The 41,807-nt window shown below is 42.2% G+C and carries 34 protein-coding genes, 2 pseudogenes and 1 CRISPR repeat array; of the genes and pseudogenes, 11 read left to right on the top strand and 25 right to left on the bottom strand.

Annotation, left to right across the window (positions count from 1 at the left end; all coding sequences use genetic code 11):
- Together F7734_RS37785 and F7734_RS64270 are read left to right on the top strand one after the other, a co-directional pair.
- Positions 1-2,934, top strand: a 2,934-nt coding sequence (locus tag F7734_RS37785) for a non-ribosomal peptide synthetase (RefSeq protein ID WP_155749587.1), incomplete at its 5' end; no start/stop codon positions are given.
- A gap of 187 nt (positions 2,935-3,121) precedes the next feature.
- Positions 3,122-3,271, top strand: a complete 150-nt coding sequence (locus tag F7734_RS64270; protein WP_243147307.1) for a hypothetical protein — start codon at positions 3,122-3,124, stop codon at positions 3,269-3,271.
- A 77-nt stretch (positions 3,272-3,348) separates the two neighbouring features.
- On the opposite strand, the gene F7734_RS37775 is transcribed toward F7734_RS64270, so the two are convergent.
- Together F7734_RS37775 and F7734_RS37770 are read right to left on the bottom strand one after the other, a co-directional pair.
- On the bottom strand, positions 3,349-3,852 hold the full coding sequence (locus tag F7734_RS37775; RefSeq protein ID WP_166482402.1) for a transposase: 504 nt from the start codon (positions 3,850-3,852) through the stop codon (positions 3,349-3,351).
- 17 nt (positions 3,853-3,869) lie between these two features.
- Positions 3,870-4,370, bottom strand: coding sequence for a helix-turn-helix domain-containing protein (locus F7734_RS37770; RefSeq protein ID WP_166482401.1), 501 nt, complete (start codon positions 4,368-4,370; stop codon positions 3,870-3,872).
- Positions 4,371-4,425: 55 nt separating this feature from the next.
- On the opposite strand from F7734_RS37770, the pseudogene F7734_RS37765 reads away from it, so the two are divergent.
- Together F7734_RS37765 and F7734_RS37760 are read left to right on the top strand one after the other, a co-directional pair.
- A pseudogene (locus F7734_RS37765) lies at positions 4,426-5,031 on the top strand (2-isopropylmalate synthase); the annotation flags it as partial.
- 41 nt (positions 5,032-5,072) lie between these two features.
- Positions 5,073-7,187 (top strand): ATP-binding cassette domain-containing protein, encoded by a 2,115-nt coding sequence (locus F7734_RS37760; protein WP_155749584.1) that lies wholly within the window; start codon positions 5,073-5,075, stop codon positions 7,185-7,187.
- 575 nt (positions 7,188-7,762) lie between these two features.
- Here the strand turns inward: F7734_RS37760 and F7734_RS37755 are convergent.
- The 9 genes and pseudogenes from F7734_RS37755 to F7734_RS37715 form a co-directional block, all read right to left on the bottom strand.
- A complete protein-coding gene (locus tag F7734_RS37755; protein ID WP_155749583.1) occupies positions 7,763-9,781 on the bottom strand; it encodes an ATP-binding cassette domain-containing protein in 2,019 nt (672 codons plus the stop codon).
- Positions 9,782-10,188: 407 nt separating this feature from the next.
- A complete protein-coding gene (locus tag F7734_RS37750) occupies positions 10,189-11,046 on the bottom strand; it encodes an energy-coupling factor transporter transmembrane component T (RefSeq protein ID WP_155749582.1) in 858 nt (285 codons plus the stop codon).
- 216 nt (positions 11,047-11,262) lie between these two features.
- A complete protein-coding gene (locus F7734_RS37745) occupies positions 11,263-12,972 on the bottom strand; it encodes an energy-coupling factor transporter ATPase (RefSeq protein ID WP_155749581.1) in 1,710 nt (569 codons plus the stop codon).
- Positions 12,973-12,976: 4 nt separating this feature from the next.
- Complete coding sequence (locus F7734_RS37740; protein WP_155749580.1) at positions 12,977-13,762, bottom strand: hypothetical protein; 786 nt, start codon at positions 13,760-13,762, stop codon at positions 12,977-12,979.
- A 54-nt stretch (positions 13,763-13,816) separates the two neighbouring features.
- The gene (locus F7734_RS37735; RefSeq protein ID WP_155749579.1) at positions 13,817-14,530 is read right to left on the bottom strand and encodes a hypothetical protein; all 714 of its coding nucleotides are present in this window, start codon (positions 14,528-14,530) and stop codon (positions 13,817-13,819) included.
- 102 nt (positions 14,531-14,632) lie between these two features.
- Complete coding sequence (locus F7734_RS37730) at positions 14,633-15,697, bottom strand: glycosyltransferase family 4 protein (protein ID WP_155749578.1); 1,065 nt, start codon at positions 15,695-15,697, stop codon at positions 14,633-14,635.
- Between the two features lie 29 nt (positions 15,698-15,726).
- A pseudogene (locus F7734_RS37725) lies at positions 15,727-16,683 on the bottom strand (LD-carboxypeptidase).
- A 47-nt stretch (positions 16,684-16,730) separates the two neighbouring features.
- Entirely contained in the window at positions 16,731-17,876 is a 1,146-nt protein-coding gene (locus tag F7734_RS37720; protein ID WP_155749590.1) for a HEAT repeat domain-containing protein, read from the bottom strand.
- A gap of 290 nt (positions 17,877-18,166) precedes the next feature.
- Complete coding sequence (locus tag F7734_RS37715; protein ID WP_155749577.1) at positions 18,167-19,237, bottom strand: EamA family transporter; 1,071 nt, start codon at positions 19,235-19,237, stop codon at positions 18,167-18,169.
- A 271-nt stretch (positions 19,238-19,508) separates the two neighbouring features.
- Between F7734_RS37715 and F7734_RS37710 the strand changes: the two genes are divergently transcribed.
- The gene (locus tag F7734_RS37710) at positions 19,509-20,051 is read left to right on the top strand and encodes a GNAT family protein (protein WP_155749576.1); all 543 of its coding nucleotides are present in this window, start codon (positions 19,509-19,511) and stop codon (positions 20,049-20,051) included.
- Positions 20,052-20,183: 132 nt separating this feature from the next.
- On the opposite strand, the gene F7734_RS37705 is transcribed toward F7734_RS37710, so the two are convergent.
- The 4 genes from F7734_RS37705 to F7734_RS37690 form a co-directional block, all read right to left on the bottom strand.
- A complete protein-coding gene (locus tag F7734_RS37705; protein WP_155749575.1) occupies positions 20,184-20,405 on the bottom strand; it encodes a hypothetical protein in 222 nt (73 codons plus the stop codon).
- A gap of 623 nt (positions 20,406-21,028) precedes the next feature.
- Complete coding sequence (gene psbA / locus F7734_RS37700) at positions 21,029-22,111, bottom strand: photosystem II q(b) protein (RefSeq protein WP_155746168.1); 1,083 nt, start codon at positions 22,109-22,111, stop codon at positions 21,029-21,031.
- 133 nt (positions 22,112-22,244) lie between these two features.
- Positions 22,245-22,595: a hypothetical protein gene (locus tag F7734_RS37695; protein WP_207714307.1), complete on the bottom strand. Its 351-nt coding sequence runs from the start codon at positions 22,593-22,595 to the stop codon at positions 22,245-22,247.
- A 138-nt stretch (positions 22,596-22,733) separates the two neighbouring features.
- Positions 22,734-22,874, bottom strand: a complete 141-nt coding sequence (locus F7734_RS37690) for a hypothetical protein (RefSeq protein ID WP_155749574.1) — start codon at positions 22,872-22,874, stop codon at positions 22,734-22,736.
- 335 nt (positions 22,875-23,209) lie between these two features.
- Between F7734_RS37690 and F7734_RS37685 the strand changes: the two genes are divergently transcribed.
- Together F7734_RS37685 and F7734_RS37680 are read left to right on the top strand one after the other, a co-directional pair.
- Positions 23,210-24,574 carry an LLM class flavin-dependent oxidoreductase gene (locus F7734_RS37685; RefSeq protein WP_155749573.1) on the top strand — a complete coding sequence of 455 codons (1,365 nt, stop codon included), beginning with the start codon at positions 23,210-23,212 and terminating at the stop codon, positions 24,572-24,574.
- A gap of 53 nt (positions 24,575-24,627) precedes the next feature.
- Positions 24,628-26,166, top strand: coding sequence for an amidohydrolase family protein (locus F7734_RS37680; RefSeq protein WP_155749572.1), 1,539 nt, complete (start codon positions 24,628-24,630; stop codon positions 26,164-26,166).
- 297 nt (positions 26,167-26,463) lie between these two features.
- On the opposite strand, the gene F7734_RS37675 is transcribed toward F7734_RS37680, so the two are convergent.
- From F7734_RS37675 to cas10, 7 genes are all read right to left on the bottom strand, one after another.
- Complete coding sequence (locus tag F7734_RS37675; protein WP_155749571.1) at positions 26,464-28,008, bottom strand: hypothetical protein; 1,545 nt, start codon at positions 28,006-28,008, stop codon at positions 26,464-26,466.
- Positions 28,005-29,963: an RAMP superfamily CRISPR-associated protein gene (locus F7734_RS37670; RefSeq protein WP_155749570.1), complete on the bottom strand. Its 1,959-nt coding sequence runs from the start codon at positions 29,961-29,963 to the stop codon at positions 28,005-28,007. Before F7734_RS37670 ends, F7734_RS37675 begins: the two co-directional genes overlap by 4 nt.
- 5 nt (positions 29,964-29,968) lie before the next feature.
- Positions 29,969-30,358: a hypothetical protein gene (locus F7734_RS37665; RefSeq protein ID WP_155749589.1), complete on the bottom strand. Its 390-nt coding sequence runs from the start codon at positions 30,356-30,358 to the stop codon at positions 29,969-29,971.
- 46 nt (positions 30,359-30,404) lie between these two features.
- Complete coding sequence (gene cmr4, locus F7734_RS37660) at positions 30,405-31,187, bottom strand: type III-B CRISPR module RAMP protein Cmr4 (protein WP_155749569.1); 783 nt, start codon at positions 31,185-31,187, stop codon at positions 30,405-30,407.
- Positions 31,188-31,283: 96 nt separating this feature from the next.
- Entirely contained in the window at positions 31,284-32,375 is a 1,092-nt protein-coding gene (locus F7734_RS37655) for a type III-B CRISPR module-associated Cmr3 family protein (RefSeq protein WP_155749568.1), read from the bottom strand.
- 111 nt (positions 32,376-32,486) lie between these two features.
- Positions 32,487-32,864, bottom strand: a complete 378-nt coding sequence (locus F7734_RS37650) for a four helix bundle protein (RefSeq protein WP_155749567.1) — start codon at positions 32,862-32,864, stop codon at positions 32,487-32,489.
- Between the two features lie 65 nt (positions 32,865-32,929).
- Positions 32,930-35,920, bottom strand: a complete 2,991-nt coding sequence (gene cas10, locus F7734_RS37645) for a type III-B CRISPR-associated protein Cas10/Cmr2 (RefSeq protein WP_166482400.1) — start codon at positions 35,918-35,920, stop codon at positions 32,930-32,932.
- Between the two features lie 502 nt (positions 35,921-36,422).
- On the opposite strand from cas10, the gene F7734_RS37635 reads away from it, so the two are divergent.
- Complete coding sequence (locus F7734_RS37635; protein WP_155749565.1) at positions 36,423-36,635, top strand: helix-turn-helix transcriptional regulator; 213 nt, start codon at positions 36,423-36,425, stop codon at positions 36,633-36,635.
- A gap of 7 nt (positions 36,636-36,642) precedes the next feature.
- Positions 36,643-37,942: a CRISPR direct-repeat array (repeat unit 36 nt; unit sequence GTTTCCAATCGAATAAGTTCCCTAGCGAGTAGGGAC).
- 243 nt (positions 37,943-38,185) lie between these two features.
- Here F7734_RS37635 and F7734_RS37630 read toward each other — a convergent pair.
- Positions 38,186-38,476: a hypothetical protein gene (locus F7734_RS37630; protein WP_155749564.1), complete on the bottom strand. Its 291-nt coding sequence runs from the start codon at positions 38,474-38,476 to the stop codon at positions 38,186-38,188.
- A complete protein-coding gene (locus F7734_RS37625) occupies positions 38,473-39,024 on the bottom strand; it encodes a DUF6036 family nucleotidyltransferase (RefSeq protein WP_155749563.1) in 552 nt (183 codons plus the stop codon). The genes F7734_RS37630 and F7734_RS37625 overlap by 4 nt, the downstream gene beginning before the upstream one ends.
- Positions 39,025-39,792: 768 nt before the next feature.
- On the opposite strand from F7734_RS37625, the gene F7734_RS37620 reads away from it, so the two are divergent.
- Both F7734_RS37620 and F7734_RS37615 read left to right on the top strand, forming a co-directional pair.
- Positions 39,793-40,074, top strand: a complete 282-nt coding sequence (locus tag F7734_RS37620; RefSeq protein WP_155749562.1) for a DUF1778 domain-containing protein — start codon at positions 39,793-39,795, stop codon at positions 40,072-40,074.
- A complete protein-coding gene (locus tag F7734_RS37615; RefSeq protein ID WP_155749561.1) occupies positions 40,074-40,589 on the top strand; it encodes a GNAT family N-acetyltransferase in 516 nt (171 codons plus the stop codon). Before F7734_RS37620 ends, F7734_RS37615 begins: the two co-directional genes overlap by 1 nt.
- 111 nt (positions 40,590-40,700) lie before the next feature.
- Here F7734_RS37615 and F7734_RS37610 read toward each other — a convergent pair whose 3' ends face one another.
- Positions 40,701-41,048 carry a Uma2 family endonuclease gene (locus tag F7734_RS37610; RefSeq protein WP_155749560.1) on the bottom strand — a complete coding sequence of 116 codons (348 nt, stop codon included), beginning with the start codon at positions 41,046-41,048 and terminating at the stop codon, positions 40,701-40,703.
- A gap of 399 nt (positions 41,049-41,447) precedes the next feature.
- Between F7734_RS37610 and F7734_RS62365 the strand changes: the two genes are divergently transcribed.
- A partial coding sequence (locus tag F7734_RS62365) for a hypothetical protein (protein WP_207714306.1) occupies positions 41,448-41,807 on the top strand: 360 nt, incomplete at its 3' end.

Here is a 41,807-nt window from a genome sequence, read left to right as displayed (position 1 = left end):
CTTCAGAATGTACCGATATCTACACTTGAGTTGAGTGAGTTAAGTGTGAGTGCCTTGCCCATAGAAACTGCCACAGCCAAGTTTGATTTAACTTTATCAATGCAAAACACCAGCACGGGATTGGTGGGTGTATGGGAGTACAATCAAGCCCTGTTTGATGCCAGCACTATTGAGCGCATGAGTGGGCATTTTCTGACGCTGCTAGAAGCAATTGTCGCCAATCCTATGGAGCACATAGGGCAATTACCGCTGCTGACACCAGCACAACAACACTTATTACTAGTGGAATGGAACAACACTCAGCTCGATTATCCCTCCGATAGGTGTATCCATCAGTTGTTTGAAGTGCAAGTGCAGCGTACACCTGATGCTGTGGCGGTGGTGTTTGAAAATCAACAACTTACCTATGATGAGTTGAATAGTCGGGCTAACCAGTTGGCGCACTACTTGCGCTCATTGGGAGTGTCCGCTGATACGCTGGTGGGTATTTGTGTCGAGCGATCGCTCTTGATGGTGGTGGGACTGTTAGGTATTCTCAAGGCGGGTGGGGCTTACCTGCCACTTGATCCAGAATATCCTACTGAGCGCCTTAGCTTCATGCTAGAAGATGCTCAAGTATCCGTGTTGCTCACCCAACAGCAATTAGTCGAGTCTGTGCCTCAACATCAGGCACGCGTTGTCCACTTAGATACCGACTGGGGCTTGATTTGTGAGTCTAGTCATGAGAATCCCATTACTGGGGTGCAAGCTAGTAACTTAGCTTATGTGATTTATACTTCGGGTTCAACAGGTCAACCCAAGGGGGTAATGCTCTCTCACAGCAACCTTTGCAACCATATGTCCTGGATGCAAGCAACATTTTCCTTGACGGAAAAAGACAAAGTCCTGCAAAAAACTCCTTTTAGCTTTGATGCCTCGGTTTGGGAATTCTACGCTGCCTTGTTAGTGGGTGGACAGTTGTTAATCGCTCAACCAGGAGGTCATACTGATAGTGCATATCTGTTAAGGTTAATTGCTCAACAGCAGGTAACCACTATTCAACTTGTCCCATCCTTACTGCAAATGCTCTTAGAACACGGAGGAATCGAAACCTGTTACTCTCTCAAACAAGTCTTCTGTGGAGGTGAAGTCTTACCAATGAGTCTGGTTAAAGGCTTGTTAAGTAAGCTAAATGTAAATTTGCACAATCTTTACGGGCCGACGGAAGCTTGTATAGATGCAACGAGCTGGGATTGCAAACAGCAAATGTATGGGCAATTTGTCCCCATTGGTCGCCCCATCGCTAACACCCAAATCTACATACTCGACCAATACTTACAACCAGTACCAGTGGGTGTGCCTGGAGAATTGCACATCGGTGGTGCAGGTGTTGCAAGAGGCTACCTGAACCGCACAGAACTAACGAAAGAAAGATTCATTCCCAACCCCTTTGGTTCTGGTCGCCTCTACAAAACGGGGGACTTAGCACGTTATCTGCAATCTGGCGATATAGAATACCTAGGGCGCATAGACACTCAGGTAAAAATACGAGGTTTCCGGATTGAATTGGGAGAAATTGAAGCAGTACTGAGCCAGTTAGGCGATGTGCAAGCAAACTGTGCGATCGCCCGTGAAGATACACTAGGGGATAAACGCTTAGTAGCCTACATAGTACCGTCTATTAACTCCGAAACTACATCCCAACAACTGCGGCAATTCCTCAAAGCAAAACTGCCTGAGTACATGGTACCAAGTGCTTTTGTACTACTGGAATCCTTACCCCTGACTCCCAACGGCAAAGTGGACAAACGCGCCCTACCAGCACCTGATCTACACGCCAGTGACTCAGACACATTTGTTGCACCACGCAACCAAGTAGAACTGCAACTAACGCAAATCTGGTCAAGAATTTTGAAAGTTGATAAAGTGGGAGTACAAGATAACTTCTTTGAGATCGGTGGTCACTCCCTTTTAATTCCTTACTTAATGGCTCAAATTAAACAGCAATTTGGTAAAGACATTCCCGTGTCAACCCTGTTTCAAAATCCAACTATTGAACAGTTAGCAACTGTTGTGCAAAAAGATTTGGATTGTTCAAGTCCGTCAAGTTTAGTGGCAATTCAGCAAAATGGTTCCAAGCCTCCTTTATTCTGCATTCCAGGAGCTGGTGGTCATCCTTTCTACTTATATAACTTAGCCCGTTGTCTGGGAGATGACCAACCATTCTACAGTTTCCAAGTAAATAGTCTTTCTTTTGATAAAAAGTCGGCTTTCCCCCAAGTTGAGGATATAGCCAGCCAGTACATTCAAACACTACAGGTTGTTCAGCCAGTTGGACCGTATTTTTTAGCAGGACATTCTTTTGGCGGTCATGTAGCTTTTGAAATGGCACAGCAACTGCTTCACAAAGGTCATGAGGTTGCTTTAGTTGCCATTCTTGATACCACAGCACCGTTTCATCAGTCCAAGTCTACTGTTGATGATTGGGATAATGCTAAATGGCTAAGTGACTTTGCCAAGGTCATGGAAACTGTTTACGCAAAAAATCTAGATATTTCTCACCAGACTCTTCAATCTTTGGTTTGGGAAGAGCAACTCAAATACGTTCTAGAACGGTTAAAAAATGCTGATATCTTGCCTCCCGATGATGACACTACGCAGCTTAACCATTTGGTGCAAGTTATGAAGACCGACTCTCTAGTTAATTATGTGCCACAACAGGTCTATCCTACCCGAATTACTCTGTTGCGTGCCAGCGAGACATCTGTTGAAGAGCCTACTAGTCAGCTACCCCCCGAGATTTTACAAGATTCCGCTTGGGGCTGGAGTGACTTTGCAGCCGAACCAGTAGATGTCTATTTTGTTCCTGGCAACCATATTACGATGATGACTCAACCCCACGTTCATGTTTTAGCCGAACGCTTGAAAGCTTGCATCCAACAGGCACGACGTTAGCTCGTGTGATATCATGTCCGGTTGAACACTTATAATAAGGTATGTAGTTGCGCTGTCTTCGCTCCACGACTGTCTTGAGCGAAGACAGCGCAACTACATAACCCAAGTTGCTAGTTATAAATTTAGGCGATCGCAAGATACCACTTAAGGAATAAAATCCTCTCCTGGAATAAAACTAGAGAGGAAGATGCTAAATAAAACAATTGCTATCTATGCTATCATCGACGACCTTCTCAAAGCGATCGGACACGATGAAGATGTTCGGATTAAAATGAGTGATGCAGAAATTATCACAGGGCGCACTGATTGCCGCAATATTTTTTGGTGGCAATCATAGTAAGGCTTGCGCTTATATGAAAGACCACAACTTAGTGCCAACAATGTTAGAAAAATCACGATTTAATCGGAGATTAATTATGCTATATCACTGAGGCAAATGTAGTCTAAATTACTTATTATCAGTAACAATAGTATTTTAGATAGCATTAGTGCATTGAAAAAAGCAGTAAAAACCGATTGTGCCAGTTGAGGGTGCGGAATGTGGGTTTCTATCGGGTTAAGTTCGGGGGCATGAGGTGGTTGAAGCAGAGGAATAATATTTTCAGGCCAGCGAATCGCAGAACTTGTATGAGCAGGAGCTTGGTCAATCTGTAAAATTGCATAGTCGCTGCCTAATTGCTGAGATAGCCAGTCCAAGAACTGTTGAAAATATTCACCGTTGAGTTTAGGATATTCATGTTGAAAATGTTTTCCACTCAAAGGTTCAATTGCACCATAAATCCAAAAATTTTCCCGTTCCCATTTCACCTCAACAGTGGGCTTAACTCCCTTTCCGGTAATTACTTTTCCTGTTAAGGTTTTCAAGCCAACTCTAGTTTCATCCTGACACAGGTAATGGACATACGAACCTTGTGCCAAAAGTTTTTCCAGACGATTTAGAATGATACCGAGTTTTTTTTAAACTCAGATATCAACTCTTCGTCCTGCTTGTAGCTTTGGGGACGCGGTACTTTTAGTTTTGCCCCTAATCGATACCGAACCCATGCATAAACTGTTCCATACTCGATCTCCAGTTCATGCTCTTTTTGGAACCATTCAACAATTGCACCATAACTACTAAATCCAATTCCAGTTTCCAACTCCTGCTTGAGGGAAGCGATCGCAGCATCGTTGATTTTTCGTTTTGCCCCTGGAGCTTTCTTGATTTCCAGTAAGCTAGACAGCCCACCTGAACGATATTTCTGCAACCATCTTGTCACTGTTGAAGTATCTTTACCCAAGCGGAATCCTATTTCCTGCTGCTCGCTTACCTGCCCACTTTTGAGCCACCACAGCATCTGTAGCTTTTCTTTCTGGTTTCCCAAGCTGGCTTTCTGTAGGCGTTTTTTTAGTTCCTCTTCGCTTTCGGCGATCTCAATCTTAAATGGGCGGCTCATGGGCATCTAAAATCATTAGGTTTGCACCCCTCTATTATATGCAGCTTCATATTAAATTGGTATTAGTCCAGAAAAGAGCTATATCTGGGTTAACGACCTGCTCCAATCGACTACAGGAGTAGCTTTCGGAGTACACTATCACAATGATATGGGCATGGCTCTCGAAAATACCCTCCAGTCCCTTATGGCTGGAGCGACTTTAGTATCGGGTACATTTGGCGGTATAGGGGAGCGAGCCGGAAATGTTGCCCTTGAGCAGGTGTTAAATGGGTTGCGAGTCCGCTTCGGAATTGAAGTCAAGGGCATCAACTATGACGCTCTCGCCGCCGTGACCGATCGCATTGAGCAACTGGGGATTCGTCCCGCCCCTCCTTACTCTCAAGCTGCTCAACGCCACGAATCAGGTATCCATGTCAATTCTTTGTTTTCCGATCCCAACAGCTATGGAGCATTACCTTATAATACGATAGATGTTGTATTTGGCAAATGGAGTGGAGTCAGTAATTTCCAATATCTATTTGAAAAGCAACTGCACAATCCCCAACCAAAAGAGCAATACGAGAAAATGCGCGCCGCGATCAAATCTCTTGCTACTGAACAAGAACGCTATTTTACAGCCAATGAGGTGTTAGAGCTATGGGAAAACGGCGTCTTGGAATAATCCATTACTCAGCCTCAAGAACCTAAATTAATTTTTAAGATATGCAATCTACAACTTTTCTTGATAAAACCTCAATGAATGATTCTTCTCCAGAAGCTAATCAATTTTGGGAGAATGTCAGAGCGATCGCCGGACCTTACTGGTATCCAACAGAGGCAAGAGGAAGAGCATTTTCAGATGTAATTCGTTCGTGGGCGATGCTCATTCTCCTGATATTATTAATCGTCGCCCTTGTGGCTGTAACTGCTTTTAATAGCTTTGTTAATCGCTATTTACTCGATATCATCGTTGAAGAAAAAGATTTAACTAAATTGGTTAATACGTTATGGGTTTACGGCGGTGCTCTTGTTTGCGTAACGCTCTTAGTAGGGTTTTCTAAATTTGTGAGAAAACAAATCGCTCTTGATTGGTACCAATGGCTAAATAATTCTATTTTAGAAAAATATTTGAGCCATCGTGCTTATTATAAAATCAACTTTAAATCCGATGTTGATAATCCAGATCAACGAATATCTCAAGAAATCGAACCTCTTACCAAAAATGCTCTCAGTTTTTCGGCTACTTTCCTAGAAAAAGTGCTGGAAATGGTAACTTTTTTAATAATTCTCTGGTCTCTTTCCCAATTTATTGCAATTGCATTGGTTGCATATACCATAATAGGCAATTTAATTGCTGTTTACTTGGCGCAAGAATTGAATAAGATTAATCAAGAGGAACTCGAATTTGAAGCAGACTATACTTACAGCCTGACTCATGTTCGCAATCATGCTGAATCAATAGCTTTTTTTCAGGGAGAAAAAAAAGAATTAAATATAATTCAGCGAAGATTTTATAATATTATTCAAAGTACTAAACGCAAGATTAATTGGGAGAGAACTCAGGATATTTTTAACAGAGGATACCAGGCGGCTATCCAAATATTTCCATTTATAGTATTTGGACCTTTACAGATTAGAGGTGAAATTGATTTTGGAGAAATAGCTCAAGCCAGTTTAGCTTGTAATCTGTTTGCCACTGCTATGGCAGAATTAATCAGAGAATTCGCAACTTCAGGAAGATTTTCCAGTTATGCTGAGCGTTTAGCTGAGTTTTCGGGTGCGTTGGAAGCTGTTACGCAACAGCCAGAGAACGTGAGTACCATCAAAACAATTGAAGAAAACCGTCTGGCTTTTGAGAATGTCACCTTACAAACGCCAAACTATGAACAGGTCATCGTCGAAGACTTATCACTGTCTGTTCAACCAGGAGAAGGTTTATTGATTGTTGGACCGAGTGGTCGAGGAAAAAGTTCTCTGTTGAGAGCGATCGCAGGTTTGTGGAATGCGGGAACTGGTCGCATAGTGCGACCGGATCGAGAAGAAATCTTATTTTTGCCCCAACGTCCTTATATAATTCTGGGAACATTGCGCGAACAGTTACTCTATCCTCAGACAAATCGTCAAATGAGCGATCGAGAACTCGAAGAAATTTTGCAACAAGTCAACCTGCAAAACTTGCTGACTCGAATCGATAGTTTTGATACAGAAGTCCCTTGGGAAAATATCTTATCGCTGGGAGAACAACAACGCTTGGCTTTTGCAAGATTGTTAATTACTCATCCCAGCTTTACTATTTTAGATGAAGCAACTAGTGCTCTGGATTTGAACAATGAAGGCAATTTATATCAACAATTGCAAGAAACGAAAACAACTTTTATCAGTGTTGGACATCGAGAGAGTTTATTTAATTATCATCAATGGGTTTTGGAACTGTCACAAAATTCCAGTTGGAAACTTCTGACTGTGGAGGATTATCGCCTTCAAAAAGTTAAAGAAATTAGTACTAATCCTCCTGAAAACCCTCCAATTACAGAAGTTAAAGAAATTAGTACTAATCCTCCCGAAAACCCTCAAATTACAGAAGTCCAAGAAACTAGTACTAATCCTCCCGAAAACCCTCAAATTACAATAGATGTTTCACCACAGAATCAATCCCCAAGTCAACCAGAAATCAGCGCAAGTTCAAGGCTTTCTCATAAGGAAATGCAGAGATTAACAGGCGATCCCATTAACACCATCAGACGCAAGGCAAGCGTTGGCAAGTCCATCACAACTAAGGATGGCTTTACCTACCGCTACGACAAAAACCCCAAGGTGTTGAAATGGGTCAGAGTTTAGTGGGGCATCTTGTCGTTGTTAGCTATTGACCAAGCAGGATGGCATACAAGCAATGAGCTGACGATACCTGAAGGGATTGATTTGATCGATTTACCAGCCTACTCCCCTGAGTTACAACTCTTCAGTTCGATTATGGCCCCTAACCAATATTACAATGATGACTCAACCTCACGTCCAAGTTTTAGCCGAGCAGTTAAGAGTTTGCATTCAGCAAGGAATGCAAAAAATGGGACTCAAGGATTCATAATTCTCGTTCCCAGGCTGAGCCTGGGAATGCAGGCTGCTCGGCTCTGCCTCGCTTAACTACTCCCCAACCGCTTGAAGATTACCTAATTAAATGAACCGCAAAGACGCAAAGAGCACGAAGAAAGAGGAGAAGAAGATCGGTAATCTTATGGCGGAAAGGGAGTAGTACTGCAAGAAGTAAATTCGGTTATCTAAACTTATGCCAACCTGTACTAGCTGCACGCAGGAGGCGGAGCCTCTTGAATGGCATTCCCAGGCTGAGCCTGGGAACGAGGCGATCCTCTCCTTCTCTTCCTCTGCGCTCTAGTGTGCCCTCTGCGGTTTTTAATTTAACCCTCAACTCTAACCCATTTCAACACCTTGGGATCTTTGTCATAGCGGTAGGTAAAGCCATCCTGAGTTGTGATGGACTTACCTTGGCTTGCTTTGCTTCTAATGGTGCTAATTGAAACACCTACTAATCCCTGCATTTCTTTATGAGAAAGCCCTGAAATTGTGCTTGTTTCTGGTTGACTTAAGGATTGATTCTGTGGTGATTCTATTGTAATTTGAGGGTTATTGTCTGGATTCACAATCATTTCTTTTGCTTTTTGCTGGCGATAATCCTGTACGGTCACAAGTTGCCAACCCGAATCTTGTGAAAGTTCTAGAACCCATTGATGATAATTAAATAAGCTCTCCCTATGTCCAACACTAATAAATGTTGTTTTTGTCTCTTGTAACTGTTGATATAAATTTCCTTCATTGTTCAAATCTAAAGCACTCGTTGCTTCATCTAAGATAGTAAAGCTCGGACGGGTAACTAACAGTCGTGCGAAAGCAAGGCGCTGCTGTTCTCCTAAAGATAAAATGTTCTCCCAAGGAACCTCTGTATCAAAGCCATCGACTCGACTCAATAAGTTTTGCAGGTTGACTTGTTGCAAAACGTCTTTGAGTTCGCGATCGCCCATTTGACGATTGGTATTAGGATAAAGTAACTGTTCGCGCAAAGTTCCCAATATTATGTAAGGACGTTGAGGCAAAAATAAGACGGATTCCAGGGGAGGTCGCACCAGACGACCAGTCCCCGCATTCCACAAACCAGCGATCGCTCGTAACAGAGAACTTTTCCCCCGACCACTCGGTCCAACAATCAACAACCCTTCTCCTGGTTGAACAGAGAGCGACAAATCTTCTACAATAGTCTGTTCGTAGTTTGGCGTTTTTAAGGTAACATTCTCAAAAGCCAGATGGTTTTCTTCTATTGTTTTAATAGTACTTACATTTTCGGGTTGTTTAGTCACTTCTTCTAAAGCATCTGAAAACTCAGATAAACGTTCAACGTAACTAGAAAATCGTCCGGAAGTACCAAATTCATTGATTAATTCTGCCAGCGCAGTAGCAAAAAGATTACAAGCTAAAGCGGCTTGGCTAATTTCTCCAAATTCCATTTTACCTTGAATGTCTAAAGGTCCAAATACTATGAATGGAAATATTTGGATTATAGCCTGATATCCTCTATTAAAAATGTCTTTATTTCTCTCCCAATCTAACTTGCGTTTAGCATTTCTTATCAGATGGATAAATCGCCGTCCAATGATATTTGATTCTTGGTTCTCTCCCCGAAAGAAAGCTATTGATTCAGCATGAGTGCGAACATGAGTCAGACTATAGGTGTAGTCAGCTTTCGATTCAAGTTCTTCTTGGTTAATCTTATTTAATTCTTGAGTCAAGTAAACGGCAATCAAATTGCCTATGACTGTGTAAGTCACTAGAATAACTGCAACTTGTTGAGAAATTGACCAAAGAATTATTAAAAAAGCTGTCATCTCCAATATTTTTTCTAAGAAAGTCGCTGAAAAACTCAGAGCATTGCTGGCAATGGGTTCAATTTCTTGAGACAGACGTTGATCTGGATTGTCCAAATCAGCTCTAAAGTTGATTTTATAATAGGCTCGACCACTTAAATATTTTGATAGAGTGTGATTATTTAGCCATTGATACCAATCGAGAGCAATTGTTTTTCTGAGAAATTTAGAAAACCCTGCCAAAAGCGTTACCACGACGAGCGCTATACCGTAAAGCCATAACGCGTTAAAAAACTTAGAAAGGTCCTTCTCTTTAGTGATGATATCGAGTAAATAGCGACTAACGAAACTATTAAAAACAGTTGCACCCACAAGTGCGACGATTAATAAGATTAGGAGAATCAGCATTCCCCATGCACGAATCACGTCAGAAAATGCTCTTCCCTCTATCTTTGTTGGATACCAGTAGGGCTGAGCGATCGCTTTTACATCTTCCCAAAATCGAATAAAAGCCGAAGACGTATTTGTTAGGGGTTGATTTTGGACAACTTGAGTTGGCATATTTTAGAAATTCACTGAATTTTCTTACTAGACTCAGATTCTGAATAATTTCACTGTCTTGAAAATAGGGAGTAGGGAGTAGGGGGTAGGATTTTCTCGTGATTAGCTGACTTAATTATCCACGATTATTTGATTGTTATTCTAAACAAGTTCTAAACGCTTTTAAGGGTTAAATACAGGAGGCAATTATTTATCCTATCAAAAGATTTTTCATATTTTACCAAACTTCAAACGAAGTCAATCGAATTATATCAATTTTGGTAATTACCTATAATAAAACTTATTAACGATCGTTGGGCAACCCCTTGGAGAAACCCAACACAAGCTGAGAATTCATGTTGGGTTTCGTTCCTCAACCCAACCTACACATATTATAAATATTTAACCGAACCTGATATTATTTATGTTTAAGAATAAATCAGCCAAGCAAACTGACCGATTCCCAACCAGAAATAGATAATTAAAGCTAAGACAAATAACCCAACGCAGCTTCCCATGATTAAATAATCAGTCCTACTGAGTATAGACTCATGAAGATAAGTCCTCTGAGAACTTCCAGAAAAAGCTTTTGATTGTAATACCACTTCTAAGGTTTGAGATTTAGTCATGGCATTTAAAATGAGGGGGACTGCAACAGTGGCATAAACCCGAGTACGCTGCAACAAACCCATTTTTTCAAAAGCCAGTCCTCTCAATCTTTGGGCTTCAATAATTGATTGTATTTCTTCAAAAAGTACGGGGAAAAATCGTAAAGTAGACGAAAAAATGAACACGATTTTATAAGGTATTTTAGCCTTGACCATACTGACAATCATCTTATTTACATCAGTTGTGAAAATTCCTAACGGAATAACCAGAACCATTGTCAATGTTTTAAATATGACATTTATTCCATATAAAATTCCTTCTACTGACATTTTTGCTCCACCAAGAAACCACCAACTTGGAGGAACAGCTAACAATGTGGTTAATTCTTCCTTATGAGTTAATAATTTCACCTGAGAGATATTGAAAAATCCCATACTCAATAAAAGGAATACATAAAAAGGAATCATAATCCTCAAAAGAGTAGCCAAATAATTTAATTGGACTCCTGCTACGAGACAAGCAAGGGCAACACTTAAAGTTAAAAAACCTCCAGTCATAGGGCTTTCCCAGATAAAAGCAATTAGGGTAATTGTTCCTATCATCACCAGTTTTGTACGAAAGTCTATACGAGTAAAAATTGAATCTCGTTTTACAGTCTGAAAATTTTTAATTCCCATTATTCCATCTCCTTAAATAATAAAAGTGAGTAAAGCTGCTAGCATACACAAGACACTTGGATTTACCCCCCTTAATCCCCCCTTATAAAGGGGGGAAACTGCTACCCCCCTTAATCCCCCCTTGTAAAGGGGGGAATTTTCCCTCCCCTTTACAAGGGGAGGGTTAGGGTGGGGTAAAAACGACGCTCAGTTTGAAAAGGAGGGAGTTAGAAAGAGCTACTTAAAACAATTAGCCAACTCTTCAGGAGTCAATAAAGGATAGTCTTGATTGGTAAGATCGGAGAGTTTTTGAGATAGCAAAACTGCTTGCGGGGGAGTTAAATAAGTCGATTGTAATAATTTGGTCTGATGATAAGCTTGACGTATAGGCGCATCGAGAAGAACTGTTCCTCGTCCCATGACAACAACCCGTTGGGCATATTCTGTCATTAAATATAAATGGTGCGTAATAACAATTATGGTTTTTCCCTGCTGGTGTAATTGACGGCTTACGTCCAAAATTGAGCAAGCTCCCCGATAATCCTGTCCGATGGTTGGTTCATCGAAAATAACGATTTCTGGATTCATGGCTAAAATTGCAGCAATCACAATCCGAGCGCGATCGCCTTTAGGTAAGGCGAGGGGATGAAGATGGCGCTCTTCCCATAAGTTCATATTCTTAAGGCTTTCATCGGTTCGTTGCTCTACGATTTTGCGCGAGTAACCCAGATTTCGTAAAGCAAAGGAGACTTCTTTTTCTACTGTTGTATTAAAAATTTGATGATCGGGGTTTTGAGCGACATAGCCGATGGAACGGGCTAAACTGCTAACTGACAGTGTACTAGTTTCTTGATTATCGACATATACCTTTCCTTGAGATGGTTGTAAAAGGTTGAGGAAATGCTTAACAAAGGTACTTTTTCCCGCTCCATTTTGTCCAACAATTAGCACATATTCCCCCCGATGAATATCGAGTGATACATCACGTAATGCTTGTGTTCCATCTTCATAAATATGGCTCAGGTTTTGCACGGACAGCAAAGGCGTTTGCGTACTTTTTTGCTCTTGAGAAAATTGAGGGGATGGGACAATCTCATGTTCTGTTGCTAACTTGCTCAACAAAGGTAAACCTTCAGAGAGAGTCACGGGAATTTGACTAATGGGAATTTTGCGGTGCTTGATGAAGTAAAAAGTTTGAGCGACTTGAGGCGGACGCAGATTGTGTTGTCTTAATTGTTCAACACGAGAATAAATTTCATTGGGTGTTCCCACATCTAAGAGCTGACCATCAGATAAAAAAGCCAAGCGATCGGCGAATTGAGCCATTTCTTCAGCCGCGTGGGAAACCATAACAATTGAAATACCTAATTCTTGATTGAGTTCTTTGACAGTCGCAAAAACTTCCTCAGAACCGATGGGGTCTAATTGAGAGGTAGGTTCATCAAGAATCAGTAGGCTAGGTTGTAAAGCTAAGGTAGCAGCAATGGCTAAACGTTGTTTTTGTCCACCAGATAATTCTTGAGGGTTTTTTGTTTCACATCCTTCCAAGCGAACTGCTTCTAAGACTCGGGGAATTCGCCTCAGAATTTCATCTCTGGGAACGCATAAATTTTCAAGAGCAAAAGCAATTTCATTTTCTACAGAGGTGGAAGTGAGTTGTATTTCAGGGTCTTCAAATACCATCCCCACATAACGCGCTAACTCAGATATCGGACACTCAAGAGTGTCTTTTCCCGCCACTGTAATATGTCCGAAAAAACGTCCCCCATAAAATTGGGGGACAATTCCATTCAGCGCAAGACACAGTGTCGTTTTACCTGCACCCGTCGGTCCAATAATTCCTAAAAATTCTCCTGAGTAAATGTCTAGGGAGATATCTTTTAGGACTGACTCAGAAGAACTTGGGTAAAGATAAGAGAATTTTTCTAAAGTGGCGATCGCTTTCATTCTTTTAATAAATAGCTTCTCTAGGTTTCACTAAATTTATCTCTCTAAGTCCGGAAATGACTCCCGCACCAATAACTGTACCAGCTACGCAACGAATTAAGTTTTCTACAGGTATGACAGGAATAAGGACAATCCATACCTCTTCCGGCCAATTAAATATGTAATAGGTAATTGTTGTTGAGCTAAGATGGATGACTCCCCAAACCGTCCATGTTCCTAAAAATAAACCCGTCATTAAGGGAACAATCTTCTGACTTGAGATCCATCGAGCAAATAAAGTGCGTGTGGGTAAGGCAAATAACACTAGCCCAGACCAGTCCACGAAAGAACCTGCAATGACTATGTTGGGAGCTACACCATTGCGAAGGGCGCGATCGGCATACAGAAAAAGCTCAAAGGCGAAAAAAATGGTCAATCCTATCCACCAATACTTGCGTCTGTAACCCAAAACCATCATCCCTGCTGTAAAGCTACCTAGCATTGCTCCCCAAATTGACAATATGGGAATACCAGCGGTGTAGGGAGCAAGAATTGTTCCAATTAACGTACCAATACCACTAGCTAATGCACCAGCAAAAGGTCCAAGTATCCATCCCAACAAAGGAAAAATGCTTTGGCTCAACGGCATACCTCCTCCTGATGCTAATACAATAGTGAAGGGAATAAAAGCCAGAGTAGTGGTCACGGCTGCTAAAACAACAATGTAAGCAACAGGAGTTCCGTCAATAGAGGCGGTACTCGCGATCTGGACTTTCCGTTCTTCTCCTTCTGGGGAATGAGTCAGTGTCATGGTTATATCTAGTCCTAATTAAGGCGGAGCGAAAAAGTTTGAGCTATGGTGATTCTATTTCCTTAATTCTATAACTGCCAATCCATTACCACCAGGGTAAGGGAAATTATAGCAAACGTCGTTCAACTCATCTTTATCCACTTGGAGCCAAATTTGAAAAGGGTTCTCCAGGTTTGTTTCTGATGCAATTCTTTTAAAGTAAGTAACTTCAAGAGCCTCTTTAGGAAGCTGATATTTTGTTATGAGTTTTTCCAAGTAATCCTGACTGAATTGCACGTACCAAAAACCATCGGTTATTTTTCCAAATGGAACAGTAATAATTGCCTTCCCAGAATTATCTAGCAGACTATAGATCTTCATAATAGCTTTTAGAGGTGCTTCCAAATCCCTTGGTGTAGATTTTTCAGTTGGAACCACTTTATATCCCTGTTCTACATACTCGTTCCAATTTTGCCCAATATGTTCAACTGTTGATATACTGACAATAATATCGTACTTATTCCTCTCAGAAAATTCCATCAAATCTTCATTGATAACATCAGTACCTATCTCGTATTTGTCAATAATTTTTCGAGAAAATTTGTTCACCTCACTCTCATAATAAGAGAGTACATTTCCTACCTCAAGTATTCTATCTGTTGTTTTACAACCAGATAAAAAATCGAATACAATTGGTATCTCTATTGCTCTTTCCGCCATGTTATTGTGTGGAATTCTATTGTAAGAGAGGAGTTTTCCTTTATAACTGAAATTTGTTTCCCACTGCATTTAAAAAATACCTCCATAAGGATTAAAGTCTAAAATAGAAGTGTCATTGGTCATTTGTCCTTGGGCATTCGTCATTAGTCAGAGTTTGCCGACTGACTTAATTTAAAGTTTAGTTAACAACTGGCTAAAGCGCTGGGCGATAACAGGCGCATCAAACTCTGCAACTTTAACCCGCCCTGCTTTGCCAAGTGCAGAGCTTTTCTCTGGTGATAAAAGGACTTCTGCTAGCTGATGTGCCAAATCTTCTGGATCTAAAGGGGTTGCTAGCAAACCTTGTACGCCATGTTGAATTAATTCGGGTGTAGACGACGAACGACTGGCCACTATTGGCTTGCTAGTGGCCATGGCTTCAGCAAAGACAATCCCAAAGCCTTCTTGCAGGCTTGGCAAGCAGAAAACATGACAGCGAACATACTCGCGTACTAGTTTCTCATAAGGAAGGTAGCCAAGGAAGGTTACGTTTTGATTTAAATTGAGTTCTTGAGTTAGACGACGCAGGTTGTCCCACTCTGGTCCCTTACTTGCAATTCGCACTTCCACATCTGGTATTTGATTGCGGAGAATTGCCGTTGCTCGAATCAGGGTAGCAACGTTTTTACGCGGATACTGCACTCCAACACACAATACAGTGGGACGCGCATTAGCTTCTTGACTGATAGATGCTACTGCCGCATCCCATGCTTGAAGGTCAATAGGAGGTGGTACAATTTGGATGTCTTTGGTGTAGTTATAGAGATGGGCTAGCCTGGTACGAGAATAGTCGCTGGTAGCGATCGCCATATTGGCACGATGGACGCTGACTCGTTCTGCTTTTGCCATCAACTCTAAAGAGACACGTACCCACCCCCGCTCAAACTTGGCTTCGTCAGCAATAATACCGTGAATGTAGGCAATAAATGGGGGTTTGATGCGATTGGCAATGGTATAACCGTCCATATCGAGACCAATAACAGCATCATAATTGTCGAAGCGTCGCGGATCGAGTCCCCAGTTCCATCGGAAACGCTCTACCATGTAGCCCATCAATCCAGTTGGTTGAGATGGGGTAAAAACATCAACGGTAGGATGTTGCGATCGCAGGTTAGCAATCAGGTGTGCATTACCCACAAAAGTGCCGCTTCCCAGCTTGGCATTTTGGGGAGTCGCGGTGATAAATGCTAGCTTCATTTAAGCTCTACGTGTTAGCAGCACTCGTATTATGACCCAATTTGTATGCAATCTAATAGCCCCCGATCTGCATCTAGAGTTACTTTCACACCTACTGGTAAAGCAGCGTTCGGTCCATCATGACCAAAAGGTAGACCGGAAACCACAGGAATGCCTAAATTACCCAAGCGATCGCGCAAAACTTCCTCAATAGTGAAACTAGGGACATTGGGCGGTGGTTCGCATCGGCTAAAGCGCCCTAAAGCAATACCTCGGACTTTTTGCAAAGCACCACTCATTCGCCATTGAGTCAGCAGTCTGTCTATTCTGTAAGGTGCTTCTGTCACATCTTCCCATGCCAAAATTACACCATCCATATCCGGCTGTAATGGCGTACCCAGAAGATGAGTTGCTACTGTGAGATTTGCTGGTAATAAAATACCAGTAGCAATGCCACCACCCCAGCCGTCACCTTCTAAAGGTGCTAGAGGACGACCTTCCACCAAATCAAATAATCTTTGAATTGACCACTCTGGTTCTGAAGCTAGAGTTGTCATGACAGGACCGTGAACGCTAGAAATACCTACTTTATAAAGACTCCATAAAAGGCGTAATGTCAGAAAAGCCAATTAACCATTTGGGGATGGGGAGTGGGGAACTTGGGGTAAGGACAGAATGAGACAATTCTCCCGTTGTCCATGTCCAGTTTTCGAGAAGGCGGTGCTGCCAAAACCTCCTCTCGCACAAAGGATACCGCGACATTGCAGTTCTTGCCACGCCGTTGCTAATTGATGGCGGCGGTTTTCATCTTTACCTGCTAAATATCCCCATTTGTCATCAATACCCGATACTAACTCAACTTGATAACCTCGCGATCGCCAAATTTCGACTCCTTTTTGAAACGATTCAAATTCTCTCAAAGCACCACTTGGCGCAATGATTTGCAGTAGATCGCCCGGTTTGAGAGGTGGCGGGACAGTTGAGATTGGCGATTGGTCATTTGTCATTTGTCATTTGTCTCCCTTGTCTTCCTTGTCCCCCTACTCCCTACTCCCTACTCCCTGCTCCCTTCATTTTCCTGGCTAGGTAAAGAACGGATGCGGTTCATTTGTGAAAGAGCATACTTTGCTGTGGCTTGCACCTCAGCATCGGGATCGTGCATTGCATGTGATACCATTTGGCTAACTTGAGCCATCATGTCATAAATACGAGTCAAATCGCGGATAGCATTTTTCCGAACCTGGGGGCTTTCATCCTGTAATGAAATTGCCAAAGCACGATTCATAGGTTTAAGTGTCCGAGTGCCAATTTCTGCCAAAGCTGCCAAAATTAAGCTCCGTTGCTGAGTATCTGCATCTACCATCAGTTCCACAAGAGGTTGAACTGCTCTTGAATCTCCCTGCTGTCCCAAATCCCAGATAGCTTTACGCCGTTGAGTTGGATCGGCGCTGTGTAAATCCTGTATCAATTGGTCAATAATGTTGACTTTGGCTAGGCGAGCAGTTTTTTCTACTGACAGTAATTGAGGTTGAGGGTTTGCGACTGTTTCTGATGAAACAAGTTCGGTACTTCTTAAGTATTCTTCGTTCGCAATTGTGGTGTTTTCTTGTCTTGATGGCGTAATCAAGTTGGTATTCTCTTGACGAGAAGTTTCAATAGAGTTAGCAGTTTTTTTGACTTGACTAAATCCCCTAATAATGTATGTGAGTGCGCCAAGACTTCCCAAACTACCCAGACAAACCAGCAACCACCACACTATGTCCTGTTTTTCTTCTTGCTCTGTCGTTGTACTGGCTGATATGGCGTTGCTTGCGATCGCCATAGAGGATTTCAAAGGTTTTTTCTTAATATTTTGTTTGAGATTCTGCTGTGTAACAGTTCCAAATACACCGTCTGCAACTAAATCCTTAGCTTTCTGAAATTTGGCGACAGCCATGCTTGTCACTGCACCGTACTTACCATCTATTTCACCATCGTAGTACCCCAATTCTTTAAGTGAGGTTTGCAGTTTTCTCACTTCTGTACCTGTGCTACCAGGTTGGAGGAGAGTAGAAATATTGACTGTGTCTGTAGAACTTACTTGAGCAAGTTTAAAGCTTTTCACAGCTTGGTTAGGGGTAGCGTTGCTTGCTAAATTATGGTCAAGACCCAAGCAAGCAAAGCAAGCAATGAGAAGTACAAAGGAACCACGTAGCCCCATATAAAGATTTTCAGGTAGGATATGCATTGCTAACGCATCAATACCACGGTAATAAGGTATCTTAATGATAATTTTTTTCTTGGCTACAAAATAATTAAATACACCCCTCTCACCAGACCATGCAAATCTCCGAGCGTAGAGCTGCAAGTAGCTAGCAGCTTAACAACTTAGTGTACGTAAATAAAGTAAGTACAGTTGACTATGATTGAAGGATACTATAGCCTGTTCCCAATCTTTCATCAATGCCAACAATTTTGATAATTCTTTCTTTTCCAGTGATTTTTTTTAAGCTACGGTAAAATTTCTGGTTCTGATTCGCGCAAAGGTACGGTGACTCTACTGAGTTTCTTTGGAGAAGCTTCTAACAGGGATTGCTGTTGAGCCGTGTTTTGAGCACTCGTAACAGGTTTATTACCAGATCCAGCTAAAGTATCTCGTTGATTGATGAGGTAAATGCTGACTAGAGTCAATCCCACTCCCACCCACTGCACGGGGCTTAACACTTCTTGAAGAAGTAAATTACCAAATAGCAAGGCAAATACAGGTGTGAGGAAGGTGAGAGAACTTAAACTGGTGAGACTGCCACTAGAAGCAAAATAGAAAAATAAGCCGTATGCGATCGCACTTCCGAACACGGTAGCGTAGCCTAAAGCCAGCCAATCCGAAGCAACAAGATTCTGTATTTGCTCTGATTCTGTAACTGCCGAAACTCCCCACAATGGCAATCCACCTAAAATCATGTGCCATCCTGTAGCAGTTACGGGATCGGCGTAACGACACACAAAGCGAATCAGCACAGTTCCCACTGCCATACTCAGTGCAGCCAACAGCATTAACCATTCGCCACTCTCTAGAAAGGAGTAATGGAGGGGGGGAGAGGGGAGGGAAGAATGAGAGAGCATACCTAAGATTAAATCATCTGGTAAGCCAATTAAACTAATACCCATCACTCCCAATGCGAGTCCCAGCCATCCCCATAAACCAATGCGTTCTTGGAACAGCCATAAAGACAACAAAGCAACTGCTAGAGGTTGAGAATCAATCATGACAGAACCCAGCCCAGCACTTGTTCTCACTAACCCTTCGGCTAAAAAGCCCTGAAATAGAGTTCCATCAACCAAAGCAAATAAACCTATCCACAGCCACGCCAACCATCCTTTGGGCTGAGGTTTACCCATTAATATTGCTGCTATGAGAATAAGTACCCCTGCTGGTATCAAACGCACCCCCGCCAAAAAGAATGGTGTCGTGTGGGGGATGGCACCTTTCATTGCCACCATTGCAGTACCCCATAAGAAAAATGGGGCTATCAGCAGTATTGGTGCGAAGGGTTGTTGAGATGCACTGAGCTTCAGTTGCATGGGTCTGGTTGCGCCTTTGTTTTACAATGCGATAAATACTTTACACAATTGTACCGAATTATGTTGTTTTGTAAAGTTATACTGGGGATTGGGGACTGGGGACAAGGTAGACGAGGGGGACAAGGAAAAAGAACTGTGTCCAATCTCCAATGCCCAATACCCAATGACAAATGACTATAGCAGTCCGTGTAGGAGTTACAAACACCTCTCCCTTGTCCTCCTTGTCTTCCTTGTCCCCCTTGTTCGGAGCTCTAATAGGATTGCTATACAAATGATTCTTTCCTCCAAGCGCCTTATCTTACGAGAATTTATAAAGGAAGACTGGAAAGCTGTTTTTGATTACCAAACAGATCCCCAATACCTGGAATTTTATGAATGGGAGACACGTAGCAAAACTGAGGTGCAGGAATTTGTGCAAATGTTTTTAGAACAGCAAAAGCAAGTGCCAAGAATCAAATTTCAGTTAGCGATCGTCTTAAAATCTGAAGAAAAAGTCATTGGAAACTGCGGTATTCGCAAAATTACACCAGAATTACCAGAAGCTTCCCTTGGTTACGAAATTGCTTCAAATTACTGGGGAAAGGGATATGCAACTGAAGCTGCAAGCACCATAATAAAATTTGGGTTTGAGGAGTTAAAGCTACAACGTATTTATGGCTGGTGCATTGCGGAAAACCTTGCCTCTGCCAGAGTCATGGAAAAAGTCGGGATGCAGTTTGAGGAAAGATTTACCGAGAATGAGTGGTTCAAGGGACGCTGGTGGGATTCTTTGATTTTTGGAATTTCAAGAGATGAGTGGGAAAGAACTGCATAAGCTGGTCTACTCATTAATGCGAGTCATTCGATTTTATTATTAAAAAATCTAGATTTTTACCTGTATTTTTTATTCTAGTTACAGAACATATCTTCTGTTACAAAAATTTGTTAAGAATTAACGCTAATTTCATTAGTTCTCCCACTTTAATTGACGACTACTGCCACTTTCTCTACTTGTGGGAATTCCACGATTGGGAGGTAGGCGGGCTTCCAATTGCTCTTTTTTAAGAATCTTGACAATTCTGTCAGGATTTTTGAAAACGTCCAAGAAATAAGATACTTCTACCTGCTGTGCAAATACAGATATTATTCCTACCGTTATCAATGGAGCTATAAAATATTGCGGTTTCATTGTATGTACCTCAGAAAAAACACTCGTCATACAACTTCACAAGCATCTGTGTGTTTTTCCGAGAAAATGTAAAAATTCAGATTCTACATTCTGCGTTCTCTGTGTACTCTTCGGTTCAAAAGTTATTGATTTAACCGCCGAGGCGCAGAGTACGCAGAGGTAAGAGGTGAGAAGGCTATTTATTTCCTGAAGTTTTTATCCACCGTGTGTTGAGTGTAACTTGGTTACCGTTCAATATAAAGATTATTGTCAAGAGAAATTCCTTCATTGCGATCGGTGTTAATTTAGTGATTAAAGCTAATAGTTTTTTAGTTGACTAAATTAGCTTAGGTATTGTCGTCATTTCAGGCTTGCTTTGCCTTTATGTAGCAAGGAAAAGCAAGCAATACATTGTATGGGAGATGATAGCTATGGGAATGGTTATATTTTTAGGATGTTGCTTTCTGTGGCTGATTGGCTTAGCACTTCTTGCAGAAATCTGGTTTTTTGAAGAAGAACAACAGTTTTAACGAAAATTTTTAGAGGCGTTTTACATAATAAAAAAAGCGCTCCCCTTTAGGAAGCGCCGAGATTAACTACACTTTTTTCAGCATTACTAACAAATTAACCGTGTTACCTAAATCCTAACCGTTGATAGCAGGAGCGCTGATAGCAACAGGCGCAACTTCAGCAGAAGCTAAGTCGAGAGGGAAGTTGTGCGCGTTACGCTCGTGCATGACTTCCATACCCAGGTTGGCGCGGTTGAGGATGTCTGCCCAGGTGCCAATCGCACGACCTTGTGAGTCAAGTACGGATTGGTTGAAGTTGAAACCGTTGAGGTTGAACGCCATGGTGCTGATGCCCAGTGCCGTGAACCAGATGCCTACCACTGGCCATGCTGCCAAGAAGAAGTGCAAGGAGCGGGAGTTGTTGAATGATGCGTATTGGAAGATAAGTCTTCCGAAGTAGCCGTGTGCTGCTACGATGTTGTAGGTCTCTTCTTCTTGTCCGAACTTGTAACCGTAGTTCTGAGATTCGGTCTCGGTTGTTTCACGAACTAAGGAAGAGGTGACCAGAGAACCGTGCATTGCACTGAATAAGCTACCACCGAACACACCTGCTACACCTAATTGGTGGAAGGGGTGCATGAGGATGTTGTGCTCTGCTTGGAACACCAACATGAAGTTGAAGGTTCCAGAGATACCCAAGGGCATACCGTCAGAGAAGGAACCTTGACCAATGGGGTAGATTAAGAACACTGCTGTTGCAGCAGCAACAGGTGCGCTGAATGCTACACAGATCCAAGGACGCATTCCCAAGCGGTAGGACAATTCCCACTCACGACCTAAGTAGCAGAAGACGCCAATCAGGAAGTGGAAAACTACCAACTGGTAAGGACCACCGTTGTACAACCACTCATCTAAGGAAGCCGCTTCCCAGATGGGGTAGAAGTGAAGACCGATCGCGTTGGAACTTGGAACAACTGCACCAGAAATGATGTTGTTACCGTAGAGCAAAGAACCTGCAACAGGTTCGCGGATACCATCGATGTCTACAGGAGGAGCAGCGATGAATGCGATAATGAAGCAGATGGCTGCGGAGAGCAGTGTAGGAATCATCAATACGCCGAACCAGCCAACATAAAGGCGGTTTTCGGTAGAGGTGATCCAGTTACAGAACTGCTCCCATACGTTTGCGCTTTCGCGACGCTGTAAGGTTGCTGTCATTGTTTTATGTATTGCGATAAGTTTGTGAAAAACTTGCCTAGGCGTTTTTGCCTATGAATGTAATTTACACTTGTTTACCAAACTTTACAATAGAATTAAGTTTAGTAAAACTCATAACACCCATAAGCGTAAATTATACAATTGGCAAAACAAACGACAAACGACAAATAGCGTTCCACTCCACACCACGTCCATCAGAAGTGGGTTGCCATTGGCAGTACAGTCCGGGTTGTCCTTTAGGAGGACGGTTTTCGTCGATAACTGAGGCGGCTGCTTGTGGATGCGAGTCGTTGATGAAATAGCCTCCTTCTTCGCCCAATGGCAAACCAACTGCATCTCGACCGGGATCGGGAATAGTGGTTAAGATGGACTGCGATCGCTTGACCCTTCGGGTACGAGCAAAATCTAAAAGGTACAGCGCTTGATAGTCGAACAGGGGACGGTCAAGCTGGAATTTGCCTGCGAATTCAGTTGTGTATCCCATAGGTTATATGGTACATAATTTCTAATAAAAATTTTAAATAGAGTGGTCTACCACTTTGAATTTTAGGGGTGATTAAAAAACCGCAAAGACGCAAAGAGCGCGAAGTCAGAGGAAAAGAAGATGAGCCAGAACATCGTTTTACCCATCAAAATCATTGTGGTGAACTACTGAAAGGCTTTTAGTTGAAGAATGAAACCCAACAATAGAATTGCCTATGCGATCGCTTTGCTGCTTCGGCAGATCGCTAATCTCTAGTTGGCAAAGATCTATGGAACCCAAAGTCTAAAAAAAACAGTTGATTCAACATTATCACTATGCCAAGCTTTTCCCGTTCTCCACGCTTATTTAAAGGTGCGATTGTCCTGCTTGATTCTGTCAGCTTTTTGCCAAAGGGTGAAATCTCGGGCAACTTGGATTATGTATTGACCAATACATTTGTTTGCAAAACTTAATGTTTGATAAGCTAATTATTAGCATTTCATGCTACTGTGATTGACAGTAGATATTTTTTTGCATCCATATGTGTAAATCACTTGGCACATAGTCATGAACATTTGACAAAGCCCTTCTGCCTCCTGCCTTTCTTCTTGACACCGTAGAAAAGAAAAAAGCATATGAGCACAACACGCAAGATTCGTTTGGGTGCATTCATACAAGCCACCGGACATCATGTCTCCGCTTGGCGTCACCCGGATTCACAAGCAGATGCTGGGTTAAATTTTGAACATTACAAGGAAATTACTCAGACAGCCCAACGCGGCTTGTTCGATGCAGTTTTTCTGGCGGATAGTGTAGGAATCTGGGGCGGTACTCCGGAAACTCAAATTCGCAATGGTAAAATCGTCCATTTCGAGCCAGTTACCCTGCTATCCGCCTTGTCTTCTGTAACTCAAAATATCGGCTTGATTGCTACCGCTTCCACCACTTATGAAGAACCTTACACCCTTGCACGTAAGTTTGCCTCGTTGGACTACTTGAGTAAGGGTCGGGCGGGATGGAATGTAGTCACCACAGGTAATGAAAATGCTGCAGCTAATTTTGGTCGCGATCGGCACCCAGAACACAGCGATCGTTATGAACGTGCTGAAGAGTTTGTGGAAGTGGTGAAAGGACTGTGGGATAGTTGGGAAGATGATGCCTTTATCCGTGACAGAGAATCTGGTATCTATTTTGACTCCAACAAACTGCATACACTCGACCACAAGGGCAAACATTTTTCTGTAAAAGGTCCTTTAAACGTTGGTCGTCCGCCCCAAGGCTACCCAGTCATCGTTCAAGCTGGAGCCTCGGAACCAGGACGGGACTTGGCTGCACGGACTGCTGAGGTGATTTTTACTGCCAATCAAACCCTTGCAGATGCACAAGAATTTTATGCTGATGTCAAAGGTAGATTGGCAAAATACGGGCGATCGCCTGACGATCTAAAAATCATGCCTGGTGCTTTCCCAATTATTGGACGTACTGAGGAAGAAGCCCAAGAGAAGTATGAATTCCTGCAATCCTTAATCCATCCCGATGTAGCCTGGGGTATTTTGAAAAACTACTACAAAGATGTGGATCTATCAAAATATTCCCTAGACGATCTGGCTCCCGAATTGCCCAAAGACACCAACACCAACAAGAGCCGTCTCAAACTGGTTAAGGATTTAGCAACTCGTGGCGCTCTGACTTTGCGCCAGTTATATCTCTCTCTTGCGACTGCACGAGGTCATCGCACCATACTTGGTACTCCTGAAAGCATTGCCGACCAGCTAGAAGAATGGTTCAACAACGATGCGGCTGATGGCTTTAATATTATGCCTCCAATCTTGCCTACAGGATTAGATGACTTCGTTAACTTAGTCATTCCCGTGTTACAGAAACGCGGGCTGTTCCGTACTGAATACGAGGGCAGTACTTTGCGTGAAAATCTTGGGCTCCGCCGTCCCGACAATCGTTTTGCTGCCAAACAAGAGGACAAGACATTGGTGTTAGCTTAACTGACACTCCCAGAAATACTGCAAAAACCTGTCATTTTTTGAAGGAAAAAAACATGAGTTATTATAGCCGATTAAAGACTTCACCTTCTGCTGCAGTTAGAGCAACTCTTGATTATCCTGTAATCGACACTGATGTTCACACTAACGATTTCACTCCGGCTCTTGAAGATTACATTGCTAATTATGGTGGTGTGAAGCTTGTTGATGAACTGCGTAAGGCAGAAGCCTCGCGTCTCAACTCCAAGACTGACGGAAAGGATTGGTATCAACAAACTCCTGAAGAACGTCATTATAACCGCACAATTCGCTCTCCTTGGTGGGCTAGAGTGACTCGCAACACTTTAGACCTTGCTACTTACATTCTCCCGGAACTGCTTTACGAGCGTCAGGCAGAACAGGGGTCAGACTATTCAGTGCTGTTCCCAAACAATGCTCTAGCAGCAGCTGGAGCAAGTCCAGACAACCGTCAGGCATTGCAACGTGCTATTAATCACTATCATGCCGATCTCTACCGTAAATATAGCGCTCGCCTGACACCCGTGGCTGGTATTTTATTGACGACTCCACAAGAAGGCATTGAAGAGCTAGAGTTTGCCGTTAAAACACTGGGGTTAAAGGTAATAAATATTCCTGTTGGCGTCAAACGACCTATCAAAGCGATCGCAGATAAGTATCCAGCCGATGAATTTCCAGGAATTGCCAAGTATGCTTCCTACATCGATTTTTACGGGTTGGATAGCGAGTATAACTACGATCCTTTCTGGGCTAAAGTTGTGGAACTCGGTGTACCTATTACTACCCATTACGGCAGTCAGGGATGGACGGGGCGTTCTTCCATCAGCAACTACATGAACAACCATATCGGTCACTTCGCTGATGGATCGGAAGCATTTGCCAAAGCGCTGTTCTTCGGTGGTGTGACCAAGCGTTTTCCACAGTTGCGAGTCGCTATGCTCGAAGGCGGTGCGGCTTGGGGTGCTAACGTCTATATTCATTTAGTAGATCGTTTCTCCAAGCGCAATGTGAAGGCACTGCAAAACTACAACCCAGATCTCGCGAACTCCGACGAGCTATTTGAGTTATTTGAACGCTATGGTGCAGAAATTACTCAAGGGAATTCTCTTAACAAAGAAGAATTGACAAAGAGCGTCCTAGGTTCTTCATTCAACCGTCATAGCCGTCAGCCCATTGGTAGCGAATTAGATGATTTTGCAGCAGCTGGTATTGAGACAATAGAAGATATTCGCGATCGCTGGGTAAACAATTTCTTCTTTGGTTCCGAGTCTGATGACCGCACAGTAGCAGCCGCATTCAACGACAAAGCCAATCCGTTAAATGTCAAGCTCAACGCCATCTATTCCTCAGATGTTGGTCATTGGGATGTACCCGATCTAACTGCACCACTAGCTGAAAGTTGGGAACTTGTAAAAGAAGGCTTAATTTCCGAAGTTGACTTCAAGTCCTTTGTCTTCACAAATCCCTACAAGTTTTACACCGAAGCTAACCCTGACTTCTTTAAGGGTACCGCGATCGAATCTCAGGTAGGCAACATTGAATCCAAACAAGTCGATAAAAACTTGGCAGTAGTGTAGTCTACTCTCTCGTCTCTCGTTCTCATCTCTCGTTCCCAGGCTCCGCCTGGGAATGCATGACTAGAGGCTCTGCCTCGCGTGTCAGCTAATACCAATTCTGGAACAAATGCGATCGCCTTTAAGAGAGATAGTGTAATGTTTAAAAACCGCAGAGACGCAGAGGGCGCAGAGGGAAAGATCGGGAGAAATAATTCCGATACAAACGGATTTGGTATCGTTTGGTGAAATGCTTTAAATTGGGAGGCGGAGCCTCTACGGAAGGCATTCCCAGCTAGGGCTGGGAACGAGTTACCAGCCCTAGCTGATAGTTGACGCCAACAAATTTAAGCCCCATTGATAGAGAGATGGAACTAACAAATTTTCTATTTTGACACTTGGGCTAATTTGTTTGAGAACAGATATCATTAATGATATTATCACCTCTGGTTCTTCTGAAGATGAAGCTGTAAATAAACTACCTTCTGTCCAAAGAGTGCGAATTTGGGCAAAAGTTAAGGATTCGGCTTCATGAACAACTTTATTTCGTTTTTTGCGAAGGCGGGTTAGTAATATGTACCACTTATTGTCTTCCCAAAAATTGTGAAATTTGCGCCAACCTTCAATTAATTCTGCCAGTGATGGTGGATAGTTTCTACCCGGTACTTGTGTAATATAGCCTTTGCCAATCCAGTTTTGTTCGTCACATTGAATATATAACAATCTCTCTATTGTTTGGGTAAATTGCATGAAGGCTACAGAGTAATTTCTTCTCAACAATGGGAGTTCGATCAGAAATGATAATTCCCAAGTTTCAATTAATTTGTTTTTCTTGATTTGATTTAATTGTTCTTGCCAAGCTTGAATTTGTTCGTGACTAGTTATTTTGGTAACGTCATTAGAACGTATCCAATTAGGAATCGCTTTTAAAAATTTGTTTGTTTCCCAGTTCGTATATAATGCTAGAATACCTGCTAATCTATACAAACTTTTATATCGATTTTGGTGAGGTTTTAACCACAGTTGTGCTTCGGAAAAGTCTCCTCTTTCCCAAGCAGATATAACCCGCAAGCGTTCTAAAGACCAGAAGTGCTCTCCCATAGAAATCAGTTTAAAACTTTGAGAAGGCATTGCTGTTCTAAAGCCATTTGGTAAAGTATCAAAAAATAAATCTGGCTCTTTGGGGCTAGCATTGAAGACTTGACACTGTCGGGCTAAAGCGGCTGCACAAATTTCAACTCCTGATGCAATCGCAGGCGCACAACCTTTGTTTTGTACCCACAAGACTAATTCTTTATCTTCTACAGGAGAGAAAAAATCTAATGCTTCCTGTAATATCAAGACTTCTAGTTCTTTACGAATTGCATCGCTATCATTGGCATTAATTTTTGGAGTGTGGACATCGACTCTCACATGAGGACAAATACTTTTAATTTTCCCCGCCATTAATGCTGCTAACCACACTGTATCCAATCTTCGGTAAAACCAAGAAACTGTGTCTGGTTGATCTGTTCCCCACAAAATGATGTGTTTTAATCCCCGTTCCACTCCTGTGGTAATAATTGTATGGTCTAAAAGAAGTTCTACTTGGCTAAAGTCTCCGCCAAGCCATTCCATACAGTGTTCGTAGTAGCGTTTGCCTAAATCTTTTGCACTCCAAGGGTAAGTTTTATCTTGTTCTTCATGAGTACCCCGTTTCAGCCCCAGTTCTTGATAAAGTTCATCAACATGGTGCGGATAGCTGATATTACCATCAGCACCAAAAGAACGAATCACTCCATCTTTACTGCGCCATCCTATTTGACGCGTCCCGACAGTGATGATTAAAGTGTCTACGCGATCGCAATCTGTTGATAGAGTATTCATAAGGGGTATACTTGATGGTAATTTTGAGGAGAAGTGCGATCGCGTAATGCTTGCAAGTACTTTTTGCGCGGATCTTGAGTTGCACCAAAAACAGTGACAAGCTGGTAATCATCTAAATCCGCAATCCAGACAGGTGAAGGTTTTACTTCTTTACCAACCTTACCGCAAAGATTTCCATCATAATTATCGCGCCCTTCTCTGTCTTTAATTTTTAAATCTTGGTGATGCAAAACTGCTAAAGCATAGGGTTTACCAAAATCTTCTTTTCCCGCACACACAATTATGCGACAATTCATATCGACAGCTTCAGTCCAGCGATCGCGACTGACGGAACCAGCAGAGATAGGTGAACGATAGTTAAAAGTCGCCCCTAACGATTGGAATGCTGTATAAAAACCTAGCAGGCGTTGCTGAAATAACTGACAAAACTCTTTAGGAGTATCTGGTAAAATCCAAAAAGCATCATCACTTTCAGGTATTAGAGTTGAACCCCGCCACCAAGGAGCAAAATCACGAGTTTTACGGGAATAGTACGGTCTTCTCGCCCCCTGACCAATACCTCCTAAATGAAACATCAACCATGTTAAATTTCGCAAAAGTTGTTGAATAATCTTTTGCTTATCTTGTGGTGCTTCAAGAGAATAACTCAGAGTTAAAAGTCCTTGTTGTTCGCCACACGGATCGCGTTGATCGAGAGGTTCTTTTTGAGTGACTTTTCCGTGCAATACTCTAACAACTATCCAACCGCGTTCTTGAGGATTAATAGCTCCAAAAATCTTGGATTCCCAAGAAAGAATTTTCTCCGGTTCTAACACTCCCAGCGCAAATGTCCGAAACCAATAACGGAGCATTGATTTAAAAGCAACAGAACGTACTTCTGCTTCTGGAGATGTATCTAGTTTTAATTTACCGTATCTGTCTCGTTTTAAATGACCTTGTCCATCTTTCTGGTAAGGCTGAGAAAGATTTCTAATTTTTTGACGCCCGTGAATCAATTGACCTTTGAGTTTAAATTCAACCTGGAAAAACTCATTTGGTTTGCTAACTTTCCCGGCTGTAATTAATTCTCCATATCCCGTGTTTACCTGAGAACCAATACCAGCTTGTAAACCCTTAATTAACCAATGTTTCACTTTGTCTAAAACTTGATTATCTTTACAGTTACTCGTTAAACGCAAGCCAATTAAGAATATTGCTCCCTTAATGCATAAAAAGGGGTTGGGATTCGGGTCATATTTGGGTGAATTATTATCCCACTTCCAAATATTATTTGCCATATCCATCGCCAAAATTCCTGGTTGATTGGGTAATGGATAAGCATCTAAAAAAACTACCTTACCAGCACAATCATTGGGATTTTTTGCTTCCAGAGAACCAAAATAAGGTGCAACTTCTTGTTCGGCTGCTTTCCATGAAAGCTTTTTTTCTGCCATGATTTCTCGGATAGCTTGGGTTCTCGCAACTCCCCGCAAAGTACTTGAAGGAATATAAGGTGTTCCCAAAGCATCAAAAGCTGGTAGAAGAATACTTTCCGGTCCTCGGTGTCCCCCAACCCGCATGCGCCAAGGACATTGGACTTGAAATGTCTCCTTGGCTATCAGTTTCGTGCGTTTGTTCAGTTGTTCGAGGCGAATGTTATGGTTTGCACCTTCTTCTGCTTTTTGAAGTATGTGTACTTTGGTTGCATCTTTATATTCACTCTCAGGCGATCGCATCCAACGCAAATATTCCACAAAACTAGCATTTTTATCTGGAATGGGTTCGTTTTCAGAGTCAAGCCAAGGCGATGGGATTCGATCTTCTGGTAGTTGCTTGGAATGGTTTCCCGTACCGCCTGTTCCACCCGTCCCACGACCCCCAGAACCACCGTTATGTTTGTCACCACCGTTACCTGCACCCGGTTTTTGTATCGCAGGGGATGAATTTTGAGCTTTTCTCGGTCTTTCAAATACCATTGATATTACTCTCCCTTAACATTCCAGTAAACAGCGTTAGCCCAAAAGCTAAATTCTTGTGCTACAGCCAGTCCCAATCCTGTTAAACCTAAGTATTCGTCTGTGTCTAATTTCTTGAGAGTAACCAATCCCCCATCCCCTGCTAAGTTTTTCATACCTGACAGAAATTCCAAACAATCAAAGAATTTTTTTACGACCTGCTTTTTCCCTTCTTGACTCAGAGCTTTTTCTTCTGCTTTCAGGCGTAACATTCCCCAAGTCGATAAATAAGTGTAGAGTTCCACTGCTTGGCTTTTTTGTTCCTTGAGACGAGCTTCATCTTGATTGGGTTGCGATCGCAATCCATCTAAAGCCTCGTATACTGGAGTTGTAATTGTCCGTGGATCGAATGTCATCATTTCTGTGTTACCTATATTGATGCTAAATTGTTCTGTCACCGTATCAAGCCCATTGCTGAACAAATCCCCGTCCCAAGCTTTCTTGTCCTCCAAGTTGTAGAATTTGATTATCTGTTAGGAGTTTTTGGAAATCAGCATGGGATTGCTTGGCTGTTCCATTAGCTTGTGACGTTGTTCCCCAAGAAAAATACATGAGGGTATCCGGTGGAATAGCTTCCTCATAACGAAATCCACCGTCTACAGATTTGTGTTCATCCAATTTGATTTTTACCTGACGCCACAAACTCATCTGAATTAAAGTAACGCAATGCTGGTCTGGTAAAACTAAGACTCGATTAATTCCACTGGATTCTGCTGTTTGCGGTACAAATACTTTCCAATCTTGCCACTGTTTCAAACTTTCAGCTTTCAGAATAGCATCCTTGAGATAGACTGCGGCTTTGCCATTAGAAAAATTACAACTATATTCAGCTGGTACATTAGACATATTACCCTGCGATCGCAACCAACGTCTCAGCAGCATGGGACAACTGACCCAAATCACACTGTGACTTAAAGAAGATATCGGTAACCAGAGAAGAGAAGCATCCCCTATCCAGATATCGCCTTGTTCTAGTTGCTGTGACTCTTTTAAATCGGTTCCAAATAATCTAAACCGCATACTTTGCTCTGTAGCCGTCGCCCGCAACTTACCCCGAATTGTGCTAGAAGGTATGTAAGGCAAATTCGTGTGAGATTCACGAGCAATTCCCAATAAATTCCCTTCTTGAGTAGTACCACCTGTATGAAGAGGTGAAAGAAGATACAAGTAAATAGAGTTCATCATACGATTTTGGATTTTGGATTTTGGATTTTGGATGAATGAGTTATCAAAAAAAACCGCATCTTGCTTTCTTTGCGCCTTCGCGTCTTTGCGTGAGCTTTAATGATTAATCCACAATAATTCTGAATAACCAAGCTGTCTCCACGAATGTACTTTAGTACTGGGATTATCCTGAAACAAAGGTTGCGGTTGATTCAAGTAATATAAAGTACCCGGAGGTGCAGCAAAAACCTGCGGTGCGGGAATGCTTTTACTGGATTCGTCTTTGTGACGAAATCGACAACTGATAGGTATAGGTCTGTCTGTAGCAAAACTCACCAACTCCCCTGGGGTTTGGTTGCGATTAGCTGTGTGAGCCAATTTCCACTCCCAAGGAGACGGGTGACACAAACAAACATCTCGACCACTATTGCTGTCTTTGTATTCAAAGACACCAGGTGTCACCAAGTAAGCAAGAGATTTACCACCCGTTTGGAAATTCCGGTGAGATAAATTTTGCAACGCATTCCACTGTTCGTCTAACTTTGGACACCGGAGTAAAATAGCTCGATGTCCCTCTCCTCCCAAACGCAACGTTGTAGGAGTCTCGATTTCTCGATCTATACCAATTGCTAAACTCCAACCGGGAAGCAAGCGAATAGCATTCTCCACAAAATAACCATCTGCATCTTTGACTTGTTTTGTCCCTTCTGCAATAGCATTGTGAGAACGAGTTTCCACCACCCAAGGTTTATTTTCTCCAGAAAACTTAACTTGCCAATGTTTTGGTTCAATTTCACCTGTTTTCAGATATTCCTCCACAACCTCAACAGGTAAATATTGACGGTACTTATCCGAAATACCTTCACTCTGCTGACGCCAAGATGGTTTAACCAAAGGACGAGGTTGAGAAAGATCGGTCATTGCTTGATGCAAGTGCGAACCTTCATCCCAATCCACAGGAACTAACGGAGTTGTCCCCACAAATCCCAACGGACGGGGAAAATACAAAGTCTCTCCACCAAAGCAAAACAAAGGTCCCGCAAGTCTAAATTTACTCTCCTTCCGGTTCATTAACGCACTCAACGCCCCAGCAATAGTATGACCGTGAGGAGGAAATACACTACCAGCCCAAGCCCGTTCCCCAGGAGTAAAAGGTTTTGCATCTCGAAACAACAAAACATCCAACGCTGTTATAGTATACCAATACATAATGAATTATGAATGATGAATGATGAATTATGAAGGATGAATTATGAATGATGAATTATGAAAATTATGAAAATTATGAATTGGGAGTTTTGAGAAGGAGGATAAGTATCACTAAGTTTTGTGTTTTTTAGTTTTGACAATGATTGCTGTAATTATTGCAATAATTTCCTCATTCTCTTGCATAAGAAGGTTTAGGCGTTCGGTAGTAACAATATTAGATTTAGCTAGTAACCGAAGCCAATATAAACTTTCTCTAGCTTCTTTCTGAGCAATAGTTAACTTGTGAATAAAATCAGCTTTACTTTCACCAGATTGAGCCTCTTGAATATTAGCTCCAATGGAAGTGGCTGACCTTAAGTATTGTTTTCCAATTATATGACCAGCTTCATCTTTTTGTCCTTTGATATACTGAAATAATTTGATAGCTCTTAAAGCATACTCAACAGTTCGCTCTCGAATATCCCATGTTTTTACATTCCCATCATTCATAAAACTTTCCTGTCATGACTCCATCCTTTATCATTCCCAATTCCCAATTCATAATTCATAATTCATCATTCATACTTTATAATTCTTTGACGGACAGTAAAAGCCGCAAGCTTCAGCCAAACCTCCACCTCCTCTGTATTCCCCTCTCCGCGCTCTCTGCGTCTCTGCGGTTCAATAAAACAACCCTCCAAAAACTCCAACAAAACCCTCTCAAACCGCTCCTTCAAATCCCCATCCCCTTGTAAAAGTTCGCGACGATCGCAAAACGCTTGCGTCCAAGGTGCAACAGCCTCTTTTACGGGTGCGGGATGCTGACTCCACATAAAAGCAGCCTGTTCAAAAATAGCAGCATCTATATCGACACCCAGATCTAATAATTTTTGCCACTTATGAAACACCAAAAACTTAGCAGTTGCTTTGAGAATATTTCCATTACCATATAAAACCCGTACTTGCACAGCATCTTTTGCTTTACCCTCCGGACATATATGTTCTTTCGCCTCCTTCTCAGCTTCCCACATATTCTCCAAAGCAATAGCAAGCGGTACGGAATGATATGCGATCGCAATACCAAAGCTAATAGTTGCTTGCTCCCCCATTGTAAATAAAGGTCGTTTGGCAATACAAGTAGCAGAATGAGTTGTTGGCAATTGCCAATAGTCACCTCGACTTTGAAACTCACCTCTAGGATCTTCCTTCCCTTGAAAACATTGGCGGATATCCCACAGCCATCTATCCCATTCCCAAAGATTGGTGTAGGCTAAGACATCATCACCCCCCCCATATATCAACCGTCCCGCATAGCGTTGTTGAGTCAGGTAAGGAACAAGTTGATTGGAGAAATCTAACAAAGCACGGCTGAGGGCGTTGTGAGTGGAAGGTCCCATGCGTTTTTGAGTTGTCAGAAACTCTTTAAAGCGTTGGGCTATAGCTTGGTTTTTCTCCTTGTCGCCCTCTTCCATTTTCTGAATTTGATTCTTTAACTCTTCTGGAATATAGTCAAGATAATCTTTGAGCGGTATTCCTTTGAGCCATTGACTCATTCCGTCACCGTCTCCTGCGGCTAACACGTACCAGTTTGCAGGGTTGTTGTTGGGATAGAACCTATTTATAACTTTTTGAATGTTACAACGGTAATCTTGTTTGAGTTCTTCAATGTTTGGTGCTTCCCCATCTTCTACCAACCAGCCTGCGTTGAGCAGACGGGGATGATTTTTCTTAGGTAATGTGCGGCGATCGTCTATCCAAGGGATTCCCCATTTGCTTCTCATATCTTCTATGACTTTTTGAGTCCAGTCAAACTCCTTCATCACTGCTTGACAAGCTTGGTTGTAATGCTTCCAATGGTCTAGTCGTTCTGTCTCTTCCATGACTTTGAGATAGCCTGCGACTCCTGCTGTCAAATCTGGGTAAGAAGCTTCTATTTGTTCGGTATCGTCTAAAGCTAATAATTCTGGCAGAACTTCTTTCAAACAGCGCTTGACGGTTTCCGTAGCATTGAGTTGTTCTCTCCCATCAAATAAGCCTGCTCTTCTTTGCCAACATTTTTTGGTGTCTCCTTCACTCACCCAGTCTTGTTGGGGATGAACGACGGGTCCAATACCGGATACGGTGGAGCGAGGACCGAAGGCTGTAGGAATTTCCCAATTTCGGGCGTTTTTGACTGATGTTAAAGTATATCTGGTTTGGTCAAAAATGCTAGCCCACCAAGAGCCAACATTGATGCTAAACTTCCTGTGTTGAGTTTCAAAGCGGAGTTTGGCAGCTGCTAAAAGAAATTCTCGTTCTTTTGGTTTAAAGAGTTGTTGTTCGTCTTGTAAGTTATAGGCTTGGTTTTGAGTATCTACCCATTGTTGGAATGAGGCTTCTTTTTCTTCATCAAAACAAATGGTGTTTTTTAGCTGTACGCCTTTTTCATCTTTGCCAATGGGCATTGCAGCCCAGTAAAACTGCCATTGGGATTGCAGCCAACCTTCCCATGTTTTGCTATCTGCTTGTAAGTCTGGCATCCAATGGCGTTTGTCTTGTAGTTCTTGAAAAACTAAGTTGCTAATTTCTTGCCATGCTTGCTTGACTGTCTGTTGTGCCGTTTGCATTGCTGCTTTAACTTTGTCTTTTGGCAGAATGAGGATTATAACGTTGGGAAATCCTGCCGTTAGGAGCTTGCGATCGCATGGTTTATCAATCCAGTCTTTAAAATCTGGGAATTGTTGTAATAACCAGTGGTCTATGAGTGGTTGTTGGAACAGACTGGGATACAACAAGGTATCGGGACCGTATTGTAAAGCGAGTTTCCAAGAGACTTTGGCACAAAGGTAGTGCAGTATCCAAGAACCAGCCCAGAAATCGCGCATTTTGCGACTGGCTTTTATCAGTTCTTGGACTGGGGTGAAGGTGAAGCTTGCTAGGTAGGGATGGGATAGGGTGTTCTGTGAAGACCAACGTTTGAGTTGTTCTGTTGTAAGATCGTATCCTGCTAATGCACCTGAAAGGGCTGCTGTGATACTGGCATGACTCCAAATGGAACTGTCTGGAAAGCGGGTTTCCGCAGGCATTAAAATGAGGGATTTATCCTGGAATTCTTGGCAGACAGCTTCTGGCAAACAACGCCACAGCCACCAGTACAGCTGCTTGTAATTTTCTTTTTTCTTTGCTTCGGCGGGGATTTTGTCGAACAGGTTTTGTTCTTGTTTTTGGAGATACTCGCGCCGTTTGTTGAGGAGTTCTGAGTGCTGTGAGATTTTGAAGTCTAGTTTGGCACCGGAAAGTAGGTGGGCAATTTCTAAACCCCTGTCCTTGTAGTTCACACTTTGAATGATACTGCCAATTGCACCGCGATCGCTCGCCGAGGCAATCCAATCAGCTTGATGGATGTGTTTCATAACTGTACCTCCTGATGTTTCAGGGTTCCAGCCATTTTCAACCCAATTTTGCATGACTGGCAATTGTTGCCAGAAGCTGTTCTCACCGCGCCCTGATTGGTTGTTATGTAGTGCTTTTAGCACGGGATCGTGTAGTAATCCCCAGATTTTAGTTTGCCAGTATGCTTCTGACACAGCAAATTCCTTAGTTGTTGTCTCCAGTATGGATTGTATGAATTGATATCCCCAAGTGTCCAATAACAGCCAATATTTTTGAAGAAAGATTTTGATTATCCAAACTGCCTTGCAGTAAGGTTTTCAGCCGCAAACTCCATTTCAAACTGATATTTTCTTTTTATTGACTTTTTTAAAGTTTTATGTATTATATTTTGGAGGATGGGCGTAAGGTGGGAATTGCCCACCAATATCAAACAGCAGTTTATTGCGGCTCGTCTCGACCGATGCCAAAGGAAAGCAACTGGCGCTAAGTTTTCGTAGATCTCGGATGGCAAATGTTCTCCTTTCCCATTACGACTAGCTTCGTGATTTGCTTGTGTCAATGTTTCACCTCCTAATGAGGATGTAGTTTTTGTTTTCCTCATGGGGTTATTATCCGTTAAGATTTTAACGGTGACAAGATTTTAACGTTAAAAAATTAACGCTAAGATACTACTGTGGAATCTTTTAGCAACCTTAAATGCTAGTATCTAAAATTGCGGAACTACGAAAACGAGCTAATCTAACTCAGAAACAGCTTGCTGAGTTGATTGGTGTAACCGAGTCTACTATTAGAAACCTAGAAAATAATAGGAATGGTATTGAATTGTTAGCAAGAGTAGCCAAGCTTTGTACCGCTTTAAAATGCACTGCTCAAGACTTGGTTGATTTTGAAGAAGAGGAGAAAATTTGAGTTTTCTGTTTCTATTCAATTTATTTCCCTAGCAAGTAGGAACAGCTATGGAGTCCGTGATTGAGCAACTAAGAGCGATCGGGTTTCCAATCGATTAATTTCCCTAGCGAGTAGGGACCCTATTACCCAGATAATGATGGAATTAGTTAAGTTTGAGTTTCCAATCGAATAAGTTCCCTAGCGAGTAGGGACAGGGTCTTGCTCTCTAGCAGCGAGTGCTAGTTGGAATGCGTTTCCAATCGAATAAGTTCCCTAGCGAGTAGGGACTCTGCAACGACCTCGTTATTGACGCGATAGTTAAAGTGAGCGGTGTTTCCAATCGAATAAGTTCCCTAGCGAGTAGGGACTAAGGATTGTGGTGTCACTACCAACTGGAAAGATATGCGTTTCCAATCGAATAAGTTCCCTAGCGAGTAGGGACACGATGGTGATGAATACATACTCGCTACATCTATGATTGTTTCCAATCGAATAAGTTCCCTAGCGAGTAGGGACAATTTTTGCGATATTTGCCAAGCATCAATCAGTTTTGTTTCCAATCGAATAAGTTCCCTAGCGAGTAGGGACTTACAAAATAACGCTACAGAAGTAGACAGCGATTTAACAAGTTTCCAATCGAATAAGTTCCCTAGCGAGTAGGGACTCTCTCACCATTTCCTCATTGCATTCATCGTTGTCAGATGGTGTTTCCAATCGAATAAGTTCCCTAGCGAGTAGGGACTTCTCTTTGTAACGGCAGCATCTCTCACTTACTTTACTGGTTTCCAATCGAATAAGTTCCCTAGCGAGTAGGGACTTCGCCGCAACATTGGCAGACCTGGGCTATTAGCCAGTTTCCAATCGAATAAGTTCCCTAGCGAGTAGGGACGAGCCAAAAGACGTGGTTCTGACTACCAGTGCGATCGGTTTCCAATCGAATAAGTTCCCTAGCGAGTAGGGACCTTGCTCGAAAAAACCGCATTTTATGGTGTGGGTAAGTTTCCAATCGAATAAGTTCCCTAGCGAGTAGGGACTTCGCTCTATCATTGCGCCTAAGATAACGCCTACTAAAGTTTCCAATCGAATAAGTTCCCTAGCGAGTAGGGACACTACAAACACGCTGACAAGTCGTTCATCGTCTAGTGTTTCCAATCGAATAAGTTCCCTAGCGAGTAGGGACGTATTGGGAGTGTGATGTTTATGACGGCTATGCCGGTTTCCAATCGAATAAGTTCCCTAGCGAGTAGGGACGAGATGAGTGAAAATCAGCGAGGCGCATTACTCTCCTTTTGGTTTCCAATCGAATAAGTTCCCTAGCGAGTAGGGACCCCTCTAGTTTAGACCCTTACCCCGTAAGGAGTCCAGAGGCAGTTTGCGAGGGGGTCAGAATTTGTCACGAGAAAGGGAGAAAAAACTATCATAAAAATTGCTGAAACGCTTACTAGATAAGGCGGCGAGGGGGTCAACGGAAGAATCAGTATTTCAGACTTTTACCGACCCCCTCGCCGCTAATTAGACAATTATCGAACCAGGTAGCTCTGTGACAGGAGGACCAACGCCCCAACAGGTGTCTATTTTGGAGTTTTGATTGTAAGTTCAAGTGCATCGCAAAAGCTACTGAGTCTCCTTAGCAAAGCATTGTAGTAGGGGTAGGCATCATCCCGTTCATCTTGAAGACGAGCATACAAGGTTAATTCTGGCTCTGGGGCTAGACAATCTTTTGGGATATCTAAACCTGCTTCAGTTAAGCGCGTTGCTGCGATCGCAACTAACAGCGAACCAACTGTATTCATTTCGCCATTGCGAAGATCGTCTATTCCTGATAAAACGAATTCTGCTCCAGGCAACTCATTAAGACTCATAATTTATCCTCCTCTAATTTACCTTCAAAACGCTTAATAAAGTTCTCGACTCTGCTTCTAAGCATATCGGGATTGAGAGCGGGAAATCGGATTAATTCGGGTGCAATAGCTTCAAAACAATCACGTAATTCTGTTAAGGAAAATAATCTCTGCTCATACATGGCTTGAACATCGTTAATGTCACGGTCAAATCCTCTCGATAGTTTAGAAAGAGCTTGGGCTGTGAAGTCATAATGGTAAAACGAGATTTTACCTTGTTTGCCAATAAATACGCTGCGATCGCGCCACCCTGGAAGAGGAGGTAAGAAATCCTGAGGGGAAGCCAGTTCAATATTGATGTTCAATTCTTGCTTGAGTTTGGCAATTGCTTGAAAAATACCTGGAGGTTCTGGATCTAGACGAATATCAACATCAACCGTGGAACTACGCCATCCAATCAGTAGAGCACTAGCACCACCTGTAAAGTAAATGCACCCTGAACCTCGAGCTTCTCTACCCAAGGCTTCCATAAGTCGTTCTATCTTTTTCTCGTCAACGTTTGGACGCATATTTCTTGTCGTGCGACGCTTTTTTAACCAGTATTAACAAAGCTTTTTTTCTACGAATTGCCCTATAATAATAGCATATAGACAAACAGTATTTGATATTTTTATTCAAACAAAAAATAAATATAGTTGGTTGTTTCGGGTTCCCAGTAAAATTTTTACTACCTAAAGCTAAATAGTCAATAATCCAATACTATGTCATTGCATTCTACCTAATCTACCAATGCTTTCTTAATGTATCTGATGCTGTTACGTCTAGTGTTTCCAATCAACTAGTTTCCTTAGCAAGTAGAAACTTACCAACACAAGGAAACATACAACCATGAAATTAGCTAAATTTCCAATTAATTAATTTCTTTATTATATAGGCGCTCGCAGTTTCCAATCGATTAATTTCCCTAGGGAGTAGGGACAAAAAAAGAAATACAATCGACAAATCAGGAGGTAATTGACACTCAAAAACCGAGTACTGTACGCGTTTGCCATATCCTTCTAACAAAATTGATATCTCCAAGTGTCCAATAACAGCCAATATTTTTGAAGAAAGATTTTGATTATCCAAACTGGCTTGTAGTAAGCTTCTCAGCCGCAAACTCCATTTCAAACTGATATTTTCTTTTTATTGACTTTTTTAAAGTTTTGTATATCCTAAATTAGGAAATGAGATATGGGGTGGGCATTGACCATCAATTGAGGAGCCTCCCAAACAAATTGCAGTTTCTGCTAATTGGGAGTACATTGGGAATACAAAGAGTGTAACAGGAAAAAATCATGTTTCAGAAAGCAGCCGCTACCCAAAAAGAAACGCGGCTTTCCATTCGGGCAACAGAGTCGGAAAAGGCGATACTGGCACAAGCGGCACGAGCGCGGCACACGAATGTCAGCCAGTTTGTACTACAAGCATCGCTTGACGCCGCGAATGCTATTCTTATGGATCAAACCGAGTTTCGCTTGGCACCTGACCAGTGGGAAGCTTTCTGCGAACGTCTTGACGCGCCACCGAAAGTCATTCCACAGTTGCAGCAACTGTTTAGCGAACCGGAACCATTCTAATGGCAGGCGAGTCGTTAAACGCACCTGTCCTGCTTACCAAGAGTCACGAAATTGAGGATTTCGACTGCGGTAAGCCACCGCTTAATAATTTTCTTATCAAATATGCCCTACAAAATCCGGCAAGCGGCGGAGCCAGAACCTACGTCCTGACACGTGCCCAACGGGTAATTGGCTATTACAGCCTTGCGCCTGGGTCTATATCGCCGGAGGACGCTCCCGCTCGTGTCATCAAAGGGCAGGGACGTTATCCTGTGCCAGTTATCCTTATGGCGCGGTTTGCGGTGGACAGTAGCGAACAGGGTAAAGGCTTAGGCAAAGCCATGTTCCGCAACGCGCTAAGCCGCGCCGTAGCAGGAGCGGAAATCATTGGCGGAAGAGCTTTTCTTGTCCATGCCAAAGATGAGGAAGCCTGTGCCTTCTACCTTAAATTCGGCATGGAAGAATCCCCAACCAATCCCCTGCACCTGCTTCTCCTTTTCAAGGACATTCGACAATCTTTCTTTCCAATCGATTAATGTTTCCAATCAATTTATTTCCCTAGCAAGTAGAGAATATCTTTCTAGTTTAGACCGTTACCCCCTCATAATTCATGCGACAGACTGCTACAAGAAAAATTTGGATATTTTTTAATTTGGAAATCCCTTAGCAGAAAAGATATCTTCCGCCGTTAAGTTTAATTCTGGAAATGTAGGTGAGACAATGCGATCGCGTCCCCGAAACTGCGTCATTTGATATTCTTCTTCAATCAAAGAATAAATAAAGATAGTCGGTTGTTTGGGATTGCCAGTAAATTTTTTACTCCCTAAAGCTAAATAGTCAACAATCCAATATTCAGGAATTTTAATACCTTCGTAGACTCCCAATTCCCCTTTTCTCCCGTTTTCTGATTCACTGTCCTGATAGAGCAACTGGCTGTTAGCATAATCTTTCTGTTCACTATATTTAATTAATATTTTATACCAAAATTTTCTCATCGCTTAATTGTTTCCAATCGATTAATTTCCCTAGCGAGTAGGGACACTGAAGAAAACAATCAAAGCAAAATTTCATTGCAGTTTCCAATCGATTAATTTCCCTAGCGAGTAGGGACAATAAACAAAGAACTATAGAATTCTTTTTAAGTATAAGTTAATAAAAAAATAAAAAATTACGCCCAGATATTTCATCTTTTTACGGAAGAAGAATGGATCAGAACTTCTAAAAATTTCAATAAAAATATTGCCGGTTTTTTCACAGGCAAAAAGAATGAAGTTTTCATCAATGTTCAGGATGAAGGAATTGCCTACTTCATTGGCTTAGGCAAGGCAGATTCGCCACTCTTTGAAGCACAGCAGATCGCTGTTAAATTTTCTCAGACCTACAGAGAAAGGCTCATGGCAGTTCCAACGCTTGTTGTAGCAGATTTTATGACGGAAAAACAGTTTGAAGAATTCGTAAAAGGACTTCTATTGGGAACATACCGTTATCCTTTTGAGAAAACCCACGCCTTCTGGAATTCTAAATTTGAGCTTCATTTTGAAAATGTAAGTCAGAAAAAACTGGATGTTATCGGCAGGAAATCGGAAGCTTTGAGCAACGGACAAATTGCGTGTCAGGAATGGCTGAACAAACCTGCCAATTTAAAAAAACCGGATACTTTAAGTTTATATCTAAAGAATTTATCCAAAAAATACAATTTAAAATATACTGTTTTCAACAGAAAAAAATGTGAAGAATTGGGACTGGGAGCATAT

The organism is Scytonema sp. UIC 10036 (assembly GCF_009725235.1).
Note: the sequence above shows the minus strand (reverse complement) of the source record. Positions and strands in the feature narration are given on the sequence as shown.

Bases quoted from the DNA above. Each gene is read 5' to 3' on its own strand.
- F7734_RS37610 (WP_155749560.1), bottom strand. From the start codon at position 41,048: ATGAGAAAATTTTGGTATAAAATATTAATTAAATATAGTGAACAGAAA.
- F7734_RS37635 (WP_155749565.1), top strand. From the start codon at position 36,423: ATGCTAGTATCTAAAATTGCGGAACTACGAAAACGAGCTAATCTAACT.
- cmr4 (WP_155749569.1), bottom strand. From the start codon at position 31,187: ATGATGAACTCTATTTACTTGTATCTTCTTTCACCTCTTCATACAGGT.
- psbA (WP_155746168.1), bottom strand. From the start codon at position 22,111: ATGACAGCAACCTTACAGCGTCGCGAAAGCGCAAACGTATGGGAGCAG.
- F7734_RS37650 (WP_155749567.1), bottom strand. From the start codon at position 32,864: ATGAATGATGGGAATGTAAAAACATGGGATATTCGAGAGCGAACTGTT.
- F7734_RS37715 (WP_155749577.1), bottom strand. From the start codon at position 19,237: ATGCAACTGAAGCTCAGTGCATCTCAACAACCCTTCGCACCAATACTG.
- F7734_RS64270 (WP_243147307.1), top strand. From the start codon at position 3,122: ATGCTAAATAAAACAATTGCTATCTATGCTATCATCGACGACCTTCTC.
- F7734_RS37770 (WP_166482401.1), bottom strand. From the start codon at position 4,370: ATGAGCCGCCCATTTAAGATTGAGATCGCCGAAAGCGAAGAGGAACTA.
- F7734_RS37680 (WP_155749572.1), top strand. From the start codon at position 24,628: ATGAGTTATTATAGCCGATTAAAGACTTCACCTTCTGCTGCAGTTAGA.
- F7734_RS37720 (WP_155749590.1), bottom strand. From the start codon at position 17,876: ATGGGGCTACGTGGTTCCTTTGTACTTCTCATTGCTTGCTTTGCTTGC.
- F7734_RS37735 (WP_155749579.1), bottom strand. From the start codon at position 14,530: ATGCAGTGGGAAACAAATTTCAGTTATAAAGGAAAACTCCTCTCTTAC.
- F7734_RS37750 (WP_155749582.1), bottom strand. From the start codon at position 11,046: ATGGGAATTAAAAATTTTCAGACTGTAAAACGAGATTCAATTTTTACT.
- F7734_RS37670 (WP_155749570.1), bottom strand. From the start codon at position 29,963: ATGGTATTTGAAAGACCGAGAAAAGCTCAAAATTCATCCCCTGCGATA.
- F7734_RS37675 (WP_155749571.1), bottom strand. From the start codon at position 28,008: ATGAATACTCTATCAACAGATTGCGATCGCGTAGACACTTTAATCATC.
- F7734_RS37685 (WP_155749573.1), top strand. From the start codon at position 23,210: ATGAGCACAACACGCAAGATTCGTTTGGGTGCATTCATACAAGCCACC.
- F7734_RS37695 (WP_207714307.1), bottom strand. From the start codon at position 22,595: ATGGGATACACAACTGAATTCGCAGGCAAATTCCAGCTTGACCGTCCC.
- F7734_RS37730 (WP_155749578.1), bottom strand. From the start codon at position 15,697: ATGAAGCTAGCATTTATCACCGCGACTCCCCAAAATGCCAAGCTGGGA.
- F7734_RS37665 (WP_155749589.1), bottom strand. From the start codon at position 30,358: ATGACATTCGATCCACGGACAATTACAACTCCAGTATACGAGGCTTTA.
- F7734_RS37705 (WP_155749575.1), bottom strand. From the start codon at position 20,405: ATGAAACCGCAATATTTTATAGCTCCATTGATAACGGTAGGAATAATA.
- F7734_RS37615 (WP_155749561.1), top strand. From the start codon at position 40,074: ATGGCAGGCGAGTCGTTAAACGCACCTGTCCTGCTTACCAAGAGTCAC.
- F7734_RS37740 (WP_155749580.1), bottom strand. From the start codon at position 13,762: ATGACACTGACTCATTCCCCAGAAGGAGAAGAACGGAAAGTCCAGATC.
- F7734_RS37710 (WP_155749576.1), top strand. From the start codon at position 19,509: ATGATTCTTTCCTCCAAGCGCCTTATCTTACGAGAATTTATAAAGGAA.
- F7734_RS37745 (WP_155749581.1), bottom strand. From the start codon at position 12,972: ATGAAAGCGATCGCCACTTTAGAAAAATTCTCTTATCTTTACCCAAGT.
- F7734_RS37655 (WP_155749568.1), bottom strand. From the start codon at position 32,375: ATGTATTGGTATACTATAACAGCGTTGGATGTTTTGTTGTTTCGAGAT.
- F7734_RS37760 (WP_155749584.1), top strand. From the start codon at position 5,073: ATGCAATCTACAACTTTTCTTGATAAAACCTCAATGAATGATTCTTCT.
- F7734_RS37630 (WP_155749564.1), bottom strand. From the start codon at position 38,476: ATGAGTCTTAATGAGTTGCCTGGAGCAGAATTCGTTTTATCAGGAATA.
- F7734_RS37620 (WP_155749562.1), top strand. From the start codon at position 39,793: ATGTTTCAGAAAGCAGCCGCTACCCAAAAAGAAACGCGGCTTTCCATT.
- F7734_RS37755 (WP_155749583.1), bottom strand. From the start codon at position 9,781: ATGCCAACTCAAGTTGTCCAAAATCAACCCCTAACAAATACGTCTTCG.
- F7734_RS37625 (WP_155749563.1), bottom strand. From the start codon at position 39,024: ATGCGTCCAAACGTTGACGAGAAAAAGATAGAACGACTTATGGAAGCC.